53 protein-coding genes (1 of these 53 cut by a window edge) are annotated in these 57,671 nt (G+C 45.2%); 13 read left to right on the forward strand and 40 right to left on the reverse strand.

Annotated elements, in window-relative coordinates; genetic code table 11:
* Positions 1-975: 975 nt before the first annotated feature.
* Together mobV and KO501_RS15985 are read left to right on the forward strand one after the other, a co-directional pair.
* A complete protein-coding gene (gene mobV, locus KO501_RS15980) occupies positions 976-1,818 on the forward strand; it encodes a MobV family relaxase (protein ID WP_216030698.1) in 843 nt (280 codons plus the stop codon).
* A 280-nt stretch (positions 1,819-2,098) separates the two neighbouring features.
* Positions 2,099-2,368: a hypothetical protein gene (locus KO501_RS15985; protein ID WP_216030699.1), complete on the forward strand. Its 270-nt coding sequence runs from the start codon at positions 2,099-2,101 to the stop codon at positions 2,366-2,368.
* Between the two features lie 175 nt (positions 2,369-2,543).
* Here KO501_RS15985 and miaE (KO501_RS15990) read toward each other — a convergent pair whose 3' ends face one another.
* Genes miaE (KO501_RS15990) through miaE (KO501_RS16000) form a run of 3 tightly spaced genes read right to left on the reverse strand, consistent with a single transcriptional unit; the run spans position 2,544 to position 5,215 of the window.
* Positions 2,544-3,308: a tRNA isopentenyl-2-thiomethyl-A-37 hydroxylase MiaE gene (gene miaE, locus KO501_RS15990; RefSeq protein WP_216030783.1), complete on the reverse strand. Its 765-nt coding sequence runs from the start codon at positions 3,306-3,308 to the stop codon at positions 2,544-2,546.
* 23 nt (positions 3,309-3,331) lie between these two features.
* Positions 3,332-5,017, reverse strand: a complete 1,686-nt coding sequence (locus KO501_RS15995; protein WP_216030700.1) for a recombinase family protein — start codon at positions 5,015-5,017, stop codon at positions 3,332-3,334.
* Positions 5,018-5,050: 33 nt separating this feature from the next.
* Positions 5,051-5,215 carry a tRNA isopentenyl-2-thiomethyl-A-37 hydroxylase MiaE gene (gene miaE, locus KO501_RS16000; protein WP_216030701.1) on the reverse strand — a complete coding sequence of 55 codons (165 nt, stop codon included), beginning with the start codon at positions 5,213-5,215 and terminating at the stop codon, positions 5,051-5,053.
* 232 nt (positions 5,216-5,447) lie between these two features.
* On the opposite strand from miaE (KO501_RS16000), the gene KO501_RS16005 reads away from it, so the two are divergent.
* Entirely contained in the window at positions 5,448-6,047 is a 600-nt protein-coding gene (locus KO501_RS16005) for a Yip1 family protein (RefSeq protein WP_216030702.1), read from the forward strand.
* 81 nt (positions 6,048-6,128) lie between these two features.
* Here the strand turns inward: KO501_RS16005 and purF are convergent, their stop codons facing one another.
* From purF to fabB, 10 genes are all read right to left on the reverse strand, one after another.
* Complete coding sequence (purF, locus tag KO501_RS16010) at positions 6,129-7,652, reverse strand: amidophosphoribosyltransferase (RefSeq protein WP_216030703.1); 1,524 nt, start codon at positions 7,650-7,652, stop codon at positions 6,129-6,131.
* Positions 7,653-7,666: 14 nt separating this feature from the next.
* A complete protein-coding gene (locus KO501_RS16015) occupies positions 7,667-8,155 on the reverse strand; it encodes a CvpA family protein (protein WP_216030784.1) in 489 nt (162 codons plus the stop codon).
* A 204-nt stretch (positions 8,156-8,359) separates the two neighbouring features.
* A complete protein-coding gene (locus tag KO501_RS16020) occupies positions 8,360-8,941 on the reverse strand; it encodes an SPOR domain-containing protein (RefSeq protein WP_216030704.1) in 582 nt (193 codons plus the stop codon).
* A 9-nt stretch (positions 8,942-8,950) separates the two neighbouring features.
* Positions 8,951-10,240 carry a bifunctional tetrahydrofolate synthase/dihydrofolate synthase gene (gene folC, locus KO501_RS16025; RefSeq protein ID WP_216030705.1) on the reverse strand — a complete coding sequence of 430 codons (1,290 nt, stop codon included), beginning with the start codon at positions 10,238-10,240 and terminating at the stop codon, positions 8,951-8,953.
* Positions 10,241-11,086, reverse strand: a complete 846-nt coding sequence (gene accD / locus KO501_RS16030; protein WP_216030706.1) for an acetyl-CoA carboxylase, carboxyltransferase subunit beta — start codon at positions 11,084-11,086, stop codon at positions 10,241-10,243.
* Between the two features lie 151 nt (positions 11,087-11,237).
* On the reverse strand, positions 11,238-12,026 hold the full coding sequence (gene truA, locus KO501_RS16035) for a tRNA pseudouridine(38-40) synthase TruA (RefSeq protein WP_216030707.1): 789 nt from the start codon (positions 12,024-12,026) through the stop codon (positions 11,238-11,240).
* A gap of 84 nt (positions 12,027-12,110) precedes the next feature.
* The gene (locus KO501_RS16040; protein ID WP_216030708.1) at positions 12,111-15,260 is read right to left on the reverse strand and encodes a FimV/HubP family polar landmark protein; all 3,150 of its coding nucleotides are present in this window, start codon (positions 15,258-15,260) and stop codon (positions 12,111-12,113) included.
* Positions 15,261-15,529: 269 nt separating this feature from the next.
* Positions 15,530-16,546, reverse strand: coding sequence for an aspartate-semialdehyde dehydrogenase (locus tag KO501_RS16045; protein WP_216030709.1), 1,017 nt, complete (start codon positions 16,544-16,546; stop codon positions 15,530-15,532).
* 43 nt (positions 16,547-16,589) lie between these two features.
* On the reverse strand, positions 16,590-17,738 hold the full coding sequence (locus KO501_RS16050; RefSeq protein WP_216030710.1) for a 4-phosphoerythronate dehydrogenase: 1,149 nt from the start codon (positions 17,736-17,738) through the stop codon (positions 16,590-16,592).
* 128 nt (positions 17,739-17,866) lie between these two features.
* On the reverse strand, positions 17,867-19,081 hold the full coding sequence (fabB, locus tag KO501_RS16055; RefSeq protein WP_216030711.1) for a beta-ketoacyl-ACP synthase I: 1,215 nt from the start codon (positions 19,079-19,081) through the stop codon (positions 17,867-17,869).
* Between the two features lie 251 nt (positions 19,082-19,332).
* Here fabB and mnmC point away from each other — a divergent pair, with 251 nt between their 5' ends.
* Positions 19,333-21,327 (forward strand): bifunctional tRNA (5-methylaminomethyl-2-thiouridine)(34)-methyltransferase MnmD/FAD-dependent 5-carboxymethylaminomethyl-2-thiouridine(34) oxidoreductase MnmC, encoded by a 1,995-nt coding sequence (gene mnmC, locus KO501_RS16060; protein WP_216030712.1) that lies wholly within the window; start codon positions 19,333-19,335, stop codon positions 21,325-21,327.
* 124 nt (positions 21,328-21,451) lie between these two features.
* On the opposite strand, the gene KO501_RS18610 is transcribed toward mnmC, so the two are convergent.
* The 6 genes from KO501_RS18610 to KO501_RS16090 all read right to left on the reverse strand — a co-directional run bounded on the left by KO501_RS18610 (position 21,452) and on the right by KO501_RS16090 (position 25,802).
* Positions 21,452-22,219, reverse strand: coding sequence for a FlgO family outer membrane protein (locus KO501_RS18610; protein WP_216030713.1), 768 nt, complete (start codon positions 22,217-22,219; stop codon positions 21,452-21,454).
* A gap of 4 nt (positions 22,220-22,223) precedes the next feature.
* Entirely contained in the window at positions 22,224-22,964 is a 741-nt protein-coding gene (locus KO501_RS16070) for a FlgO family outer membrane protein (RefSeq protein WP_216030714.1), read from the reverse strand.
* A 5-nt stretch (positions 22,965-22,969) separates the two neighbouring features.
* Entirely contained in the window at positions 22,970-23,590 is a 621-nt protein-coding gene (locus tag KO501_RS16075; protein WP_216030715.1) for a FlgO family outer membrane protein, read from the reverse strand.
* Between the two features lie 161 nt (positions 23,591-23,751).
* The gene (locus tag KO501_RS16080; RefSeq protein WP_216030716.1) at positions 23,752-24,048 is read right to left on the reverse strand and encodes a YfcL family protein; all 297 of its coding nucleotides are present in this window, start codon (positions 24,046-24,048) and stop codon (positions 23,752-23,754) included.
* A 24-nt stretch (positions 24,049-24,072) separates the two neighbouring features.
* Entirely contained in the window at positions 24,073-25,209 is a 1,137-nt protein-coding gene (locus KO501_RS16085; protein WP_216030717.1) for an ATP-NAD kinase family protein, read from the reverse strand.
* Entirely contained in the window at positions 25,206-25,802 is a 597-nt protein-coding gene (locus tag KO501_RS16090; RefSeq protein WP_216030718.1) for an elongation factor P hydroxylase, read from the reverse strand. The genes KO501_RS16085 and KO501_RS16090 overlap by 4 nt, the downstream gene beginning before the upstream one ends.
* A gap of 226 nt (positions 25,803-26,028) precedes the next feature.
* On the opposite strand from KO501_RS16090, the gene KO501_RS16095 reads away from it, so the two are divergent.
* Positions 26,029-26,475 carry a thioesterase family protein gene (locus KO501_RS16095; protein WP_216030719.1) on the forward strand — a complete coding sequence of 149 codons (447 nt, stop codon included), beginning with the start codon at positions 26,029-26,031 and terminating at the stop codon, positions 26,473-26,475.
* An 85-nt stretch (positions 26,476-26,560) separates the two neighbouring features.
* On the opposite strand, the gene KO501_RS16100 is transcribed toward KO501_RS16095, so the two are convergent.
* Positions 26,561-28,582, reverse strand: coding sequence for an NADPH-dependent 2,4-dienoyl-CoA reductase (locus tag KO501_RS16100; RefSeq protein WP_252728508.1), 2,022 nt, complete (start codon positions 28,580-28,582; stop codon positions 26,561-26,563).
* Positions 28,583-28,728: 146 nt separating this feature from the next.
* Between KO501_RS16100 and KO501_RS16105 the strand changes: the two genes are divergently transcribed.
* Both KO501_RS16105 and KO501_RS16110 read left to right on the forward strand, forming a co-directional pair.
* The gene (locus KO501_RS16105) at positions 28,729-29,340 is read left to right on the forward strand and encodes a TetR/AcrR family transcriptional regulator (protein WP_216030721.1); all 612 of its coding nucleotides are present in this window, start codon (positions 28,729-28,731) and stop codon (positions 29,338-29,340) included.
* 258 nt (positions 29,341-29,598) lie between these two features.
* A complete protein-coding gene (locus tag KO501_RS16110) occupies positions 29,599-31,011 on the forward strand; it encodes a hypothetical protein (RefSeq protein ID WP_216030722.1) in 1,413 nt (470 codons plus the stop codon).
* Positions 31,012-31,081: 70 nt separating this feature from the next.
* Here the strand turns inward: KO501_RS16110 and fadR are convergent, their stop codons facing one another.
* Positions 31,082-31,792 carry a fatty acid metabolism transcriptional regulator FadR gene (gene fadR, locus KO501_RS16115; protein WP_216030723.1) on the reverse strand — a complete coding sequence of 237 codons (711 nt, stop codon included), beginning with the start codon at positions 31,790-31,792 and terminating at the stop codon, positions 31,082-31,084.
* Between the two features lie 286 nt (positions 31,793-32,078).
* Between fadR and nhaB the strand changes: the two genes are divergently transcribed.
* The 3 genes from nhaB to KO501_RS16130 are packed head-to-tail and all read left to right on the forward strand — an operon-like array spanning position 32,079 to position 34,744.
* On the forward strand, positions 32,079-33,659 hold the full coding sequence (gene nhaB, locus KO501_RS16120) for a sodium/proton antiporter NhaB (RefSeq protein WP_216030724.1): 1,581 nt from the start codon (positions 32,079-32,081) through the stop codon (positions 33,657-33,659).
* A gap of 15 nt (positions 33,660-33,674) precedes the next feature.
* On the forward strand, positions 33,675-34,196 hold the full coding sequence (gene dsbB, locus KO501_RS16125; protein WP_216030725.1) for a disulfide bond formation protein DsbB: 522 nt from the start codon (positions 33,675-33,677) through the stop codon (positions 34,194-34,196).
* Complete coding sequence (locus KO501_RS16130; RefSeq protein WP_252728509.1) at positions 34,112-34,744, forward strand: GNAT family protein; 633 nt, start codon at positions 34,112-34,114, stop codon at positions 34,742-34,744. Before dsbB ends, KO501_RS16130 begins: the two co-directional genes overlap by 85 nt.
* An 8-nt stretch (positions 34,745-34,752) precedes the next feature.
* On the opposite strand, the gene KO501_RS16135 is transcribed toward KO501_RS16130, so the two are convergent.
* The 11 genes from KO501_RS16135 to KO501_RS16185 all read right to left on the reverse strand — a co-directional run bounded on the left by KO501_RS16135 (position 34,753) and on the right by KO501_RS16185 (position 44,933).
* Positions 34,753-35,247 (reverse strand): YcgN family cysteine cluster protein, encoded by a 495-nt coding sequence (locus tag KO501_RS16135; protein ID WP_354667845.1) that lies wholly within the window; start codon positions 35,245-35,247, stop codon positions 34,753-34,755.
* Entirely contained in the window at positions 35,244-35,906 is a 663-nt protein-coding gene (locus tag KO501_RS16140; protein ID WP_216030727.1) for a fumarylacetoacetate hydrolase family protein, read from the reverse strand. The genes KO501_RS16135 and KO501_RS16140 overlap by 4 nt, the downstream gene beginning before the upstream one ends.
* A 3-nt stretch (positions 35,907-35,909) precedes the next feature.
* On the reverse strand, positions 35,910-36,905 hold the full coding sequence (locus KO501_RS16145) for a lytic murein transglycosylase (protein WP_216030728.1): 996 nt from the start codon (positions 36,903-36,905) through the stop codon (positions 35,910-35,912).
* On the reverse strand, positions 36,905-37,201 hold the full coding sequence (locus KO501_RS16150) for a YcgL domain-containing protein (RefSeq protein WP_216030729.1): 297 nt from the start codon (positions 37,199-37,201) through the stop codon (positions 36,905-36,907). Before KO501_RS16150 ends, KO501_RS16145 begins: the two co-directional genes overlap by 1 nt.
* A gap of 4 nt (positions 37,202-37,205) precedes the next feature.
* A complete protein-coding gene (rnd, locus tag KO501_RS16155; protein WP_216030730.1) occupies positions 37,206-38,384 on the reverse strand; it encodes a ribonuclease D in 1,179 nt (392 codons plus the stop codon).
* Between the two features lie 59 nt (positions 38,385-38,443).
* Positions 38,444-40,096, reverse strand: coding sequence for a long-chain-fatty-acid--CoA ligase FadD (fadD, locus tag KO501_RS16160; protein WP_216030731.1), 1,653 nt, complete (start codon positions 40,094-40,096; stop codon positions 38,444-38,446).
* 125 nt (positions 40,097-40,221) lie between these two features.
* The gene (locus tag KO501_RS16165; RefSeq protein ID WP_216030732.1) at positions 40,222-41,061 is read right to left on the reverse strand and encodes an alpha/beta hydrolase; all 840 of its coding nucleotides are present in this window, start codon (positions 41,059-41,061) and stop codon (positions 40,222-40,224) included.
* 83 nt (positions 41,062-41,144) lie between these two features.
* Positions 41,145-41,843, reverse strand: a complete 699-nt coding sequence (locus KO501_RS16170; protein WP_216030733.1) for a Slp family lipoprotein — start codon at positions 41,841-41,843, stop codon at positions 41,145-41,147.
* A 114-nt stretch (positions 41,844-41,957) separates the two neighbouring features.
* Entirely contained in the window at positions 41,958-42,263 is a 306-nt protein-coding gene (locus tag KO501_RS16175) for a hypothetical protein (RefSeq protein WP_216030734.1), read from the reverse strand.
* Positions 42,264-42,333: 70 nt separating this feature from the next.
* Positions 42,334-43,008 carry a tRNA (adenosine(37)-N6)-threonylcarbamoyltransferase complex dimerization subunit type 1 TsaB gene (gene tsaB, locus KO501_RS16180; RefSeq protein ID WP_216030735.1) on the reverse strand — a complete coding sequence of 225 codons (675 nt, stop codon included), beginning with the start codon at positions 43,006-43,008 and terminating at the stop codon, positions 42,334-42,336.
* Between the two features lie 11 nt (positions 43,009-43,019).
* Complete coding sequence (locus KO501_RS16185; protein ID WP_216030736.1) at positions 43,020-44,933, reverse strand: ATP-dependent DNA helicase; 1,914 nt, start codon at positions 44,931-44,933, stop codon at positions 43,020-43,022.
* Positions 44,934-45,116: 183 nt separating this feature from the next.
* Here KO501_RS16185 and KO501_RS16190 point away from each other — a divergent pair, with 183 nt between their 5' ends.
* Positions 45,117-46,007 (forward strand): TraB/GumN family protein, encoded by an 891-nt coding sequence (locus KO501_RS16190; RefSeq protein ID WP_216030737.1) that lies wholly within the window; start codon positions 45,117-45,119, stop codon positions 46,005-46,007.
* A 2-nt stretch (positions 46,008-46,009) separates the two neighbouring features.
* On the opposite strand, the gene KO501_RS16195 is transcribed toward KO501_RS16190, so the two are convergent.
* From KO501_RS16195 to KO501_RS16230, 8 genes are all read right to left on the reverse strand, one after another.
* Positions 46,010-46,846: a sterol desaturase family protein gene (locus tag KO501_RS16195; RefSeq protein ID WP_216030738.1), complete on the reverse strand. Its 837-nt coding sequence runs from the start codon at positions 46,844-46,846 to the stop codon at positions 46,010-46,012.
* Positions 46,839-47,465, reverse strand: coding sequence for a CDP-alcohol phosphatidyltransferase family protein (locus KO501_RS16200; protein WP_216030739.1), 627 nt, complete (start codon positions 47,463-47,465; stop codon positions 46,839-46,841). Before KO501_RS16200 ends, KO501_RS16195 begins: the two co-directional genes overlap by 8 nt.
* Positions 47,462-48,103 (reverse strand): ATP-binding cassette domain-containing protein, encoded by a 642-nt coding sequence (locus tag KO501_RS16205; protein WP_216030740.1) that lies wholly within the window; start codon positions 48,101-48,103, stop codon positions 47,462-47,464. Before KO501_RS16205 ends, KO501_RS16200 begins: the two co-directional genes overlap by 4 nt.
* The gene (locus KO501_RS16210) at positions 48,087-49,853 is read right to left on the reverse strand and encodes an ABC transporter permease (RefSeq protein WP_216030741.1); all 1,767 of its coding nucleotides are present in this window, start codon (positions 49,851-49,853) and stop codon (positions 48,087-48,089) included. Before KO501_RS16210 ends, KO501_RS16205 begins: the two co-directional genes overlap by 17 nt.
* Positions 49,853-50,989 carry an ABC transporter substrate-binding protein gene (locus KO501_RS16215; protein ID WP_252728511.1) on the reverse strand — a complete coding sequence of 379 codons (1,137 nt, stop codon included), beginning with the start codon at positions 50,987-50,989 and terminating at the stop codon, positions 49,853-49,855. The genes KO501_RS16210 and KO501_RS16215 overlap by 1 nt, the downstream gene beginning before the upstream one ends.
* Before the next feature lie 37 nt (positions 50,990-51,026).
* Positions 51,027-51,815, reverse strand: a complete 789-nt coding sequence (locus KO501_RS16220) for a DUF547 domain-containing protein (protein WP_216030786.1) — start codon at positions 51,813-51,815, stop codon at positions 51,027-51,029.
* A gap of 64 nt (positions 51,816-51,879) precedes the next feature.
* Positions 51,880-54,033 carry a bifunctional TVP38/TMEM64 family protein/FAD-dependent oxidoreductase gene (locus KO501_RS16225; RefSeq protein WP_216030743.1) on the reverse strand — a complete coding sequence of 718 codons (2,154 nt, stop codon included), beginning with the start codon at positions 54,031-54,033 and terminating at the stop codon, positions 51,880-51,882.
* A gap of 21 nt (positions 54,034-54,054) precedes the next feature.
* On the reverse strand, positions 54,055-56,385 hold the full coding sequence (locus tag KO501_RS16230; RefSeq protein WP_216030744.1) for a TonB-dependent receptor: 2,331 nt from the start codon (positions 56,383-56,385) through the stop codon (positions 54,055-54,057).
* Between the two features lie 199 nt (positions 56,386-56,584).
* On the opposite strand from KO501_RS16230, the gene KO501_RS16235 reads away from it, so the two are divergent.
* Positions 56,585-57,010: a hypothetical protein gene (locus tag KO501_RS16235; RefSeq protein ID WP_216030745.1), complete on the forward strand. Its 426-nt coding sequence runs from the start codon at positions 56,585-56,587 to the stop codon at positions 57,008-57,010.
* Between the two features lie 294 nt (positions 57,011-57,304).
* Positions 57,305-57,671, forward strand: partial view of a YSC84-related protein gene (locus KO501_RS16240; protein WP_252728513.1) — the 5' portion only. 209 nt of this gene lie beyond the right edge of the window; only the first 367 of its 576 coding nucleotides appear in the window; it begins with the start codon at positions 57,305-57,307; its stop codon lies beyond the right edge, outside the window.

Genomic DNA, 57,671 nt, shown 5'->3' on the forward strand with positions numbered 1-57,671 from the left:
TATTGTTATTGATATCGTTGCATTTAACTGAGTAAGCTCGCTAAAACGTTACCTTTAAACTATGTTTTAATAAATGGCACCACAATTGATTCCAAAACAAATTTTAAGGTGCTTTTCTTGTTCGGTACTACTACTTATCTATACTGGGATGGCGACCGTTGTCTAAATTCTTTTACCAGTGCTAACACAAATGCTTTATTTGGCGGCCACTGCTTCTTGCCTGAATTCCTTATGCAACTTCATATGCTCTGAGTTACCTTTCTGTAATGTGACTACTAGACACTTCATCCTACAATGAAAGTATTGAATATTTACCGAACGCAACATCAAGGAAATTATCACTTAATACTTTTATGAAGTTCATTCAAAAATATAACTACTTCATGATGACTAGTTAGACAATTGTGATAAGTTTTTTTAAGGAAAGAAAGTTTGAACATCTTGTTCAGGCATAGAAAAAAACAGGAAGTAGAATATGAAAACGCACAACCCGATCAAAATGATAAACAGTGATTTCTGCATAAAAGCTAAAGTCATGGGTTTAGCTTCACATAGCAATATCCTCAGTGAAATCGAGCTTGATAATGAATCACCTTTAGTTCTCATCATCCCGAACGTTACTACACGATATCCCTCATGTATTACCGAGCACATACTTACTCACATAAGAGAGAACAAGCTAATGCAATTCAGGTCTAAAGACCACCTTGTAGACAAACCTTACTCTCTGAACTTTTGGTTTTCGTACGAAGATGAGGAAAATCTATCAATTTTTTTTCGTGCTTCATTGAGTTGTGATAAAGACACTGATGCATGGATATATTGCAAAGAGTTCGACATTACGCTTTGCTGTACCTTGAGGCGAGTACCTCACCCAGCCAAAAGGCAAAACACCAACAATAAAGTAAATAAAACAGGCAAAATCGATACTGCTGATTCACTTATCAATCAGCTCAAAAGTCTCGGGTTCTAACAATGGACTCAGACTCTCCATATGCGATACTTCGCGTTGAAAAAGTGAAAAGCTATGCCGCGCTAGCGGCCATGGCCAACCATTGGTTTAGACTCAACCCCACGCCTAATGCAGACTCCAGCCGTTCTCATCTAAATAAGACTCTTATTGGCGATAACAATATAGTATCTAAAATAAAAACAAGGCTTGATGAGCACGGTATCAAAAAGCTGCGTAAAAATGGGGTTCTAGCTTTAGAATTCGTATTAACGTTCTCACCTGAATTTGTGTTTCAAAATGATAAAAGGGAGTATCGCAGTGATGCGAATAAACGAGTAAGTCAGTGGGCTAAACAATCTTTGGCTTGGGCAAAGTCTGCGTATGGCGAGAACCTTATCTCAGCTGTCATTCACCTCGATGAGAGCACACCGCACATTCATCTTTGTGTATTACCTTTGAAACCTAAAAAGGGTGGGAAATACGGCCTCTGTGCGCGAGATATCACAGGAGGTAAAGTAAAACTGCAAGCTATGCAAGATTCTTATCATAATGAATTGAAGGGTTTAGGATTGCAGCGAGGTAAGAAGAGAGCGCGTTGCAAACATCAGACAATTAAGGATTATCATAATGCTGTTCAAACGTCGTTGATATACATTAAACAAGCAGGTTTAAGCCATCCTGAGAGCATTGGCAAGGTGAATCCTTACATGTACGCAATAGACAAATTAAAAACGCATTACGAAAAGAAGATAACCGAGTCACGAACTAAATCGACTTCAATTATCAAGCAATTGCTCGAAATAATTCATCAGATGAAAAGAAAGCTTAACAATGAGAGCGTCAAGGCAAGAAACAGAAGAATCTAACAAGTAACTGCAACTCATCATACTCCTCCATAAGTGCTAAATGTTTGGATAGATCTCTAATTAAAGACAAATCGAAGCACTTATAAGCTGCCTCAACGCACATCATAATAGACAAACACATTTACGTCGATTTAAGGGGCGAATAGGTATTTCCGTATTCAAAAAAGCAAAAATATTGTATCCTTCCCTGCTTCAATGGCACTAGTTGAATAACACGTAAGTTTGCTCGTATTATTCATGTGCAGTAAATATCAATAAGAATATAATTTACGGATAAATAATGAGCGCATTAAAAGAGTTACTAGAAAATTACCGCCAAACGTCAAAAACAGAACGAGAAAAAGGTACTTACTTCGAAGAACTCATTGTTACCTACTTTAAAAACGAACCAACTTATAAAGATTTATATTCAAAAATTTGGTTATATTCTGATTGGGCAACTGAAACAATGGGCAATGCTAAATACCCATTAGAGCTATTCCAACGCGTTATCACTGTCAGTTTGGAAACGATGAAAATAGTTAAAAGCTTACCTAAGCTGAATATTTAGTTAGTGCATTAAACTTTACAGCTCAAGCTTTATCCGATACATACCACCTGTTAATTGGTAACATCGTTAGCTTGAGCACAATCTACTTGTTAACCTAAATTACTAGTCATCAGGCTTTAAATACGAACGTACAATTTTAGCGAAGCGTATAGAAATTGTGTAGTGAGTACACAATTTAACCTAGCACTTTCAACACAGGCAAACCTGAGTGAAATTTGAAGTCATTATCAGGTGACACAATTAGATCAGCTTCGACCTCACCAAAAAAGGCAATTCGTTCTGAAATATCTTTACCAGCAATATTTTCTGCGAGCTCTAGGTAATCTTGATAATGACGCGCTTCAGAACGCAGGAGTGATATATAAAAATCACCTAGCCTTTTATCAAGATGGGGAGCTATCTTAGCGAAGCGCTCACAAGAGCGTGCTTCAATATAAGCGCCACATATCAACTTATCTATCAGCGCATCAGGCTCATGCGTTTTAACGTGCTTGAGGAGCCCCTTAGCATAACGACTTGAATTGATATTCTCATACTCAATCCCGTATTCATTCATGACTTCCAAAACTTGATAGAAATGATGCAATTCTTCACGAATTAACATCACCATTTTATCAACTAATTCTTGTTCGTAACGACCTCCAGATTTTACGATCATTGATTTATTGAGTTTTAGTTTCTCTAGATCTCGCCAATCGCCAATATGACGATATGTGAAGTCTTCGTAGGGTTTCAGCCACTCTAGCAGGGCTTTAGCACTGTCAGCATCGACAGCATAGCGACGTATTAGGAACATAGCGCTCTGAGCAGCCTTCAACTCACACACCAAGTGATCCCGAAGTAATACAGGCAATTTACAACTCTTTTTAGCTTCGCTGATCCATTCCAAAGGTGTCTCACATTTGAGAAAACCGTTAATGGGTTTTAATAAAGCCTCAATATTATCTAAGCTCATTTTAAATACTACTCATTTGACTTCAATTTAAATGAAGTTCCGCTTTGTTCATGAATTTTCAAGTTATGCATTAACGCAGCTAAATCGTTTGGCGTCATGGTACGTTCTCGACGAGGGTTCAATAGTTTGTCTAACGTCCAGTCTTTCGTTCTCACTTCACTGCTATGCAACTCTGTCTTATAATACTCTTTGACGCCTTGGAATGTATATTCATAACTAAGTCGGCTGCGGTTATATTTAACATAGCGCAATGAGGCAATTTCTCGTTTGTTGTCAGGGTCATAAAAAGAAAGTTTCTTATCTTTCAAGTGTATTTTTAAACCCGTTTTATTAAGTTCCAGATTATACTCTTTTGGGTTCTCAACAGAAAGCTCGTAGATATCTTTAGATATACTTGATAGAGACTTTTGAGCTGCAATTTTAGCATGAACTACAGAAAGGCTTTCTTCTAAGCTATCAATGTTATCTTGCAGCTCATCCATAATCGTCAACGATGCTTTTGCATTTTTCCCTGCATCAAGTCTGGCTTTACGATGCAAATCGGCTTCTGCTAATTCTGCTTTAGACTTCCGAATTTCTTGTTGAAGCTTAACTTGATCTAACTCAAAGCTTTTTAGTCGCTTGTTGTCAGTCATCATAGCCATCAATACTGGCTCTATATAAATAATAAAAAAATGATAAGCGATCACATAAGGAAAGGTACTTGCGGATTGACAGCTATCTCCCCCAGATCGCTGTTTCCTGCTACACCGAATCAAAGGTAATGAATCTTTAGATTGCTGTATGCTCATTCCACTGCCGCAATGACCACATTTAACCATACCGTGCAGTGGCCACTTTCGGTCTTCCCTAATACTGGTATAGAGCCTTTCTTGATGTATTCTCTGTGCACTGTAAAAAGTTTCTTCGTCGACTACTGCTTCATAAAGTTTTTCACCATAAACTTTACCTATACATTTTTCATTTTGAAGAATTCTTATGAGCTTCGTCGGATTATGATTCAAAAGTGGCTTAATTGAACCATAGCGCTCACGTAATTCCCGAGCAATTACAATTTGCCCCTTACCCATAGCGTGTAAACTGAACAAATCTCTTACAACAGGTGCGAATTCATTCAATGTGCCATCAGGACTTAACCAAAAAGGCATTCTCATTCGAGGAGGGATCTTATGTTCTCTGGCTAAGGATTCTCTCTGCCGCCAAGAACTCTTAACTTTTTTTGAACGCCATTTAGATTCTTCGTGAGCTTTTTCGATTTCAATGATCAGTGCAATGCGTGACTTAGTATCGTTCACGGCTTCAGGTGGATAGTAATTGTTACCTCTTGCTGTGACTATTGAAACACCATGCTTCCAGATTTTCTTAATCAAATCTTCAGACTGATCAATATCCATGCGAGTCAAACGAGAAAAATGCTCAACAAGGATAATTGAGCCAGTTTCAACTAACCCTGATTCAATTGCCTTAACCAATCGTCCTAAAGAACCATGTTCAACATGCTTGCCTTTATAAGCAGATACCCCTGAATCTATCAATGGTTGTTCATCCAATTCAACAACCACACAATTTGGGTGACGACTCAACCACTCTTTCTGCGCCTCACCTTGACGGAAAAGGGAGCTATTCCCTTCTTGCTTTGAAGAACTAAAACGCTGGTATAGATAAACATTCCCTGAGAGATTACTTGCGTCCATTTCCAACTCCTATCAATGATGCAGCTAACAATATCATAATGTGCACATATTATCTTTTAGCTCGCAATTGCAGTGATCGATAAGCAATACCGGCAAATTTTCTTTTTGCGCAGCCTTTTGAGTCCATGCATCAGGGGTACTGCAGTGAATAAATGCATTAATAGGCGCTAATAAAGACGCATATTGTAAAGATTCCATTAAACCCTCTCATTTTGGTACATAGGATACAAGCCCCTACTTTTCTTAAGCCTTGCTAAACATTTAATAAATATAATATTTATTAAGAACCACCGAAACTGAACATTTTTTAATCAACAAATTAGTTGACGTGTTTGAAAACTTGATACACACTCATTGTAAAATAAATGTTAATTATATTAACAATAAAGATAACAACAGTGGGCAGCGCCCTTAGAACAAGGTGTAATCTATGATTTTAAACCATTTGCTCGGTATTTATACGCGTCCACAAGAAGAATGGCAGGACATTGATGAGAAACGTGAAAGTTACATTTACCCTTTAAGTCACATTGCTGTCATCGCCCTCATTCCCGCATTAATTACCTACTACTCAGGGGCGCACATAGGCTGGAGCATCGGTGCTGGCGACCTGATTAAATTAACAGAACAAAGTGCCGCCATGCTTGCCACTGGCATGTATTTCGGCTTGATCATTGGGGTGCTCTTGCTCACCTATATGATACACGAGCTTGCCAATGCCTTCGACGCTCACCCCAATTTCACTCAATCCTTAGATCTCGCCGCTTATACTGCCACGCCTCTCTTTATGACGGGCTTTGCCGGTTTATACCCTGAACTTTGGTTTGTGATGAGTATTGGCTTGGTGGGCCTGTCCTATTCAGTCTATTTGTTATATTCAGGCACCCCCATCATGATGCACATTCCTGACGGTAAAGGGTTTATTTATGCCAGTTCTGTAGTGACGTGCGGTCTGGTGTTATTGGCCATATTAATGGCCAGCACGGTAATCGTTTGGAGCATGGGTTTCGGCCCAATTTATGTCCACTGATTACTAAATTTCACTCCATATCCTTAAGCAAAAGCCGCTCTTTAGAGCGGCTTTTTATATCGGTCACCTAACTAATCTAAATCAGTTATCGCTATCCATATTATGCATTTCAAGATTTGAAAGTTCAGCTTGTACCACCGGCGCTTGTTTTGCCGCTTCGCCTCGCGCTATATCTATACGCTCTAGATAATCTTGGTCAATATCCGCGGTGATATAATTACCGTCAAATACAGAGGTTTCAAAGCGTTGGATCTCAGGGTTTTCTTCTTTTACCGCGTTTACAAGATCTTCAATATCTTGGAAGATAAGCCCGTCAGCCTGAATAAGATCTGCAATTTGGTCGATTTCTCTGCCATAAGCAATTAACTCATTCGCCGATGGCATATCTATGCCGTACACATTGGGGAACCGAATTTCTGGCGCTGCTGAGGCAAAATACACTTTCTTCGCACCAGATTCTCGAGCCATTTCAATAATTTGCCCTGATGTCGTTCCTCGTACAATGGAGTCGTCTACCAAAAGCACATTTTTGCCTTTAAATTCTGACGAGATAGCATTGAGTTTACGACGTACTGACTGCTTACGCTGAGTTTGCCCAGGCATAATAAATGTACGCCCGATATATCGGTTTTTTACAAAACCTTGTCGGTACGGTAAATCAAGCGTGGTGGCAATCTGTAAAGCCACATCCATGGAAGTTTCAGGAATAGGTATAACCACATCGATATCAAGATCTGCCCACTCTTTCTTTATCTTTTCACCCAATTTGCGGCCCATATTTACCCGCGAGGCATAAACAGAAATGCCGTCGATAAAGGTGTCAGGACGTGCAAAATAAACGAACTCAAAAATACACGGCGACGTGGTGGGGGCTTCAGCACATTGCTGAGTATGCAATTCGCCTTGCTCGGTGATATATACCGCTTCTCCTGGCGCAACATCACGAATAAAGGTAAAGCCAACCGCATCTAAGGCCACGCTTTCAGAGGCAACCATGTATTCCTCGCCCATTTCGGTGATCCGCTTGCCAAGTGCAAGAGGACGGATCCCGTGAGGGTCTCTAAACGCGACCACACCCTGCCCGATAATCGCAGCAACAACCGCATAGGCACCGCGTATCTTCTTATGTACCGTTGTAACAACTTTAAAGATATCTTTCGCTGTAACGGTAAGATCGGTGCACTGTTGTAACTCATGAGCCAAGATATTTAGCAACAATTCAGAATCAGATGAGGTGTTAATATGCCGTCTGGCAATACGAAACACTTCTTCTTGTAAATCGTGGGAATTGGTAAGGTTACCGTTATGAGCAAAGGCAATACCAAAAGGTGAGTTCACATAAAATGGTTGGGCTTCTGCCGAACTAGACGTACCCGCGGTTGGATACCGACAATGGCCAATTCCCATTGTGCCAGACAATCGCTTCATGTGCCGCGTGTGGAAAACGTCCCGCACTAAGCCATTGCCCTTTCTTAGGTTAAAACGGTTATGATCAATAGTAATGATCCCAGCCGCATCTTGACCTCGATGCTGTAGAACCGTTAATCCATCATACAACGATTGAGCAACCGGTGTTTTACCAACAATTCCGACAATACCACACATTAGCGTTACCTATATCAAGCGGGTTTTAAAAAACTGGAGCTGTCTTTCACGAAGGTAAAAAACCACTCAATAATCACACCAAATTCGGGGATTAAAATTGACTGGCTCCACCAATTAGAGCTTGCAGCTTCAGTAAAAGTATCCATGAAAAATAACAAAGCGCTGACAATGAGTACGCCACGTAAACCACCGAAAACGGCACCGAGCGCTCGGTCAGTACTTGATAGTCCAGACGCTTGGACTAATTGACCAACAATATGATTAAACATGCCACCTAAAATTAGCGTAACAATAAAAAGCAATACAATGGCGGCGCCATTGCGTAATACCGGATCGCCAATCTGCGTAAAATAAACAGCAAGGTCGGCGTGAAATTCACTGGCAATAAACAGTGCGCCAAACCACACAACTAAGGAAATGGCTTCTTTAACAAAACCACGCATTAGGCTTATCAGCGTAGAAGCGATGATAATACCAATAATGGAAAAGTCGACCCAGTTCATCAAGCTCTAATCAGTCCGTCTGTGGTTAAGCACGCATGGTTTGCTGCCCTCTGCGAGATGGCGCGCATTCTAACAGAAGCTTCGAAGATTACCAGTGTGTAATGTTGTAAGCACACGCAAAAATGTTCGAAGAAAGTAAGCAAATGTTGCCGGTTCATGGCCTTACCTTTTTAGCGTTAAGCTGCCCTACCCAATAACTTATTACTATTCCACCTTAAAGGTGGTGACCTTGCCTTTTAGGCCCGTCACTTCTTTTAAGTGAGGGAGCGCGTTTTGCAATTTTTTCTTATCCATGTCCGGCCCAACAAATACTTTTGTCAGCGGGCCTGAACGGGTTTCTATGGGCCGACTAAACGCGCGGTAACCGGCTTTTTCTAATTTTGCGAGCAACTGTTTGACATTTTTATCATGTCGAAAGCTACCTAGTTGAACAACCCATCCTGCATCCTCTGGTTCAGCGGCGGGCTTGGGTAATACCGTTTGACTGGCTAAGTCATCGTCGTTTACCGCCACATTGTCTTGCACAGGCTGTGATGTTACCGCTGTGTCGTCATCCACCACCGGCTCATCTACAACTGCTAGAGGCCGTTGAGAAAGCTCTGCAGCACGCTCAGATGGGAACGGTTCAGGATCAACGATAGGCTTTTTAGCAGGCGTTGCCGGCACACTAACAAAAGTATCTTTACTGGACTCTTTTTTACGGTCGAGAAAATCTGGTAGAAAAATCACGGCTAGCGCTACCAGAATAACGGTTCCGACCAAACGGTTTTGTAACGCCGAGGTCACTGTTCACTCCTATTGGATACTACTGTTCCGATGATACGCTAATACATCCGCCACCGTAAGAAAAGAACCGAATACCAAAATTCGATCATGTTTTTTCGCACATTGTCGTGCAGCAAGATACGCATCGGTTACAGCATCAAATGCTTTAGCACATTGCTGCTGTGTAGGTTGCAGATGTTGCTTTAATACTTTACCCGATAATCCACGAGGTCCATGGGTACTGCCCGTGTACCAGGTTGCCTCTATCTGGTTTAATTCATCTAATGTTGCACTAAGAGATTTGTCCACTAACATGCCAACCACGATATGCAAGCGGCCTTGTAGCCCTTCAGAAATCCAATCGCGCATTAATGCACACGCTTGGGGGTTATGCGCAACATCGACAAACACATCGGGGCTTGACGCGACCTGTTGGCGGCGACCAGGAACCGCAACCGTTTTAATCAATGTTGCTAGCTTATCTGTTGGCGGCATGAGATGCAGTCGAGAAAGCACCGCTAGCGCTGTTGAAACATTTTGCATGGGTATTTGCGGCGTTGCATACTGCCCCAGGGACTTACCTTTATTTTCCCATTGCCATTGGCCATCGTCGCCAACTTGAAAACTGAAATCATCATTGGCCCACCACGCGTCTATCTTATGCTGGGCGACAAAATTAATGAGCGTTGCTGGCGGCTCGAGTTCTCCGACCACCGCGATTCCACCCTGACGCATAATACCGGCTTTTTCGATGGCAATTTCATCTCGGCTATCGCCTAACCAATCCATATGATCAAGGCCGATTGTGGTGATCACCGCTATGTCAGGATCGACGATATTGGTTGCATCAAGTCTGCCCCCTAACCCCACTTCTAAAATCGCGTATTGTACGTTGGCTTCCACCATCATCAACAAAGCCGCTAGCGTTCCAAACTCAAAGTAGGTCAAACTGATTGCCCCACGCGCTTGCTCTATGCGTGCAAAAGCCGCACAAAATGCAGACTCATCCGCATCGCGACCATTAAGGCGAACCCGTTCACAATAGTCCAGTAAATGGGGCGAACCGTACACCCCAGTGGTCTTGCCTTGACAAAGCAAAGCCTGTTCTAAAAAGCGACAAGTGGTGCCCTTGCCGTTGGTGCCGGCAACGGTAATGACCGTAATAGAAGAGAAATTTAACGCGAGAGCTTCCGCCACCTGTTGGACTCTGTCCAATCCGAGATCGATGGTGGAAGGATGAATAGATTCAAGATAAGTTAACCACTGGGCCAGAGACTTAGTCTGCTCTGGCCCAGTGGATTCTGTTAGTGTGTTCTTCACTTAATTTGGACGATGTAATTTTTCTAACAAGCCATGTAATTTATCACGCATTTCTCGGCGGTCAACGATCATATCGATGGCACCTTTCTCCACCAAAAATTCGCTTCGCTGGAAGCCCTCTGGCAGCGTTTCTCGTACGGTTTGTTCAATGACTCGTGGGCCAGCAAAACCGATAAGCGCCTTAGGCTCCGCGACGTTAATATCACCGAGCATCGCCAAGCTTGCAGAAACCCCGCCCATGGTGGGATCGGTTAATACCGAAATATAAGGTAAACCTTTAGCACTCATTTTGGCCAGCGCTGCAGAAGTTTTCGCCATTTGCATCAACGACATAAGTGCTTCTTGCATACGTGCTCCGCCAGATGCAGAGAAACACACCAAGGGCATATTGTGCTCTAAACATGCATTCACCGCTGCAACAAATCGTGCCCCAACCACTGAGGCCATTGAACCGCCCATAAATGCAAATTCAAAGCTGGCTACCACAACAGGCATCCCCTTTAATTTACCTTGCATCACAATTAAGGCATCTTTTTCATTGGTACTTTTTTGTGCGGCGTTAATTCTGTCTTTATAGCGTTTAGAATCCTTAAATTTAAGGATATCTTGGGGCTCTAAATCGGCACCGAGTTCTTTACGGTCGCCAGCATCAAGAAAGGCATCAATACGTTTGCGGGCACTGATACGCATGTGATTATCACATTTAGGGCACACTTCTAGCAGCTTTTCTAATTCCTGCTTGTACAGTACTGCTTGGCAATGAGTGCACTTTGTCCAAATACCTTCAGGAACATTCCCTTTAGTAGATGTTTGTGTTTTTGGAAGAATCTTTTGAATCCAGCTCATGTTAAGGAAAATCCTTGTTGTCAGTTACCATGCTTCGTTCATGTTTATTGGTGCACAGTATTAAATAAAGCAATCTAGCCCTGTATTAGACCACAATACGGGATTATGCAAAAAGTAAAACTGGTCTTAGAAGTTTACCCGTGCAGTTAATTCACTGGGGTAAAAAAAGCGGACCAAGAGGTCCTTTGGGTATTCCCAAAGCCTCAGGGTAAGTCACATCCACCAAGTACAACCCATTTGGCTTAGCTGTGGCTGCCGCCTGGGTGCGATCTTTCGCAGCCAATAACTCGCTAATCCAGGAGACTGGTTGCTCCTTGCTTCCCACTTTTATCAACGACCCGACGATGTTTCTTACCATGTGATGTAAAAAGGCATTTGCCCGTACGTCCACAATAACATAGGCCCCCATCCGATAAACTTCAATGTGTGACATATTTCTAAATGGCGTTTTCGACTGGCACAATGACGCGCGAAAAGAGGTAAAGTCTTGTTCCCCTAATAACGCTTGTGCAGCCTCATGCATACGATCCGCGTCGAGGGGCACGTACACATGGGTGACGCCGCCGTGCAGAATAGCAGGACGCAAGGTGTGGTTAAACATCACATACCGATAACGGCGATGAGTCGCAGAAAAACGGGCATGGAACTCTTTGCTTACGGTTTTACACCATTTTACTGCAATAGCGTCTGGAAGATTGGCATTCACACCCATGGTCCAAGCGCGTTCAGGACGAAACTCGTCGCAGTCAAAATGTACAACCTGACCTGTGGCATGAACACCGGCATCTGTGCGACCGGCACATTGCACATGAATAGTCTGGTCAGCGACTTTAGATAATGCGTCTTCCAGATAAGCCTGAACACTCGGGACTGCTTGCTGGCGTTGCCAACCGAAAAGGGCTGCACCATCATACTCAATACCCAAGGCAATTCTCGCCATGTCTGATCCTACCTCATGCTAAAAATCGGCTAAGTGTAGTCAGTCAGTGAATCAGATGCAACATCCAAGCTTACACCCTGTTTATTAAGCAAGCTGCGCCAGTAAACTTTCTGCTTCTTCTTTTTGCTCGCCACTGCCCAAATTAATCACTTCACTAAGCAATTCTTTTGCGGCGGGAATGTCTTCCATTTCTATATACACACGAGCAAGATCAAGGTTCGCAGATTGGCCTGCATCTTTATCAATATCGATGACATCCTCGTCGTCAGTCACGCCGGTGAAATCCGATAAACTCACATCTAAGTCAAGAGGTTGCTCGTCCACATTAGACGGCGAGTCAATACCTGAATCCATCAATGTTTCAACGTCAAGATAATCATCTTGTGTATCATTTTCTGTGTTTTCTGCGCCAGCCAGCGGTGCTTCAGACGCCTCCGATGAGGATGAAGCGGTGTCGTCAGGATCTGACAATAACGCATTAAGATCTAAATCTGGGTTACCAAGAGACAGATCCTCTGGTTCAGTTTGCTGAGTTTTATCATCTACCGGTTCGCTTTGCTCACTAATATCAAAATCACCCAGCAGATCATCAAAATCGGCCTGCTCTAACTCATCGAGTAACTGATGATCTTCGTTTTTACTTTCTGTTAGCCAATCGTCCAGACCGGGCACATCATCTAATTCATCGTAAACGTCTTTTGCCTCAACGGGAGGGGGCGGCACAATACCGTCCACTTCTTGCTCAAGGTTAAAATCATCGATGTCTTCTAGAACTTCCTCCCCAGGCTCTGATGCGCTGTTATCCAGCGAGCTGGTATCCGCAGAAAAACCGGTCAGGGACGGAATATCTTCCATGAGCTGGCGATCGAACTCTTCTAACGCATCGCTCAGTGGATCGGTATTTTCAGCCTCTTGTTCCGTTGAGGCACTAGTTATGTCGGTTTCCAGAGCATCGTCTGGTATTGATGGTGTTTCGTCCTCGTCTTCTAATGACGGTATGGGGCCATCGATTTTGGTGTCAGCTTCCACCGTGACATCGCTTTCAAGCTCAGCGAGTAAATCTTCGGATAACGCATCCGTTTCGTCCATTAGCAATTCAGGGACATCGGCACTGTCGCCCTCATCACTTTGGAGATCACTGCTAGATTCATCGTCGTGAATACCAAATTCAGCCAACAATTCATCAGCTAAAAGGTCTTGCGAAATATCCGTTTCATCCGCGCTGTCGCTGATATCACCTTCAAGTTCTGCAATTAATTCATCGGTAAGGGGATCATCAATATCGTCGCTAATGGGGTTGTCTGACTCATTGTTGAAGTCATCGACAGCAGCCGGCACGTCGTCACTGGATTGCGCTTTTGTGTCAAAGTCCTCATTTTCATCAACGGGAGTGGGTATATCATCGTCATTGCTATCATCAGCACTTTGCAAATCAGCAATAAGTTCATCAGAAAGGGGCTCGTTAAATTCATCGGCATTTTCCATATCTTCAATGTCAATTTCATCTAACTCGTCGCTTAAGGCTTCTAAATCTTGAATCCCTTGGGGAGAGGGAGACGTGTCAGTGACGATTTCCTCTTCGTCATCGTCGTCGTCCCCGAGCATGTCAGCCATCTGATCCAATTGTTCCATCTCAGTTACAATGGTGTCAGCTAGGCGATCGATGGCCTCATTCTGATCATTAATCTCCCGATCAATCTTGTCGAGCATGTCTTCGCTGACGATATCCTCGTCATCCAAGTCGGCCAGCACTTCTGGCGTCTCTTCTTCTAATAATTCGTCAATATCGATTTCAGGCTTATCTGCATCCTCTTCATCTGGCTGTTCAAATTCTGCCAGAATGTCATCGGGATCCGGTAGTTCAGTATCGTTATCAGCAGCAGTATCATCAGGCTGATTTTGCGCCAGTAATGCGTCAATATCATCGTCGCTGGCAAGGTCCGATTGGGGCTGTTCATTCTCTAAATCATCAATTTCTATGGCATCTGGAGCATCCATAGCAGATAAATCAATACCTTCAATATCATCCGAATCAGCGACTAATGTTTCATCTGATAAAGCTTCACCATCAAAAAGACTATCCAACTCATCTTGATCCAGTTCAGAATCACCGTCATCAAAAGCAAACTCATCATCTGGCACAAGCATGTCATCTTCGAGATCTGCAAAGCTCTCTAATTCATCATCCAGTGCCTCTTCCAGTTCATTTGATAACACATCATCTAATAACTCATCGTCATTAAACAGCTCGTCATCTATAAGTTCTGGGGTATCGTCCAGGTTTGGTGTGACCGACGCCGCAATATCCGCCACAGGCGCGGTATCATCGGTGGCAACGGCCGCTACGGGTGCCACAGGATCATCCTCTTTTCCTTTACGGCCTCGTGACAACAACCATGTGATTAATCCACCTACAAGCAATAAAGTGATGAGCCCTGAACCGATAATCAGTGTCAGCGGTTGCGCCAGCGTAGTGCTAAAAGAGCTTTGCTTTTCTGCTTCCCGTTCAGCTTCTTCTTTAAGCATCATATCGAGTAATTGACGCTGCAACGCGGTTTGTTCGTCCATTTGACTTTGCACATCGCTTTCAACTTGGGTACGCAAGGAGGCAAGATCCTCGTTAACTTGCTCTACTCGCGAATACAGTTTGCGATTTTCGTCCAAGATAGTTTGCACATTGGCTAATGAGGCGGCAAATTGCCGCCGTAATTCGTCAAATTGCGCCGCTTGCTGGCTATCTAATGCAGTGATCTTGTCTTCTATTGCATCCCGCGTGCTTAGAAGATCTTGCTGATTTACCAAAGGAGCCGGAGGCTTAACATTATTTAACGAGGCTCCGGGCTGGTTTGCTAGCTTGGCAAAAGCTTGTTCATCTTGCATTGCCCGTTGCTTTGCTCGCTCGGCATCAATACGTGCCACATAGCGCTCGGAGGGTAATTTCAGTGTGGCGCCATCAACCAGCAAGTTAAGGTTATTTTGCTCGAAGGCGGTTGGATTTAATTCATAGATTGCCACCATAACTTGATAAACCGACAAGTTAGGGTTCTGGCGATAGCGGTTGGCAATGCGCCAAAGGGTGTCGTTATCGTCTATGGGGCCATAAACGTTACCTGAATATTGACTGGTAGCATTTTTCGGACCGCGTAAAGTGGTTTCGTTATCTTGTGCGTTCAAAGAAGCAGACGCAGCGAGTAAAAGCAGCAAAGTAAGCAAGCCCGTCAATTGCGATTTCATAGCGTTCCTATATGCCCTCAAACGTCTTCCACAGAAAATTCAGATACCGTCGCCAGCAACGTCAGAAAACCGACAATTTTCAGTACGATGCAGCGCTTAAATTGTGTCATGCAAACTCTACTCCATTTCGTCCACATATCACATACATTAACAAAACTATAAACCAGTTAACCTCAACTATCTAGAAAAAGGCATGTCTAAGCAGACGCCGGTAAAGAATTTTCCTACTCGACGCCTGAAACTCTAGCTTCAGTAAGATAGCGAGTATCTTAGTAATAGTCCCGTAAAAGCACCTCGGCGATTTGCACCGCATTTGTGGCAGCGCCTTTTCTAACATTGTCAGACACTACCCACATATTGATCCCATTGGGGTGAGAGATATCATCGCGGATCCGGCCCACATGAACATAGTCGTTACCACTGGCGCTACTAACCTGTGTTGGGAAAGCTTCTTTAGACTCATACACTTTTACGCCCTCGGCTTGCGACAGTAATTGGGTGACTTGAGCGGCGTCCACCGGCATCCGTGTTTCCAGATGAATAGCTTCACCATGACCATAAAATACCGGTACCCGAACCGCCGTCGCATTCACTAATATATCGGGATCACCAAGTATTTTTTGTGTCTCCCACACCATTTTCATTTCTTCTTTGGTGTAGTCGTTATCCATAAAATCATCAATTTGAGGAATACTATTAAAGGCAATCTGTCGACTGAATACCTCTGGAGTCACAGGGCGTGTATTCAATAATCCTGCCGTTTGTTTGGCTAATTCTTCCATCGCTTTTGTGCCAGCGCCAGATACAGACTGGTAAGTACACACGTTTATGCGCTCGATTCCACCAGCCTGATGAATAGGATGTAATGCCAGCACCATCTGAATGGTTGAACAATTTGGATTGGCGATAATATTTCGATTTCTAAAGTCCACCAACGCGTGTGCATTCACCTCTGGCACAACAAGAGGAACATCGGGCTCATTGCGAAAATGTGAGGTATTATCAATAACCACACACCCTGACTCTGCCGCAATCGGCGCATATTTAGCAGAAACTGCACCACCCGCAGAAAAGAACCCCAATTGGACTTGGGACCAGTCAAATTCATCGGCATTGAGTACTTCGATGTCCTCGCCCTTAAACGTAACGGTGGTCCCCGCACTGCGCTCACTGGCCAATGGATATACTGTACCCACCGGGAATTTTCGTTCTTCTAGCAACTCTAGGATGGCTTGTCCTACTAATCCGGTAGCACCTAATACAGCAATATCGAACGCTTGCGACATAATTTCTTTTTCTCCACTATCACCGCGATTTTTCAACCGTGTGTTAAATAAGTTCTAAGGTAAAACCAAGACCACTAAGTTGGCTTGTGATCCCTTCAGATATGGGGGCAACCATGCGCAACACATATGCACTGCACTCCCGTCTTTGCGGGTAATGTTTACGCATCGCTAAAAATCCGCTTTTTGAGGTATCGGCTTGAAACAATGTATTGTCTTTTGATATATCGTATCCCCCTAGCAATAGCGTGCTAAGGGTATCCCAATCTAAGCCTTCCGCTGAAGGCTTCTCAGGGGCAAATCGGGCGGCTGGCGGTTGGGGAAGAAAATCTTCCATACTCAGCTTCACCGGGCAATTCATCGTATAACAAATATGCTCGTAAGCCATTTGTGTTCCCCGCAGTTTCCCCTCGATAGAGTGACCTGCAATATGGGGGGTTGCCATCCACAAATGGGGCAATAAGGCCTGATTAATTTGTGGTTCATTGGCGAACACATCTAATACCGTTGTTGGACCTTGCTTTGCCATCAAACAATCTAGCAGTGCATCCTGGTCTATCACTTCACCGCGACAAGCGTTAATGAGTATTTGTTTGCCAGTTAAGGTAGCAAGGGCAGCTTTATCAATTAGATGGCCGGTAGCATGGGGGCCACTTTTTACGAAGGGCACATGCAGTGTTACCACATCACAGGTCAAGATCTCGTCCATACTAACAAAATGGCGGCTGTCACCTTGTTCTTGCAACGGTGGATCACACAATTTATAGGCGATATTCAGTGCTTGCAAACGATGACTAAGTGCAGTGCCCACATGACCTGCCCCCACAATACCCACTGTGATACGGTCAAGATCCAATTCTTTTTGTCGATAGCCATTCATCAATACACTGATAACATATTCCGCCACCGAGACCGCGTTACATCCCCCAGCAGAGGACCAAGGAATATTCAATGAGGCTAGCACGCTAAGATCCATATGATTGGTGCCGGCGGTAGCCGTTGTTACCAATTTGAGTTTGTTGGCGTGGGAAAGCAAGGTAGCGTCCACCGTTGTAGTGGAGCGAACAGCCAAATAATCGACGTTTTTTAATTGTTCAGGTTGTAGCGAGGCCCCCTGAAAAGGAATAGCTGTGCCTAAACTTGAAAAATAGGCATCGCCATTAGGGATACTCTCTTCGTAGTAGATACAGGTCATACTGCATGGCTTCCAGACAAGACGAAGCGCGTATGATAGCAGAGTGCATAACGAAAACGAAACGCCCGTCTGAAACAGCTTTCAGACGGGCGTTATATACATTCACCAACCCCAAAAGTGGTGGTATTTTATCCGTTGTAGCGTTGCATCACCAAGGTGGCATTGGTACCACCGAAGCCAAAGCTATTGGACATAATGGTGTTTAATGTCGCCTCACGAGGTGACGTTACAATATCCAACCCTTCAGCGGCTTCATCCAATGTTTCAACGTTAATTGATGGTGCGATAAAGTTATGCTTCATCATTAATAAGCTGTAAATAGCTTCGTTAACCCCTGCAGCACCTAGTGCATGCCCAGTGAGTGATTTTGTAGCACTGATTGGCACATTAGCCGCACCAAACACTTCTTGAATAGCTTTCAGCTCTTTTACATCACCGACCGGTGTTGATGTGCCGTGGGTATTTAAATAATCGATGCTGCCTTCCACATTTTGCATCGCCATCTTCATACAACGGATAGCGCCTTCGCCAGACGGTGCTACCATATCAAAACCGTCCGATGTGGCGCCGTAACCCACAACTTCACCGTAGATGGTCGCGCCTCTTGCCAAAGCATGCTCAAGTTCTTCAACCACGACCATACCGCCGCCACCTGAGCTAACAAACCCATCGCGATTAGCATCATAGGTACGAGAAGCGAGAGCCGGCGTTTCGTTGAACTTTGACGACAACGCACCCATAGCATCAAATTGGCTTGAAAGAGACCAGTGTAATTCTTCACCTCCACCGGCAAATACCACATCCTGCTTGCCTAATTGGATCAATTCCAGGGCGTTACCAATACAATGGGCACTGGTAGCACACGCTGAGGCAATGGAATAATTCACACCTTTTATTTTGAAGGGCGTTGCTAAACACGCAGAAACCGTGGATGCCATGCATCGAGGCACCATATAAGGCCCCATGCGTTTCACCCCTTTTTCACGCAAAATATCCGCCGACAATACCTGGTTCATAGAACTGGCACCGCCAGAACCGGCGATTATCCCGGTGCGTTCATTAGAAACATCAGATTCTTCAAGGCCTGAATCAGCAATTGCTTGCTGCATGGCAACATACGCATATGCAGCGGCATCGCCCATAAAACGCATCGCTTTGCGGTCAATATGTTCAGTTAAATCTATATCTACATTTCCCCAAACCTGGCTTCGTAAGCCCATCTCTGCAAATTGGTCAGAAAATGTAATACCCGATTTTCCGGCTTTTAATGACGCCAGAACGTCGTCCTGATTGACACCAATACTGGAAACAATACCCAGACCGGTAATAACTGCTCTTCTCATAATGTACCCTTTATTTTGATGGGGCATATGGTAACGATTTTCATCAACAAAGTGGTCTGCTCTTTTTTAATTTTCAGTGCCACTTACATCAATTCGTCTACAACACGCCTAATTTCTGTCCGCAACGAGAATAGTTAGCGGTTTACGCCGTGTATCCGATGAATATTTCATCTATCACCGCAGCGTTAACTTTGCTCACTGTACCATGCAAGGTATGATCACCCAATCTTTGACTTATTGACAATAGAATCTTGAAAACCCAATCCGCACAAGTCCATTTTAACGACAATGGCATCCCTGTTGCTGACCATTTTGATGATGTTTATTTTTCTGTTGATAGTGGTATTGAAGAAACCAAACATGTTTTTATGGCGGGTAATGACCTGCCCTTGCGTTGGTTCAATCACGACCAACCGTATTTCGTTATCGCTGAAACCGGATTTGGTAGCGGATTAAATTGCCTTGTGGCAATGGCTGCTTTTCATCAGTTTAGAGAGGAAAACCCAGCCCATCCTCTAAAGCATCTCTATTTATTAAGTACAGAAAAATATCCACTTAGCACCATGGATCTGCAGCAGACCCTGTCGGCCTTCCCTACCCTAAGACCTTATGTCACAGCGTTGGTTCAGCAATATCCACTTTCTCTTGATGGTTGCCACCGACTTCACTTTCCGGCAGCTAGCACTACCCTCGACCTCTGGCTAGGTGATGTACACACCATTCTGCCCCAATGGCATTCATCACCAACGGGCCTCATGGATGCCTGGTTTTTAGATGGCTTTGCCCCCAGCAAAAACCCAGACATGTGGACAGACAAATTGTTTACTCAAATGCAGCGCCTGTCAAAACATTCAGCCACATTTGCCACGTTTACCGCGGCCGGCGTGGTTAAAAGGGGCTTAAAAGCAGTGGGGTTTGATATTGCAAAGCGAAAAGGCTTTGGTCGCAAACGAGACATGCTTACCGGTTGTTTTACGGGCAATCAACGCCTGCAAGTGCCCCCGCCCTATGCCCGTTTCAACAGTACACCTGCCACATCATCTCACCGCATAGGCATTGTTGGCGGTGGACTGGCGGCAGCAACCTTGGCAAACGTTCTTGCCCGTCATGGTCTCGCGTCAACCCTACTGTGCGCCGATAACGCGTTAGCCACAGGAGCTTCTGGAAACCCTCAGGGAGGCTTTTATCCCCAACTTCACAGTGAGGCAAGTTTTCCCAGTCAAATTCAAGCGCTAGGGTTTGCTTACGCCCGTCGATTTTACGATACCTTGTCGGTGCCTTTTGATCATCAGTGGTGCGGTGTTTTGCAGCTAGGTTTCTCCGCGGATGTGGTGTCGCGACAGCAAAAACTGCTTGCCAATGGCATCTGGCCTGACACACTCATTCAAGGGGTTAATAACAATGAAGCGTCAACGATTGCAGGAGTTACCTTACCTTTCGGGGGCTTGTTCATTCCGTTAGGTGGCTGGCTATCTCCCCCCCAATTAGTGAATGCACTGCTGGAAGAATATAAAGACGTCACCACTGTGCAATATAACTGCCGAGTAACAAATATTCAGGACCAACAGCACGGCGTCACTTGTGACATCAATGGACAACAACATCAATTTGATTTTCTTATTGTTTGCACCGGTGCCGATTCTACTGACGTAGAGGTTATGCAAGCCCTTCCCCTACGACCCGTACGAGGGCAAGTCGAGGCCATCCCGACCCAATTACCCATTGATAAACTTAAAACCGTGTTGTGCCATAAAGGGTACATGACCCCCGCCACCGAAGGTCGCCATGCATTAGGTTCCACATACAGTAAAAATGATTTGGCGTGTGATATTCGTGAGCAGGATACTAAAACAAACTTGGCCACTCACCAAAAAGCCCTGCAACATGGCCATTGGATCAGCACATTGAACCATGATGGTAAAGCTCGGGCATCTGTTCGTTTAGCATTACCGGATCATCAACCTGCGGTGGGTCAGCTACTTTCCCAAACCACCTTGGAAAACCATTATCAACAATTGGCTGAAGGGAAGTCACTACAACGTCAACCCTTGCCACCGGCGAATCGCTTATTTACCCTTACCGGCCTAGGGTCAAGAGGTCTAGTTACCGCCCCCATATTGGCAGAAGTGTTGGTCGCTCAGCTTACCCATACCCCGATGCCACTGCCGAATCATCTTCTGCAGGCGGTATCGCCATCACGTTTCGTTATAAGGGAATTGATCAGAAAAAGTGGTGCGCCAGACTGAAGCTTACGCAATGGATGTCCTTTTTTGCAAGAAGCAGAGGAAAGCAACAGGCTGGCGCGGTTACCTGGACGGTAAGCCTAAAAATAGTAACCCACAAAAAAGAGAATTGCCGGTAACCTTTAGTCTAAAATCCTACCGTTACAGGCGTTGAAGCCGTACTACCCACCATAGCGTGATTAAGCTGGGTCACAATAAAAGCGGGTATTAAAAGGCTGGTACTGGCAACGACCTGATAATTCGCCGTGGAAACAATTCGCGCATTGACGCGGACACCACGAGGTTCTTCAATAAGGGTACCGGTGAGAATATGATCCATCGCCAATTTTTTCGCCTCACGGCCATTGCTACGACGCATAGCGAGATCCCCTTTCGGGGTTACGATAATATCGCCGGCCATTTTAAAATCCACTACACCAAGACCATAGCTTTGCATTTGAGCAATGAGCAGTTCCGATAATTGGTTCCCCAATACGGTAGTTTCTTGCAACGACGTATTTAAACGCACGAAACTGGCGATTCCAATTAAATGCTTGGCATCTAACTCCCGGGCACTATCAAGCAACTGCATGGCGATTTGAGAGGCGTAATCGGTTAAAGATTTGTGAGTTCGTTCTGGGTGATAACCAGTAATCAACGGATCATGCCATCGCCGCTGGCCTTCGTCGTTGTCGGCATACATTTTATCACGGGCATCCGGTTGGTAAGACAACCCTTTTTTAGCCAGCGCTTCAGTTGCAATCGGTGTTGACATGGGGGCCGGCTTGTCAACTTTTTGAACCGGCGTAGTCTGCGAGGTCATGCCATGAAACTGAGTATCAAGCGCACTACAGGCAGGTAAGATCAATACACTGAAAATACATACTAGGGCTTTTGCCAGGCTAAGATTATTCACTTTGTTATCCCCGAGTTATCTTTACGCCATCTCGAATACCATTTTTCCCATTACTGTTACTGGGGATCAATGCATCCACAACATAGAAGGGGATAAGCAACTGGGCTGTCGCGACTACCGCTCGGCTTTCTATGCCAAGGATCCTAGCGTTGACCAACACACCACCTTGATGTTTTGCCATTGTACCGGTAAGGACATAATCAATGGGTAGACGACTATTTAAGTCGAGGTAATCACGACTAAGCAAAAAGTCGCCATCGGCGGTTACACGAATATAGTCTGTGGCTTTATAATCGACCACGGGAATACGGTATTTGTGCAATTCATGCATAAAGGACTCGGCCATTTGATGACCTAGCAGGTTCGTATGCTGTAAATCCGAATCTAACATGGCAAAATCGGTCACCGCCACAGGGGTTTTATTAGAGACATATTCCATATTAGAGACAAGATCTTGAGCCAAGTTTTTAACGTAATCACCGACGTGTTTATGCAGCGGACGGCCCTGATAAGCACCTTGTACACTGCTATACAGTAACGGTTGCTCCACCGAGCCAAAGCTGTCAGCTTCTTCATCTGCAGGATATACCGATACGCGATCTTCCGCTCGCACATCAATGATGTTTAACGCTTCTTCGTCATCCTTGGTATCGACAACGTCAACCTGCTCTTCATCCCACATTGCGCAACCCGACAATAGCAATATTGTCATTGCGGTTACCGCTAGCTGACTTCCTGTGCCCATGACCTTTACCCCTTATCTTCAATTCTATACAAACGACCATTTCGGGTGGTAACTTTTTCTTCTTTCCAGAACAACCCAGCAGGGAAAAACCGTGTTGCCGCTGCCACCACTTCTTTCGATTTGGCATTGATCACACGGGCATTAACCATAGCCCCGGCCTGTTGCCTGACGATGGTCCCGGTGATATAAAAATCAATCCGTTCAACGGCGGACAACTTATCAATGTCACGTGTGAATACGCGATCTGCGTAGTCTCCCATTATTATATCGTCTGTAAGCTTAAACTCTTGAGCGGTAAATCCCCGTTTTGTTGCTTCGGTGATCATCCCCTCTTGTAATTGATGCCCCAGCATCATAAGTGGATCCTGGTGGTTAGGGTTGTATTGCATAGTATCAGCAGGTACAAAACCTACCACGGCATACCTAGCCTGACTGGTAGGGCGTAAACCGGCAAACAACTCGTTGGCAAGAATAAAAGTATGGTATTCCATATTGCCCAATGAAGGCAGAGCCATATTTTCTTCTTTCATGGTCACATCTGGCTCACTGGCACAGCCAACGAGAAACACACTGCATAACGCAGACAGACACATCATAGGTGTGAGGAATACATGACGAAGGTTCATAGGGCCTACCTAGCTCGTATACTTAGACGGAGATAAAACAGATACATGGCAAAATTCGTACCATATATATGAATACGAGAGTAAAGGAGATTTACTGAGGTGTAGGGCGATAGCCTAAGCAAACAGCGGCAAAACTCTGCCCCTGTTTGCCGCTTAGATGACTAAATTGACGCCAGCAACTGCTGCCATAACCCGAACACTTTTTTCTGATCATCTGGTTCGAGTTCATAGTTGTCAAACGCTGCATTAAGGCTTGCGGTCACGGCTTCATCCAATGTACGAATGGAGGCGTCTTTTGACATTTCCTGCTGCCGGGCAATCACAGCAAAGTGCCCTTGTAGATAACTCGCGATAAACAGGTCATCATCGCTACCATGATCCACCACGCCATCTAATTGGGCTTCTATTTTGCCAAGATTGTCGATAAACGCGGTGGAAGCAGCGCCAGGATAATGCATAAAAAGTCTCCGTTAATTGAAAGATTACTGTGCAGGGTAAAGCACCTTGTCACGATAGCCGGTAATGACGGAAAAGTAGCCGCCCATCCCATCGTCAAGATCACTGTCTCCTGTATCGAGGCGAAGAGGACGTCCTTCAAGGCCCTGCAGTTTATTTTTTGTTGCCACTACCAAAATGTTCTCTTTGCCTATCTGACGCAAAAAGGCTGGAGAGAGTTGCTGATTACCTCGGCCGAAGATGTGGCCCTGACCGCCAATCACGGTAATAATCAGCTTGGTAGGCTGGTTTGAGGTTAGTTGCAATAATTCGCTGGCAGTGACATCACTAGCCACCACCGTCTTCTCTTTAACCACATCAACACCCAACAGGGTATTGGCTAAGTCTTGAGCCGCCATAATATTTGCCACCGTAGACCCCGACCCCATTACGAAATACGTCTGAGGCTCCTCTTCCATGATTTCATCAACGAAGGCGGCAATATCATCCAACACCATCTCGTCGCTTTCCTTGCCGCCCATTTTTACCCCTTGTACATACGTAAGGGCATGGGGTACTACAAGTTCGCCATAATGCTTAGCAAGCACCCTTCCCTCGCGAAAGGCGCGCTCATCAATATCACGTACCTCGGCTTCAATTTCACTGACCAATTCGCCTTTTACCATCATCGCCACCACTTCACCGGCCGCGGTGGGGGTGACCGCGTAAACGCCAGAATGGATTTTACATCCTGCAGGCACACCAATAACCGGCAACGCATATTCTGGTTGTTCATCGATGCGGTTACAGACATTACGCGCCGTGCCATCCCCTCCGGCAAATAGAAGTAAATCCGCGTTGTTAGCCATGATTGCGCCGACTACCGCTTCCGTATCTTCCCCTTCGGTTTGCTTAGCCTCAGGGTGATAGACAACTGAATAAGACAAACCCAATTCTTCACACACCTGCGCGCCCATTTCTCCAGCCCCGGTTAAAACATGAAGGTTGTCGGTTAACGGGGCTAGCACAGCTAAGGCCTTCTTCATTTTTTCACCGGCCTGTTTAGGTGCACCGGCGGCCAAAGCTTCACGACGAATAGCGGCGCCATCGCTACCTTTCAATGCCAAAGCGCCACCAATTCCTGCGTACGGGTTAATCACCATACCGAGTCTAAATTGTCTCATTTCACACATTCCTCAACAAAACAGCGATCAAGCAAGGGCGTAGAAAAATAGCCCTGTAATGCGGCAATGAAAAGTGTCGCTCGGTGGGGAAATCCGTTATCTACGTAGGATAAAAGTTGCTTTGCCACCTTCTTCGAAAAGCCTTCTCGGTCGGGCTCAGCACCATTTAAATTATCTGTGCTTACGGTGAATTTACGCCCTGCCGCTAATGTAAAAGCCCATTCAATGGCCTGAGGTTTTACTTCCACATGTTCAAAAGCCTGTTGTTGCTGAGCGTTGCGACCATCTGGGCAATACCAGTAACCGTAATCTTCCAGTTGACGACGGGCTTCGCCGGCGATACACCAATGGGCAACTTCATGCAACGCGCTAGAAAAAAAGCCATGGGCAAAAACAATACGATGATAAGCAATCGTGTCATCGGCCGGTAAATAAACGGGCTCATCGTCTCCCCGCACTAACCGCGTGTTGTAGGTTGAATAAAAGCACCGGTCGAACAGTTCAATCAAGCCATCCACCGCGATGTCAGCGTGACTGTTGTTATCAGAAAATGTCTTATTCGTCGGAATATTAACCATATATGTTGAATTCATCGTGCTCGCTTTGCCTTTATAGCAAACGGGTTTCGGTGGGAACAATCACTCAAGGAGGCGAATAATAGCAAAAAGTCGCCCTAAGCGCCAAAGCCCAAAGTCGCGGTAATATTTTCATTAATCGGTTGTTCGTGCTTGCCCTGATACTAGAGTTTTGATTGCTAAAATTAGGCGATTGATGTTAAAAACTACCGCAAAGCAACAATATCGCTAGGTCTTTTCTGTTATGACCGATTTTACTGACTGGGCACGACCTTCGCCGTTTGTGCGAAATTGGCAAATCCAACATGCCCATATCGACCACTACAACCATGTTAATAACGTGGCTTATTTAGCTGAAATGGAATCGTTGGCTTGGGCACATTCCAATAGCCTTGGGCTTACTTTTGCCGATTATCAGGCTTGTGGCAAAGGAATGGTTATACGTCGTCATGAATTAGATTACTTACTTGCTGCGCACGAAGACGACACATTGTTATGTGCCACTTGGATCACCGAATGTAAAAATGGCATAACGTTAACTCGCCAATTTCAATTCGTATGTGCCCAGCGTCATAAAGTGGTCTTTGCCGCCAAAACCCAATTTGTTTGCGTCAAACTAAACACAGGATCACCAACACGCATGCCTAATCATTTTAAACAACGTTACGGTGCTGCTGTCGTTGCTTCATAAGTACTATCAACCACCCTTCTTAGGGCCCAACGATTGTAGGGCGCAACGTTAACAGCATTGTTTCCTTTGCCTCAACCTATTGGGGCTACAGCATGGCCGCAATTTGTGTACCTTGCTCTATGGCGCGTTTGGCATCAAGTTCGGCGGCTTCGTCTGCGCCACCGATCAAATGACAAGGTTTATTCAACCCTTGTTTAAGTGTTCGAAGAGGTTCTTGTCCTACACACAAGATCACGTTATCCACTGCTAGCACCACAGGTTTGTCTTCAATAATACAGTGCAGACCGTCATCGTCGATGGCCGTGTAAGTGACGCCAGGGATCATTTTCACGCCCTTTTTAAGTAGATTTACTCGATGGGCCCAACCGGTGGTTTTTCCTAACGTTGCACCAACTTTAGAGGTTTTACGCTGAAGCAAATAGATCTCTCTTGGTGAGGGCTCTGGTTGAGGTTTGACCCCTTCCACACCCGCTCTTGCCGATAGGGTCATATCCACGCCCCATTCCCGCATGAACACAGGGATCGCCAAACTGGCAGACAAAGCCCCGTGGGACAGGTATTCAGCCACATCAAATCCGATCCCTCCAGCTCCGATAATGGCTACGCGCTTTCCTACCGGCTTTTTGCTTTTAATAACATCGATATAGGACAGCACACTGGCATGATCATAGCCTTCAATCATCGGGGTTCTAGGTGTGACGCCGGTGGCGATGATAACCTCATCAACATCGCTGTTATTGAGCATATTTGCAGTGACTTCGGTGTTCAATTGGACAACCACACCATTTAATTCAAGTTGCTTGTTAAAGTAACGCAGGGTTTCGTTGAACTCTTCTTTACCCGGAATTTGTCGGGCAATATTAAATTGACCGCCTATTTCAGGCGCATTGTCGTATAAGGTTACAGTATGACCACGTTGGGCGGCGGTCACCGCCGCTGCCAAGCCCGCAGGGCCGGCGCCGACTACGGCTATACGTTTAGGTGTTGTGGTTTTATCAATGACCATTTGTAATTCATGGCAAGCTCGGGGATTCACTAGGCAACTGGTGAGTTTACCGTTAAAAATATTGTCCAAGCACGCTTGATTACAGCCAATACAGGTGTTTATTTCATCGCTGCGATCTTGTTGCGCTTTTAACACAAACTCTGGATCCGCTAAAAACGGCCGCGCCATAGACACCATATCCGCATCGCCTCGAGCCAAAACCTGTTCGGCTACGTCCGGTGTATTGATGCGATTACTGGTGATAACCGGTACCGTTAATGCCTGTTTAAATTTGGCAGTCACCCAAGTAAACCCAGCCCGTGGAACCCGAGTTGCAATGGTTGGTATGCGCGCTTCATGCCATCCGATCCCCGTATTAATAATGGTGGCACCCGCCGACGCCACTGCCAATCCAAGTTCCACAACCTCATCATATGACGAGCCGCCTTCCACCAAGTCGAGCATGGATAAGCGATAAATCAAAATAAATGCCTCACCTACCGCCTCGCGCACACGACGTACTACCTCAATGGGTAAGCGCATTCGGTTTTCGTAATCGCCTCCCCAATTGTCTTCTCGATGATTTGTTCGCTTAGCAATAAATTGATTAAGAAAATAGCCCTCAGACCCCATGATTTCTACGCCATCGTAACCGGCTTTCTGTGCCTGAGTCGCCGCAAAAACAAAATCCTGTATTTGTTGTTCTATTTCATCTTCGGTTAATGCTTTGGGTTTAAACGGACTAATGGGTGCTTGAATGGCTGAAGGAGCGACCGCTTTTGGGGAAAAAGCATAACGACCAGTATGCAAAATTTGCATACATATCTTCCCGCCCGCCTTATGTACCGCGTCGGTAACCACACGATGATGTTCAACGGCTTTGTCAGAGTCTAATCGACGGGTGGCAGGATGGGTCGAGCCTTCCTCGTTTGGCCCAATGCCGCCGGTAACAATCAGGCCAACGCCCCCTTTAGCACGCTCTGCATAAAAGGCCGCCATATGGTGATGACCTTTAGGCATCTCTTCTAAGCCCGTATGCATAGACCCCATTATTATGCGGTTTTTTAACTGGGTAAACCCTAAATCGAGGGGACGAAATAAATGGGGATATGTGGTGCTCATGGTCGCTCCTGGTCGCATTTTATCTTTTGTAGTGACATGCCTGAGGTTTTCACCTTGCCACAACTTGACAGTGTCAAGATAACAGCAATATTGACACTGTCAAGATTTAACGAGAGACTAGCGGCCATCGTATTTGAGGAATTGCTATGACAGCCTCCCAGCCCTACCATCACGGAGAACTGCGCAATGCCCTTATTGGTGCAGCAACGCAGATTATTGAACAAGATGGCATTGATGCCCTTTCAATAAGAAAGCTAGCCGTACAGGTGGGCGTTTCTCGCACCGCCCCTTACCACCATTTTAAAGACAAAAATGCGCTGCTCAGTGCTATCGCTGAAGAAGGGTTTAAAACCTGGCAAACTTCCGCAAAAAACATATTTGAACAACAGGAGTTGGCATTAACTGAAAGATTTCGTTTATTCATCCATGACTATGTCGGTTATGCCTCTGCTCATCCCGAATTATACGATCTTATGTTTGGCCGCATCCTCTGGGGTAAAAATAATGCCACCGAACCACTAAAAGCCGTGGCCTACCCCTGCTTTCAATACCAATTAGAAATGACTCGAACTTGGCAAAAACACGGCCTGCTGCCATCGGGGCCCGATGCCCTGCGTCTCGCTCAAGTGACGTGGAGCACATTACACGGCATTGCTAGGCTGCTAATAGATGGTATTTTTGCAGACGCTTCTCATATTGGTGAGATGTGTGATTGTGCTGCTGAAGTACTTATGCAAAGAACCCCTGAACAGTCTTAACAAACTGTCATTATGCTGATTGAAGGCACCAAGAAAACCGATCGTTAGTCTACACTTATGATGTACTGCGAAAGAAATTATTGGGTTGAGCAAAAATAGCTCACTTATTACGTAAGTGGACGCAAAATTCTAACCTCAATAGATGTATTAGGCGTATGATTAGGGCAATCCTGTACCACTTGCAAAGAAATTAACGACCCTGTGTCCACTGCGTCTCCCTATAGAAGTCATGTCGCAGTTTTTCAATGAAGGATAAAAGTGAAGCGCAAAATAGATGACGCCCACACTCAATATGTGCGCCAAGTAAAAAAATTAATAGCACTTATCGCTAACACTGATGCTAATACGCCTTCAGTAACCACTTATGCTAAACGCTACTTTACGCTTATTCCGCCGATGAAAAAGTACGCGAATGATTTATCTCATCAGATCGATCATATTCGTACGTCTGGATTAGGGCAACGCAGTTTGCCCCCGTTGCAACAGAAATGGCAGGAAAATCAACAAAAGTTGCTTAACGAGCATGAATTTCGTCACAGTTTATTAAGAAACGCCATTGCGCTCACCGTTACCTTAAGTGAAGGCGATAGCGATGAGGAAACACAGATTAACAGTGCCAAAATGTTAGGCTGTCTACTATTGCTTACCCAAGGCAATGAAGGGAATTACCGTCACTTTCACCAGCAGTTAAAGCCCATCTACAAGGCCGTTTTGGTGTTAAGGTTAATAGATAAAGTGCTAGCGGAAAGCAGTATTGAGAACCCTTACCTGAGTCAACGGAAAGCGTTGTTGCACCGTTACGACGATGAAAACCTGCGCCAACGGTGGTATGACGAAATTGCCTGCCCAGTGATAAGTGCGGCCATTGTTCAAGATATCGGTTTAGTCCATCCTGAGGCGCTATTACTATTAAAAGGCATAAACGGTACAAAAGATCCTTATCGCACGTTAGAAGATACAGAAAGAAAGGCACTACTGAAATTAAATTATCAGTCAACCTTAACCTATGTAAAAGATGCGCTTTGTTTCGCGCCAGATTTAACGGCCTATCCTAGAGAGCCCAATGCAGTGGTTGATGACACCCATCAATTTGCCATCGATATCATTCAAGAGGCATTTACTGGCAAATCGGGGATTGGCGATTTACTTAAAATTCCTCAAGTCTATGCCTCTGTTGTGTTATCCACCAAGCCGGACTATGACCGCCTTAGTTTACCCAAAGGCTATATGATCATAGAACAAATGGCGAAACACGGTGGCATTAATGCTCGTTTAGCCAATCACTTTATACGAATTGTTGGTTATTTCCCTCAAGGGTTTGGAATTTGTTTTATTCCGGTCAACGACAAAGGGTTTGAAAAAGACCAATATGAATACGCTATTGTGACGCGGCTGAATCCTAATGATCCAGCCACGCCTGTCTGCCGAGTTGTTTCACGAAACCTAAGTTTTACCGGCCATGGCAAAGAAGAAAGCATTAATAAAAGCCGTAACTTGTACTTCAAAGCGGCTCGCCAAAAACTGATGAAATTGGATAGGCAACGTCATGCTGAAATATTGCGGCAAATGACGAAAAACTTTAAAGACAGTGACTTAGATAAACAAATACCCAGTTTTTGGGAGCCTTACGACTTTTTCTCAGAAAAACGTAACCAGTCGTTATGGAAGTAAGTACGGTAGGAAGCAAAAAGATAATGAAAAGAACAAAATAAGGCCACATCGGGGCCTTATTTTTTAAGTATTAATCGACAATATCCGTTGGCATATCTTCACGGATTTGCGCCCAAACTTTACCGGAGGCGATGCCATATTGACGGATAACATTCGGCACCTGCTCATAATCTCCGCTTTCGGCAACATTAAGCAATTCAGAATAAAAGTTTTTAGCCACGCCTCGGGCCGATTCATAAGAAAAGAAAAAGCCACCGATACGTGAATAAAGCCCTCTAAAGCCGTTCATCATCAACACAAACACTTTGTTGCCTGATGCTAACGCAAGGTCATGATTCAACTGGTAATCGAATTGAGCAAACGCTTTGCCCTCTTCCTCAACGGATTTGTAGCGAGCAATGATGCTGATGGACTCGTCTGGATTATTTCTGATGGCAGAACGAATAAACACGGCACTCAGATTGGTACGTGCAGCCAACAAATTATCCACCAACTCTGGGATACCGTCCTGATCTAAACGGGCCAATGTTTCTAGAATATTTAACCCACAGGACTCCCAAAAGTTGTTCACTTTTGTCGGTTTACCGTGCTGGATAGTAAGCCAGCCATCTCGGGCTAACCGCTGTAAAACTTCCCGTAACGTTGTTCGCGTTACACCGATGAGCTCTGACAGCTCACGTTCGGCAGGAAGAATAGTACCGGGAGGAAATCTTCCACTCCAAATAGATTCTACGATATATTCCTCGGCAAAACCTGCAGGACTCTGGGCTTTATAAATCATTGGACTCGCCTGGCTGTCATTATTATTGTACAAACTGATTGTACCAGATGCATTTTCATTAACACAATCAATTAATCAGCGTTTTACGTCTAACTAGTTATACTAACTATGGTCTTTCCCGTCTTTCTCAAGCCGTTTTTTTAGGGTAGTCTTTAGAGTTAGCGGGTTGGAGTATAATAAAAGTCACTAAAAACCAAGACTTGGATATCCACCACACCGTATATGGACAAGTAAATATAATAATTAGATTCACTTCGCCAACAAAGTTGTTAAAGGAAAATAAAACATGCAAACCTCATTGCCCATGGCGTTATACAAGAACTTTCTCGGTCACGCACCAGATTGGTATAAAAAAACGATTGTGGCATTTCTCATCATCAATCCTTTTCTTTTTACGATGGATACGTACCTTGCAGGCTGGGTACTTGTCATACAATTTATTTTCACCCTTGCGATGGCACTGAAATGCTACCCGTTACAACCCGGTGGCTTATTGCTCATTGAAGCTCTGTTTATCGGTATGACCTCGCCAGATCATATGATGCACGAAATCGAAGTTAATCTTGAAGTGCTGCTACTTCTGGTGTTCATGGTAGCCGGTATTCACTTTATGAAAGATCTGTTGCTGTTCTTATTTACTAAGTTGGTGATACAAGTAAAGAACAAGCTCATTTTGTCATTGGCATTTATCACCGCCTCGGCATTTTTATCAGCCTTTCTAGATGCATTAACCGTGGTCGCCGTGATTATTGCGGTGGGACTTGGGTTTTATACCATTTATCACAAGGTGGCTTCGGGTAAAGAGTTTCATCACGACCATGATCACACCGACGACAATCATGTAAACAACCTCGGCCAAGATGACTTAGAAAACTTCCGTGCGTTTTTGCGTAATCTTATGATGCATTCTGCCGTGGGCACGGCACTCGGTGGTGTAATGACCATGGTGGGCGAACCTCAAAACCTCATCATTGCCGACAAAGCGGGATGGGATTTTGTTGAGTTTTTCATTCGCATGTCACCGGTCACAATCCCGGTCTTTATATTTGGTTTGCTTACCACGATTTTCCTAGAAAAAACCAAACTTTTTACCTACGGAGCCCAGTTACCACCAGCGGTAAGAGAAATCCTTGTATCCTATGATAAACACATGGATAAAGGCCGTACAAATCGCGACAAAGCTCGCTTGGCAGTGCAAGCACTTATTGGTGTATGGTTAATTGTTGGCCTTGCCGGTCACTTCGCGTCCGTGGGCTTAATTGGCCTGTCAGTTATTGTACTTGCAACCTCAGCAAGCGGCATCATCGAAGAACATGCCTTAGGCAAAGCCTTTGAAGAAGCCTTACCGTTTACCGCCCTACTCTGTGTCTTTTTCGGCGTGGTCGCGGTGATCATCGACCAACAATTGTTCCAGCCGGTCATACACTGGGTGTTGTCCTTTGAGGGAGAAACCCAAATGGTCATGTTCTATCTGGCAAACGGCGTTTTGTCGATGGTTAGTGACAACGTATTTGTTGGCTCGGTCTATATCACCGAAGTCATGACTGCTCTGGAAGAAGGACAAATTACTCGGGATCAATTTGATATGCTGGCTGTAGCCATTAACACAGGGACTAACCTACCTTCCGTGGCCACGCCGAACGGTCAGGCAGCATTCCTGTTTATGTTAACGTCTGCCATCGCCCCCTTGCTTCGTCTTTCCTACGGAAAAATGGTGATAATGGCTCTGCCTTACACACTGGTACTCACCTTGGTAGGACTGGCAGCCACCTATTTTAGTTTGTCGGATGCCACACAACTTCTATACGATATGCACCTAATAGAACATCATTCAGCATTGCCCGTTGGCAGTGTTGAATCTCATTAAGGTAGCAAGAACCCTATGGTCGTGATTCACTGGATAAGTCGCTGGGCAGAACAAAAATCTGCCTGGCTATTACTTTTTCTATCGGCATTCGGGCTGCTAGCCACTGCCTTATATTTCCAGCACGTGAACGGATTAGAACCCTGTGTTATGTGTATTTACCAACGTACGGCGGTAATTGGAGTGATGTTGTCAGCATTATTGGTGCTGATTTTTAACCACGGTATAACCCGTATGCTTGGTTTTTTAGGCTGGGCAGTATCAGCGGGCTGGGGCTTCCTACTGGCAAAGGAACATTATGAAATTATTCATACCAATTCGTTTTTTTCCAGCTGTGAGATTGTTCCCAACTTCCCTTCTTTCATGCCGTTATACAATTGGCTTCCAGCGGTGTTCGAAGCAAAAGGCGATTGTCTCGACGACGGATGGCGTACCTTCGGTTTAGGCATGCCTGAATGGATGATGGTGATCTTTGGCGTTTATGCCATCGTATTTATCGTGGTATTTGGTTGTCGTATTTTGGACAAAAAGCCCTTTTGATTGATTTAAGCACGTTACCCTCACGTTTACCCGCAATACATACTACCTCCGGTCCAATCAATATTGAACGGATCGGCGTAAAGCATACAGATATGCTATGTGAAGCGGCGCAAAAATCCATTCAGCACGTCCGGCCTTGGTTGGGTACAGCCTTGTGCCCGCTTACCCCAGCTCAGTCTCGACAATGTATTCAAACATTGGAAGAGCAGCGCAGTACCGGCTATGGCATTACCTATTTGTTGATTTTGGGTAGTCAATGTTTGGGCATGGGTCTGATTAACCATATTCATCCTGTCCACCAGACGGCAAACCTTGGATATTGGATCAGGCCCGAAACATGTGGACAAGGACTCGCCGGCGCCTTGTGTGAAGCATTGAAAAAGCTGGCATTTTCTCAAGCAGGTTTACACCGGCTTGAGATGTACATAGAGCCAAACAATAAAGCCAGTTTACGGGTGGCGTTAAAGGTTGGCGCCGAAAAAGAAGGCTTATGCAGAAAACGTATTTTTGGCCGCAACGCCCTTTTATATGCGTTAACCGCAGACTAACGGGTTAATTAATCTATATCGTTCAGCGGCCAGCGCACAATATAATCTTCAAAATGGGCGAGGTTGGTTTCAGTTTCAAATACCGCTTTACCTCTCACCGACATCCCTGCCTGATGCATTTTGGCTTTCTTCCCCTTATTTAACAACGGATGCCATGAGGGAAGACCGCGACCTTCGTGTAGCCGTCTATAACTACAACTAGGTGGCATAAAGAAAATATCTTTAAGGTTTTCTTTGGTGAGTTTTATACAATCAGGTACCCAACGGGTACGTTCTTCATATCGAGTACAACCACAGGTTTTCGTATTCAATAGCGAACACGCAATATTGGTGTAATGAATATCCTCACCTGGGGCTATTTTATCCGTAGGGCCAACAGCCTGTTCATCATCGTCCTCAATAAACTTATTTAAACAGCACTTAGCACACCCATCACACAAGCCTTCCCATTCGGCATCCGTCATCTCTGCCAGTGATTTCGTTTCCCAATAGCGTTCCATTATGACACCACGCTTGTGGAAACCGACAGGTGCCCTTCTAGCGCCACAGAAAGGGCGTCACCGGGTTGCAGCGGCCCCACCCCCTTCGGTGTACCCGTTAAGATAATATCACCGGGTTGAAGCGTAAAAATCGAAGACATCTCGGCGATTAACGTGGTTACAGGACGCATCATTTTTGCTGTTTGCCCTTGTTGACGTACTTGGTTGTTCACATTCAACGTGAAGTGCAAGTCTTGAAGATCCGCGATTTGAGCATAAGGAATGAAGGGGGTGACTGGACAACTAAAGTCAAACGCCTTGGCTCGTTCCCACGGATGCCCTTTTTGTTTTAACTGCGATTGCACATCGCGCAACGTAAGATCGAGCCCTAAGCCCACGCCCCAAATTGCTTTTTCTACGTCCGCTTCACTTACTTGACAAAGTGGCTGGCTAATTAGCACGGCCACTTCCAATTCATTGTGACACTGGCCCTTATCAGTGGGAATAATTAAAGGCTCGCTAAGATGGCATAACGCCGGCGCAGGCTTCATAAACAATAAGGCTTCATCAGGCACTGCCGAATTTAACTCAGCAATATGATCCATATAATTGCGGCCAATACATAAAGCTCGAGTGGCAGGTAAGTCGATAGGGCTGCCATCCTGAGAAAGATGTTGATACATAAATTAGTTGCCTTTTTTAATGCGATCAGCCAAGTAGCTGACAGAAATACCGAAGTAACTAGAGCGGTTCCACTTCATCAGCGTATGAAAGTTGTTGTACACAAGATAAAGTCGCCCATTTATGCCATCAGGCATGATTAAAGACGCTTTAATATCGGCGGCTGGCAAAGCAGACAAATCAAATTTTCTTACCCCACGAGATTGCCATACCGATAAAGGAACAAACTGATTTTTATTCAAGCCTTGATGTTCGCCATCATAGCCGTCGACAAATTTAACCTGCCGGCCCCAAGTGTATTGGTCGTCCCAACCTTCACTAGCAAGAAAGTTCGCAATTGAAGCGAACACATCGGCGGGTGTTTGCCAAATGTCTTTTTTACCATCGCCATCGTAATCTACGGCGTAATGCAAAAAGGAGGTAGGCATAAATTGACTTTGCCCCATGGCGCCCGCCCACGAACCTTTAAGATCGGCAACGGCTATATGGCCTTCTTGTATAATTTGTAACGCTGCAAAAAATTGCTTTTTAAACAAGGCTTCCCGGCGCCCTTCGTAAGCTAATGAAGCCAAAGCCGAAAAGACCGGAAAGCGCCCCTGTAGGTTACCAAAATTCGATTCATTGCCCCACAAGGCAACAATAAAACGAGGCTGAACCCCGTACTTGTTACCTATTTCGTCCAATAACGCTTTGTGGGTATTGTAGTATTCGACGGCCTGTTTGACTTTCCAGTCTGGTACCCGTGTAGCCAAATAACTGTCTAAAGTGATTTTCTTCTCTGGCTGATTTTTATCTGATTTTACCACCGAAGGACGGTAGGTGACCTGTGCCATCACCTTTTCAAGTAAGCCTTTATCATACCCCTTTGCAATGGCATCCTGTTCAAGTTGTGAGACATACTGAGCAAAACCCGCCTCGTCCTTGTCACGGTTTTGTCCATATGCGTTGGTAAAAATGCTGCAAAAACACACTAAAAATAAAACAGAACAACGTGAAAGCATTAGCGTTTCTCATCCACAAAAGGACTTAACCCCTGTGCTTGGCGATGAGAGGCCAAAAGGTCTTCTTGTTTAGGTGGCATTTGTAAGTAATACCCCTTTTCTGAAAGTCCGTCTTTGACAACCTGTTTGTCTAACCCCGCCAGTTGCGCGTGCTTATCCAAAGCCACAACCATAACCAGTTCTGGCGTACCAAATTGGGCCATCAGCACTTCAGGTACGTCATCAAACTTATCCTGTCCCGGCACATACAAATACATGCCGGCTTTTTTGCGTGTTTTATACACTGCACACAACATAGTTTTACCTCTTGCTCGCTGATTTGTCTGATGATGCCACATCACCTAAGATCCCTTCAATTCCAGCGGCTAATAATGGTCCTCTCCAGCCACTAAGTAAATCGGGCTTCAAGCCCTGGGCCCGTGTTTCGTCAATATCAAACCAGTACCACTTGAGTAACTGATTTATCTGTTTTTTGGAAGCTATGACATCCTCACCGACGCCCTGTTGCTGAGCAACCTCAAAACACAATTGTTTGACTGCAGAAAAGTGCTTTTTGTATAACGGAAAATCGATTAAGCGACGTACTCGTTTTAAGCGACTTTTTTCTGCTGTATTTTGATATACCCCACGGGCTTCTTCTACAAGCTCAAGTAAAGTATTGCCATAGCGCCTTAGTGTTTGCGGGGCAATATCCGCAATACCACTTAAAGCGGTACGACTCGCTGGCATTTTCACTGCAATATCGAACAATTGACCTTCTCGAACGACAAAATTAAGGGCTAGATTTTTCTCTCTGGCAACCTCTAATCGCCAAGCGGCAAGATGTTGAAAAACCGTTAGTTGCTCGATAGTTAAGCGCCAAATATTCTTCAGTTGTAAATAGGCGTACTGCGGTGGGATCTGAGCCCGCTTTTTTTGCGCTAATGCTTCAATTTCCTGTACTACCCAGTCGTACTTACCCACGTCATTAATTTTTTGTTCCAGCAACTTATACGCCGGCAATAAATACAATACATCATTTGCGGCATAGGACAGCTGACTTTCACGTAGCGGACGGGCTAACCAATCCGTGCGTGACTCACCTTTATCGAGGGTCACGCCACAAAGCATCTCAACTAACCGGGCGTAACCCAAGGTTGGGCCAATACCCAGCACACTTGCTGCAAATTGCGTATCGAAAATTGGCGATGGAACACAAGAAAAGGCACTGAGAAAGGTTTCGATATCTTCTGAACAGGAGTGCAGTACTTTTATTACATCTTCATTGCACATCAAGGCCACAAAGGGAGAAAGGTCATTAATGGCTATTGGGTCGATGAGTACTAGCTGTTCCCCATCAAACATTTGTAACAACCCCAGCCCGGGAGTATAGGTCTTGGTACGCACAAACTCAGTATCAATGGCTACGGCTGGCGTCTTCGCGGCTCGCTCACATACATCAAGCAAGGTTTTATCATCGGTGATCAATTTATAATTCATTATACAAAACAGCCGGCGTAATAGCCGGCTGTCCCATCTTGTTTGGCATAGAGCAGTGGTTAATCCCGCAGCTCTCTGCGTAAAATTTTACCAACATTCGTTTTCGGTAGTTCATCTTTGAAAACAATCTGTTTTGGCACTTTATAGCCAGTGAGGTACTTCTTACAGTGCCTGATGACCGTTTCAGCGGATAAATCGCTGTTTCTGGCCACAACAAACAATTTAACCACTTCACCACTGACTTCATGAGGCATACCAATGGCTGCCGCTTCCACCACTTCATCGTGCATGGCCGCAACTTCTTCAATTTCGTTTGGAAATACATTGAAGCCTGAAACCAGAATCATATCCTTTTTGCGGTCAACAATATAGAAGTAACCGTCATCATCGGCTCTGGCGATATCTCCCGTTGCCAGCCAACCGTCCACAAGCACTTCATCCGTAGCCTCAGGCCGATTTAAATAGCCTTTCATCACCTGTGGGCCTTTCACCCACATTTCACCGGCCTCGCCATGGGGAACTTCGTTCCCGTCGTCATCAAGCAAGCGTATTTCAGTAGACGGTACTGGCATACCAATGGCCCCTTTATAGGCCGTTATGGTGGGCGAGTTAACTGCCACCACAGGAGAGCATTCGGTTAATCCATAGCCTTCAAGTAACACGGTGTTCGTCACTTCTTGCCAACGCTCTGCTACCGGACGTTGCACTGCCATGCCGCCGCCTAAGCCAAACTTAAAGTGAGAAAAATCTAACTCACTAAACCCTGGGGTATTCAACAACCCATTAAACAAGGTATTTACACCGGGAAGAATGGCGAATTGATGTTTTGACAACTCTTTGACGAAAGCCGGCATATCACGTGGGTTGGTAATTAATAAGTTGGGACAACCAAACTTAAGAAACAACAAGCAGTTCGCGAGTAAAGCAAATATATGATAAAGCGGTAAGGCCGTAACCACCAAATCTTCGCCAGGCTCGATGACAATTTCCAAAATACCAGAAACCTGCTCTAAATTCGCAATCATGTTTCTATGGGTCAGCATGGCGCCTTTAGAAACACCCGTAGTGCCGCCGGTATATTGTAAAAACGCGATATCGTCAGACGTTATATCCGGACGTTCATAGGTGTATGTACGCCCTTTTTTAACCGCTGACATAAACGATTCAGCCTGGGGTAAAGAAAACGGAGGAACCAGTTTCTTTACTTTCTTCACAACAAAGTTCACTACCCACCGTTTCGGTGCTGGTTGCATATCGCCTAGGGCAGTACGGTAAATTTTCTTCACCGGCGTATCAGCCACAACCTGTTCTAACGTAGCTGCGAAATTATCAACAATGATAATCGCTTGGGCATTGGCGTCGCATAGCTGATGCTTAAGCTCTCGTGCCGTGTACAGCGGATTGACGTTTACCACTGTCATCCCTGCTCGCAAAATACCAAACATGGCGACGGGAAATTGAAGAAGATTAGGCATCATTAAGGCGATGGCATCACCGCGCTTTAAGCCACTATTTTGTAAGTAGGCAGCAAATTGGGCAGACAGGGTATCGAGTTCGGCAAAGGTCATGCTTTGCCCCATGTTCATATAAGCCGTATGATCACGATACGTTGTTACGGACTGCTCAAAAATATCCAGAATGGAGGTGTACCGATCGGGATCAATTTCTGCCGCGACTGTGGGGTCATAATGCTCAAGCCAAATTTTTTCCACATACCCTCCTGAAGCAGTTATTGTTATTTTTAGATGAATTAGAATATATTTTAACCATTATTTTACAACTGGTCTGATTTCTTGCGTATAGTATAGGATGATAGCAGAAAGATAAACTTTCCTGTTTACATTTGCTCAACAAATTGACGAATTGCCGTACCCACAGCGTCAGTTTGCTCCATATGAATATGGTGGCCACCTTGGAAAACTTGACAGTGTCCTTGACTAAACCATGCTGCCCGTTCATTAAAAACATCAGCAACCTTTTTAAAACTGCTAGAGGCTGCCACAAATAAAATGGGGCACGAGATGCTGCGCATCAATGCTTCAGCCTGATCGTCGGTTAAACGCAATGAAGAACGGGTTCTTAGTTTTGGATCGCTGGCCCAAAAACTATTTCCTTCATCATCAGTCATGAGGTTTCTTTGCAGAATGAGTTTGGCATGCTCAGGCTGAATATCAGTAAGTTGACATCGACTCTTTACCGCTACATCCAAATCGACTATACGAGGTTTACTACGCTTCTTATTATACCGACTTAACACAGAATCGCGAATTTGACTGGCGCTACTTTGGGCTGACTTGGTGAGCGGACCACATGCATCAAGACTAATAACCCCTTTAACCAGTTCGGGAAATACGGCAGCAAAAAGGGTCGCAAGAATGCCACCAAGGGAATGTCCCAGTAAAATGACCGAGGTCACCCCCTGTGACTTGATCAATGCATACAGGTCCTGAACAAAATCTAATTGGTGATAATGGGCATCATCAGACCGATGAGACGATTTACCATGGCCTGGGAGATCTAATGCTATAAAGCGATGGCCTTTAAGGTAAGGGGCTAACGGGGATAATGAAGCGGCATTATCTAAGAAGCCGTGTAAGCCGATAATGACCTCTCCTGAGCCAGCATTCTCTAGTCCAGCAAGGGTTAATTTACCTAATGTAAATGTCGTTTCGTTCATACTGTTTTCCCGAAAAATGCGGCAACAAATGGCAAAAAGCGGCAAATTTATGCCGCTTTTATAGGATGGAATTTGCCGTTCAACTAGTCTAGGTTTTTACGCCTGCCGCCAGAGCGAGGCGTGACAGTGCTCGTAACAGGACGAGAGAGAGTACGCTTTATAGCCGGCTGCCCAATCGCTGGACTGAATGAACGACTACTGACTGCTCGACGAGGATAATAAAAACGTGGTGCAAACCCTGTCTGAAACATGAACGGCGAATAATATGGACGATAGAAAGAATAGTAATAAGGTGAATACCAACCTAACCGATAATCAAAAAACATAGGATGGACATAATTAACCGAACTTTCCCGCCACAGATGATAATTTTCTCCGGCTAACCGAGGATACATATAAGGCTGCTCGCCGACCATACCGGCAATGGGACGTCTCACTTCACCGACAAAGGTAACCGCATGCCCCTTTTCAAAGTGAATGGGATCAACAAACCCTTCCATCTCCACTTTAAATCGGCCAATGGTTTCTTCTCGAGTATTGGGTCGTCCGTAATGATTCAAAGGAAAATTGACCACTTCTACCAGGGTTTTATTTTCTTTGTTTTCTACACCAACAATCACCCCACCCCAACGGGCGGTTTTGCCAATAACAGCATCGCCCCCAGTTACCGCTTTATTGTAGCTCACCAGATTAGTGCCTTCTGGCACTGCGATGTCGTCCGGAACAATAGTACAGCCACTAAGTATTGTCAGAAAAGCCAATACAGCAATATGACGAATCATGGTAATCCCCTGAAAAAATAAGAATTTGGCAACTCTTCATTATGGTAACGCAAACTGAATAGAAGCTGAATCACAGCGATTTAGAAGAAAGTTTAATCCGGCTTTTATCCATTTTTACACATACATATCTACACCTAGCATTTGCCGGATACTCTCGCGCTGAGATTCCCGCTCTAAGCTTTGGTAAGCCGCGACCACCTCTCGGCCCTTCCCTTCCGGTTGATCATAACCGGTTTCTTGCTGAAACTTGTTGGCAGAATGTAAGGTTTCATCGGAAGGATTCGTCCTCAGCAGGGGGACGTCAGATACAGGGGAGACCGTTGATGGCGATGCGGAATTTTTGCCAGCATTACGCCCAGGCTTCTCATGTTGAGGAGCCTGCTCGGGCCTGATGAGTTTTAATCCGGGCTGTATTTCCACGGGTTAAGTCTTACTCCACCTAACGCAATTAATAACGATATAGCCTAAATGTAAAGCAAAGATCGCTCCATTATTCTCGACCAGGCAATTTTTTCCATGTGACTTTATCCCGCAAATAGACGGGTTGGATATCATCCACCGAAGTCACCTCACCGCGGGTAAATTGCGCCTGCCCTAATTTTAGCATCGCTTCAGCGTTTGGATACAACACCGACACCGTTGTGGTTAGACGTGAAGACAAAGCCGGATAGGCCGCCCACCCTGTTCCTACAGGTTCAAAGGAATCCGGTAAATTCTCTGCGGCCACGTCAGGGGCACAGACCTTTTCTTCACCAACACAAACTGCCAACCCCTTTTCATTTTTATAGTGAGCGAAATAGACTTCGCCCATACGGGCATCAATGGCACAAATCACATAATCGGCTTGTTTTTCATCGATGGCTTGCTGCGCCATGGCAGCCATTGTACTTACCCCTGCAACCTGAAGATGGGTGCCTAAAGCCAAGCCCTGTACCATCCCAGTGGCAATTCTTACTCCGGTAAAACTGCCGGGGCCACGACCATAAATTAAGCCTTCGATGTCGCTAATTTTTTGCTGCGCCTGAGTTAAGACATCATCAACCATTGGCAGTAACCGCTGGCTGTGTTGCTGTGGGCAAATCTCAAACTGGGAAAAGGTGCCCGCGGGCACTAAGAGCGCAACGGAACAAGCTTCTGTGGCTGTATCAATAGCAAGAAGTTTCATGTTTTACCTATTTACTTTATCGATTTCAAAAACGTCTCTACGGCTTCTATTGACCGTGTTCGGCGCATATCAGGCAGACTTGCCACAAAGGTTTTAGCATAGTGTTTGGTCACCAGTCGGTTATCACAAATCACCAACACACCTTTATCAGCGGGATCTCTAATTAACCTTCCAGCCCCTTGTTTGAGGGTGATCACCGCTTGGGGAATCTGAATAGCCGCAAAGGGATTAGCGCCCCGCTTTTTCACATCTTCAATGCGCGCTTGCAGTAATGGATCATCCGGTGATGCAAAAGGAAGTTTATCAATCATCACGCAAATTAAGTCGCTACCACGCACATCGACGCCTTCCCAAAACGCCCCTGTGCCTAACAAGACCGCATTTTTATCAGCAAGATATTCATCCAATAACGCTTGTTTAGTGGTTGAGCCTTGTACCAGCAACCGATTGTCTATTTGACCTTCTAAACGCCCCGCAATTTCCCGCAACATAGCGTGACTGGTAAACAGCAAAAAGCACCGCCCTTTACTTGCTGCAATCAACCACTTTGCGGTCTCAAACAAGGTATCGCGCATTTCGTAACTGTTCGGCTCTGGCAGATAACGCGGCACGCATAACACCGCCTGTTCTTGGTAATTAAAGGGACTATCCAGCGCAAGCGTTTTGGCGTCCTCTAACCCCATTCTTTTTTGAAAATGAGTAAAGCCACCGTCTACGGTAAGAGTGGCAGATGTAAACACCCACCCACGGGAAACCGATTCGACAAAACGTCTAAACTTAGCCGCAATAGATAATGGCGTAAGATGTAAAATGAGATGACGATGAGTGGTTTCATACCACAAACTCACCCCTTGCTGATTTAAATCGCACAGCGCTGCAAGTTGCTCGCGAGCCTGTACCACCCGTTCATAAATGTTATCCAGATCTTTATCACGTCCTAAGTGCAACTTAATGACTTCGTGTAATACACCAATACCATCGGTTAACCTTGCGATATAACTTTGCACATCCTCTCTTTCCAAGGCTTCTGCCCAGTTACCACGTTGCGGCGTTTCCGGGAACAACAAACGCAAATCCGCCGCCGCGACCCGACACTTCTCTGCGGTTTTATCCACTTGTTCCACATCTTTTAGCACGGTGCGATAAATAACATTGATGTCTTTAGCCAACTCTTGGAGTTGTCGAGTGGAAAGAGACTCACCGAAATAATCGCTGGCAATATCTGGAATTTGATGGGCCTCATCAAAAACGATGGCATCGGCCTCAGGGATCAGTTCGCCAAACCCGGTGTCTTTTAAGGCCATATCGGCAAAAAACAGATGATGATTCACTACGATAATATCGGCTTCCAGTGCTTTACGCCGCGCCTTAACCAAATAACATTCTTCGTAATCTGGGCATTCCCGACCTAAACAGTTATCCACCGTGGAGGTGATCAACGGCAATACCTTTGCGTCTTCGGGTAAGGTTTTAAGCTCGCCGATATCTCCGCTTCGGGTTGTCTCGGCCCAACTTCTTACTTCAGACAGTTGGCCAAGCACCTCTTTATCCACTAGCACCGAGTTTCCTCGATGTTGCCCCATGCGATGCAGACAAAGGTAGTTCGCCCGCCCTTTTAATAACGCAACTTTCCGGCGACTCGCTAACGCTTTTTTAACCACTGGCAGATCTCGGTGATACAATTGCTCTTGCAAGTTTTTAGTGCCGGTGGAAATAATCGCTTTGCCCTCTGCCATCAGCGCAGGGCCAAGGTATGCAAATGTTTTACCGGTTCCGGTACCCGCCTCGACGATTAATGCATGCTTTTCATCTAATGCGGTTTTAACCGCTTGAGCCATGTCGGTTTGCGCTTCGCGCGGCATGTAGCCCGGTATCGCTTTGGCAAGCATACCGCCGGATGAAAATAAAGAAGATACTGAAGACATAGCTAACAACTAATCGGGTCAAAGGGCGCATTATGCCAGATTATGGTCAAAATGTGGGAGTCAATTCACTGTACTAATCGTCGAGGTAAGGTCCAGTATTTTCCACAAAGGATTGTACTTCTCAATCATTCTCAGTACATTGCTTGACACTCATTACGGACTAATCGCAAAAGGAATATTCCCGTGCTTTCATTACCATCCCCTCTCTTGAAAAGAATTTTATCGGTTACTGTTGTCTGTCTTTTTTCAGCTTTTTTTCACGTCCAAGCAGCTTCGGTTTGGCGCGTCACCAACGGCGACAACACAGTCTATCTTGGCGGCACGTTGCACATTCTTAGCCCAGACGATTATCCCTTACCTGCCGCATATGATACAGCTTACGCCGATGCCGATACCTTAGTCTTTGAAACGGATCTCGGCGCCCTCAACACCCCTGAATTTATGCGCCAAACCTTGGCGCTGATGATGTATCAAGATGAGCGAACCATTAAAGATGATTTGAGCGATGAAACCTATCAGCAATTAAGTCGATACCTTGCTAGTCGTCAAATTCCCATACAACAGGTGAGCAAAATGAAACCTGCCATGTTGGGGATCTCGTTATCCATGCTGGAAATGCATCGAGTGGGATTAACCAGTCAGGGAGTAGATAACTTTTTCTACGCCAAAGCCATGGAAGACCAAAAACAAATAGATTGGTTTGAAACCCCAAAAGAGCAACTCGAAATTATTTCTCGCCTTGGTGAAGGTGATGAAGATGCCTACATCAAATATAGTCTGGATGAACTTAATACCATGACTGATTTACTCGACCCGCTAAAAACCTTCTGGCGCGAAGGTGACATGAAAGGCTTGTATGATGTCTCAATGATCGAATTTAAAACCGAATACCCTGATGTCTATGATGATGTATTAACCAACAGAAACCAAAACTGGTTACCTAAAATTGTTGCCTATTTATCATCTTCACAAACGGAATTTGTGCTGGTGGGTACTATGCATATGGCGGGAGAAGAAGGCGTGATCGCACTGTTAGAAAAAGCGGGCTACACCGTCACACCGGTGCGCCCCTAATATTAGTGCTTATCTTGATTAGCGGTCGAGGTAGACCGCTTTGATGGGTCAGGCTGGTGAAATGGCATAGCGAGCAATGACCATAATCCTGCATTTTCTCGGCTTGGGGGGTAGTTCGCTTGGCCAATCTCTAATTGCTCGTCCTGCTTTTCCCCCCGGGCTTTATAACTGCCAAATAATTTATCCCACCAAGATACGCTAAATCCAAAATTGCTGTTAGATTCGTTTAATTGTTGGCTATGGTGAATACGGTGCACCCGCTGGGTGATTAGCACCTTAGATAAGATGTCATCCCATTTTTGCGGTAATCGAATATTGGCATGGTTGAACACCGCAAAAGCATTAAGGCCAATTTCAAAAATCACAATCGCTTCGGGTGGACAGCCTAACGCCACGACCACCAACGCTTTAATCAATAGGCTCAGTAAAATCTCCAATGGATGAAACCGTAAACCTGTGGTGGTATCCACATGGCCATCAATATGATGGACCTGATGTAAGCGCCATAACAAAGGGATGGTATGAAAGAGACGATGTTGCCAATAAATAGCAAGATCCAGGGTCAAAACCCCTACCGCAATACTCAGCCACAAAGGGACAGACAACAAGTTAAATGCCCCTATATGTACTTCTTGAGCCCACAGCGCTACGCCCACCAAAGTAATGGGTAACGCAAGGCGACTCACCAGCGCACCCACCACCACCAACCCCAGATTTCCATACCAGCGTACTTTACGAGTTAAAGGGGCGTGCCGCGCAGGCAAGTAACTTTCAAGTACGGCCATCACGACAAAAATGCCGACAAAAAAGGATAGCCGCCAAAATACTGTATTATCCATTTTTTTCTACTTTTACCAGGGTATTAAACCCACCCGCGATACGGGTAACAATCGTAATGAGACACGCAGCAGAAAAAACATAAGCAAGCACAGGAAACCACTGTGGCATCAAGCAAAATAAGATAAAGACCACAATGGTTTCTGTCCCTTCTGTCAGCCCTTGCATGTAATAAAAACTCTTACTAGCAAATTGTGGCCGCTGAATATGGTATTTTTCTGCGGCAATAGCAAAAGCTAAAAAACTGCTGCCTGTACCGATAAAGGCGGCCAATAACGTTAACGCTGGTACGCCCCAATTCACTGGGTCGGCAATACCGAAAGCCAAAGGAATGGAGGCGTAAAAAAGAAAGTCTAAACAGATATCAAGGTAGCCACCAGCACTACTGCTGCTATTCTGAAAGCGGGCTAACTCTCCATCTAGTCCATCACAAACACGATTGAGCCCGATAAAAAGTAGCGCGAATCCCCATGCATTTAGCAAAATAGCCGGCACCGCTAGCATGCCAAGGACAAAGCCAGCAACGGTGATATGGTTGGGGCTTGCTCCTTTTTTATCGAAAAACGCGACGACAGGACGAAGCAAAGGCTTTATAAGCGGTGTGATTTTTGCGTCTATCATAGTGACACCTCAATGATTTCGCCATTTGCACTATTAGCATCTTCCATATCATGGGTCACCATTAGCGCTGGCAAAGAACGATCTTTTAGTTGTGCAAATACCCATTCTCGGGTTTGCTGTCGTAGCGTGGTATCAAGCTTACTGAAAGGTTCATCTAACAATACCGCCTTCGGATTGGCGGCTAAAGTACGCAGCAGGGCTACCCGTGCTTGTTGCCCCCCCGATAGAGTCTGCACAGCACGATGCCTAATATCAGACAGCCCCACTTTACTTAACTGCTCAGCAATAAATGCCTGCACCTGGTCTCGTCCCAGTCGTTTTTGCTCTGTTTTGGGCATAGCGAAACGAATATTGTCGCTGACGGTAAGGTGCTCGAACAACAAGGGATCTTGATAGAGCATGCCAATCTGACGTTCGTAAGCAGGCATGTCATGTACCCCTTTACCATCCACAATGACCTGGCCTGTGGTTGAAAAGGGCGCTGAAAGTTGACCACTAATGGCATCCAATAAGGTTGACTTCCCTATTCCTGATGGCCCCATTACCGAAGTAACCATACCGGGCAAAACATGGGTAGAGACCTGTAGCATTAAATGGTTGTCTTTATAAATAGCTAACGCATCAAGGGTTAGACTCATAGACTTTGACTCCTTGACTGCTAGGGGTTGCTTGTAATGATGGCTTAAAAAAGAGATTAGGTAACCACCACGCTAAAATAAAACCGCATAACGGCATGATGATCTGCACCACCACATACACGGCGCTTAATCTGCGGCTGCTTCCCGATGCCGCGGCCACGGCTTCGGTGGTGACGGTGGCAATATTGCCACCGGCACTCAATAAGGTCGGTAAATACTGGCTAAAACTAATGGCAAGGCCGAGGGCGAAAGCCACCGCAATGGGGGTGACTAACATGGGTAATTTAACGGCGAAAAATACCGTTAACGGTGTTTTACCTAAACCGTAGGCCACTTTTATATAGCGTGGATCGATTCGCCGGTACGCGATAGCGAGAGAGATAAAGACATAGGGCAACACGTAAATCAGGTGGCTAACAAATAAATGTAGCCATGTCAGGCTGGAAAAGTACATTTGCTGGAACCAAACCAGTCCAAATAGAAACGCTACCCCTGGCACCAATAGCGGTAGGTACAAGGTAATATGCATAATTGAACGGTCTATACGAGCCAGTGCTGGCGACATCCCCTTGGTCATTTGCACCTCCCCTTCCAACGCCAAAAGTACCAAAATGACCGCAAACACCGTCACCCCAAACGCCAATAATACGGAGTTCCCTAAGGGAACCGCCAAGCTTCGCAACGCGGTTTGCCAATGAATAAAGGTGACGCCTTGCGGTAACATATCAGCATAAGGCCAATAAGTTGCCACCGACCAAGTAAAGACACTCCCCACCAATAACAAGGCGATAAGTGCATACACACCAATGACAACGGCGGCAAATAATGTGAGGCCCATGTCGCTCCATTGACGTGTACCCGACAACAAAATACGAGGGCTGCATTTTGCCACGCCCCGCTCACCTAAATACCAGAACAAGAGCGCAGCCAATGTAACAATCAGTTGTAACACCGCTGCGGCGGACGCCTGAAATCGCATAGATAAGTCTACATTGTTAAACCATCGTAATACCGCTACGGCTAACGTGGGAGGATCGTTAGGGCCAAGAATAAGGGGAATTTCCACATTGGCAGTGGCAAACGCCAACACCGCCAATAGGGGCATGCGGATATGAGGGTAAATCATGGGGATAACGATTTTAATAAAAGCCGTAATATGGCTATAGCCTAAAGACTGCGCCACCTTTAAATAGGCTTTTACTTTTAATTCAATTTGCGGTTGAGACAAGGTGCTTAACAGCATCAAAAAAATAAACGGCAATTCTTTTAGCGTTAACGCCAAAATAATAGAAAAACCGTAAGGGTCGTAAGGAAAGGCCCAATCCGGTGGCAACGGATTGGCCGCGGTGGCATCACTAAACAAGCGAGCGAGCCAGCCAGAGGGGGATAAAATAAACAAAAATGCGATGGCAGCAGCTGCATGGGGAACCACCAACAAGGGACTGAGCAAATGTTGAATTCGATTTAACCAGGCCCGTTGATAAAACACCGCCACAAGTAAAAGTGCACCACCTAAGGCCAACAGGGTGGCGAATATACCAGTACTAAAGGAAAGCCAACTCATGGTGACTATGTTGTCGTTAGCGAATAATTGAGAAAAGGGTTTTAGTGAAACCGCCGTTTCCCCTAGCGCGGGGAAAAAACCAAATGCCGGCATCAATACGCCAACTAGCCCAGCAAATACAGGTAAAATGAGAATGCACATAAACATCATGCGCATGGTAATGGAAAACCGGTGAAAGCCTGACATTAAAAACGCTCTCCGTAGCGAGCAAACCAGGCTTCCCGCAATTTATCTGTCCAACTGGCATGAGGCTCTGGCAAAAGTTGGTAAATTCCCGAAACCGGTAACGCAGAAGGATGTAAGGGCTCACTTTGAAAACGGGCTTGTTGCATAGGATTCAGTGCAGCCATATCCAGAACCGTCTCGTCTCCCCATACAGCAATTTTTTGTTTTTCTGCTTGGGCCTCGGGAGAAAGCAAAAAATTCACCACCGTTTTGGCTTCTTCTGGGTGGGCGGAATTAAAGGGAATACCGATAAAATGGACGTTACCAATACTGCCATCTTGCATAGCGTAGGTACGAATGCTTTGGGGTAAATCATATCGTTTCACCGCGCTGGGAATTTCTGAGGCGGTAAATGAAAATGCTAACAGAAGCTCACCATCGCTCATTAATCGCTGTAGCGTGGATGCTTGGCTTACCATGTAATCACCGCCTTTCCACATCAACGGGTGAAGTTTATCTAAAAAACGCCATAAAACTTCACTTCGTTGTTTAAAAGCAGTGTCAGTAACCGGTTGATAAAACACATCACGATGATCCGGATTTAGGGCAAGAAGGGCGTATTTCAAAAAACTAATGCCAAGATAATCATTAGGTAACGGATAAGAAAACCGTTTGGGATAACGCTGAGCAAATTGCAACAGTTCATGAAGGGTTTTAGGCGGCGACGAAACATAGCGCTGGTTATAATAAAAAACCATGGCCGCTTTCCCCCACGGCGCTTCTTGCCCTTTTGTAGGTAGGCCAAAATCCGTCACCATTGCCGTGTTTTTTTCCGGCAAGGTGAGGGGAAAGTTAGCCAGTTGGCTAACCCAGTTTTGTAGTAACAAGCCATGTTCACTCATGGCAGCAAAATTTTCACCATTGATCCAGATAAGATCCACACTACCCTGATTATCATTACCCGCAGCTTTCTCGGCTAAAACCCGTGACACTGCGTCACTGGTATCTGCCAACTTCACATGATGCACTTTAATACCATAGCGTGCTTCAACTTGTTCACTGACCCATTTTAGATAGCCGTTAACCTGAGCACTGCCACCCCAAGCATGAAACTGTACCGTCGCCCCTTGCATATTGGCGCTATAGAGAAAACCCATAGCCAATATGCTCAGGCGACACGTTGTCCACAGCAACCTAAGGCTTGCTAACATCGTTTAACGACCAATCGTAATCGGAAAAGCGAATGTCGATATCATTACCAATCAGGGCATCTTGTTGTGTGGGCGTTAATCCCAGTGCTTGATGGTATTGCGCCAGAAAGTCAGCCAACCCCTTATTCCCATTCATTTCAAAATCATCACCATACCAGTCAAATATTTTAGATAGCGTTAAGGTTTTGCCCTCTGCGTGATTACGAGATCTATCCGACAAAAAACGCTGGGTTTGATCTGCTAATTGCATCTCGAGTTTGTCACCCGTGTAGGCCTCTTCTCGCAACGCAGGACATCCTACACTGGCACAGTTAACGGCAAAATGAATGCGAGGTTCATTGTACTTATTGTCGCCTCGTATAAGACCGTGTTCAATACCATCTAATGTACGTTCCTCACCTAACAATGGACCGATATCCTGTTTCCACGGGGAAGACAAAAAGCTACCTAACTCCCGAATAGATGACAAATCTGGATAACGAGACAAAATAAGCTCAATGGTATAGGCATTATACGCATTAATTAGAAAGGCCAATTGGGAGTGCTTAGGCCATTGCTTAAATTGGGCTTCGGGCACCGCAGCCAGTTGCTCAAGGTACTTTGTCAGCGTCTGCCGATCGTTGGCAAAACCGGCATAATCAACCTCGGTACTATGGCCGTTGTTGATGGGGTGCACATACTGCTTAAGCAAAGTATCCCAGCTTTCATGCAACTGTGCCGGCGCAAGGGACTGGGTTGCCCCGTGACTTGGCATGACAAAAAAGCTGAGCATACTGACAAGCAAAAACATGACAAAGGTAGCTGGATTTGGGGAATACTTCATACCAACTGACATATTAACCCCGACGCCAAGTATGGAACTTCTCTACCCAACGTAATAACCGTTCAGGTTGATGGGCGCGTTTCCAGTTTCCAGCGGTATATTTAGCCCCTTCAGCCCAAGTAGGATAAGCATGGATAGTTCCAAGAATTTTATTTAGACCTAAACCATGTTTCATGGCTAATACGAACTCAGCGATTAAGTCTCCGGCATGCTCAGACACAATGGTAACCCCTAAGATCTTGTCTTTACCCGGTGGTGTAAGCACTTTAATAAACCCTTTGCCTGCGCTTTCAGCAATGGCTCTATCGAGTTCTTCAAATTCGTAGCGGGTGACTTCCACTTCGATCCCTTGCTCTTTGGCATCACTTTCACTTAAGCCTACACGGGCCACTTCAGGATCAATAAAGGTTGTCCATGGGATCACCCGATAATCGACTTTGAATTTTTTAAAGCTGCCAAATAGGGCATTTACTGCTGCGTACCATGCCTGATGCGCCGCCACGTGAGTAAACTGATAAGGTCCCACCACATCGCCAGCAGCAAATATATTCGGGTACAAGGTTTGTAAATATTCGTCGGTTTCAATCGTTCTATCAAACTGAATACCCAGCTCTTCAAGACCAAACCCGTTGAGACGGGCTTTACGCCCTACTGCAATAATGACTTCATCGTATGCCAGGCTGATCTCTTTGCCTTCATGTTCGACAATAAGCACCCGCTCGCCTTCATGTTGCTCAAAGCGCAATGCCTTATGCTGAGTCAATACGTTGACACCACTTTCAGTTAACACCGTTTCCGCAAATTCGGCGACTTCTTGATCTTCCCGTCCCATTAGGCGCTCAGCCAATTCAACTTGAGTCACCTCACTGCCTAAGCGTGAGAAGGCTTGAGCCAGTTCACATCCAATAGGGCCACCGCCAAGGACGATGAGGCGTTTAGGCGCATCTTCCAATTGACCAAAGTGTGACCACAGGGTGTCAGACGTTAAGTAACCACTTTGCTCAATGCCAGGTAATGGCGGTACAAAGGGGCTTGCGCCTGTGGCAATCACAATATTTTTGGTTGTCAGCGTTTGTTTTTCACCGTCGTTACGCTGAATTTCCACCGTCCAAGGGTCAAGGATCCGTGCGTATCCTTTTACCACATCCACACCTAGTTCCGTGTATCGCTCTACACTGTCATTAGGAGCAATCGCTGCTATTACATCATGTACTCGCTGCATCACTGCTTTAAAAGAAAAAGTTGGCGTAATGTTGTTCAGGCCATATTTTTCAGCGTTACGCATCTGTTGGGCGACTTTCGCCGTTTTAATAATCGCTTTGCTTGGTACGCAACCGTAATTTAAACAGTCTCCGCCCATTTCACCGGCTTCCACCAAGGTGACTTTCGCTTTTACCGCAGCGCCAATATAGCTGGTTACTAACCCACCCGCACCGGCACCAATGACAACCAAATTACGATCAAATTTGGCAGGTTTTTTATATTCTTTGTAAACACGACGACCATTAACCACAGCAACAATACCTTTTGCAATCCACGGGAATATCCCGAGTAAAATAAATGACAGAATAAGACCAGGAGATAAGATCCCTGATAAACTCTCGATTTGTGCCAGTTGTGTACCAGCATTAACGTAAACGACTGTACCAGCCAACATACCAACCTGGCTCACCCAATAGAATGTGCGGGTTTTGATGCTGGTAAGACCCATAAGTAGATTAATCAGAAAAAACGGAAATACTGGTAACAATCGCAATGTAAACAGATAAAAAGCGCCCTGCTTTTCAACCCCTTCATCAATGCGTTTTAGCTTGTCACCAAAACGTTGTCTAACGGTATCTCGCAAAATAAACCGAGCCACCAAAAACGCTAGCGTTGCACCTAAAGACGACGCAAAAGAAACAATGATCAGCCCTTGTAATAAGCCGAATAACGCGCCTGCTGCCAAGGTTAAAATGGCAGCTCCCGGCAACGAGAGGGCGGTAACCGCCACGTACAAGGCAAAGAAAATACCAATGCTAAGCAAAGGGTTTTCAGCAATACTGGCCTGAAAGTTAGCTAAGGAGGCCTTCATGCCATCCAAAGTCAGATAGGTATTTAAATCAAAATAGAAAAAACCAACAACAACTGCGGCAATAAGCGCAATCAACGCGAACTTCTTATACATTTTTATTACTCCACTGTGCGCTTAAAACGCGTATTGCATACTCGCTTGTAGATGTCTGGGTAAATTGGGCATCACCAAGGTAGCGCCAAAATACCCCCCTTCGAACACGGGTTGCCAATTTTCCTCATCGGTTACATTCAGCACATCTAAGCGTACGCTAAGCGCTGGACTAACCTGATAATTGGCATTAACGTCGACATTAATTTGATCACGTATTTGTACCGTGCCAAGAAAATCTAACGGAAACGATTTAGTATATTGACCGGACGCACCCACTAAAACTTTCTCGGATATGTGCCAGGCGGCATTAAAAGAAACAATTTGCTCCGGAACACCTTGAATTCGGTTATCTGAAGCGGCAAATGTAGTAAATGACGGCGAACCAATCCCCGTACCTTGAATGATGTCTGGGCGCGAGTTATCAAACGCATCCGCCACTTGTGAGGTATCCTGAAATGACACCGAATCATCAAAGCGAGCGTCTAGATAACTGTAGCTTCCATTTATCCAAAATGTATCATTTTGATAAAATGCTTGTAGCTCAACACCTTGAGACTTTATCCCGCTGTTGCTGCCGTCGCGGTTACGTAAACTACGGGTTTGGTCAAACAAAGCGGCTTCAGCATACCAATTGTCGTCAGGCGCATATTTAATGCCCACTTCATAGAGGCGGTTTTCGGTAGCAAAATTCAGCGGATTAATCAGATTATCGGCACCTAATGCCGTGCCCCCCGCCATGCTGTTGGAGGTGGCTTCATTTTCTGATAGCGCGGCATAAATATTCAATGCATTGCTGAGTTTATAGGACGCACTTAATTGGTAGCTTAGCAAGGTATCGCTATGGCTATCCGATGCCGCCACCACATCTTCTGGCGCCAGTGGGTCGTTAGCGGTAACGTCGTAATAATCAATACGCACCCCAGCAATGGTGGAGAAGCGATGGGTCCATTGGGAACGCTGTTGTAATACCAGCCCTGTTTGCCACGTCGTAGAATCGGTGGTATCTGACAAATTATAGTCCCCCGTTCCATCGCCGTCTAAATCATATTGACCACCGGGTGATACATACACATTCGGCCGCAGTTCGATTAGCCTAACTTTTTGTTCATCGGTCAGAGGGATCACCCGGTTTGACAATGGGCCGGTGAGATCCACAGGGTTATCTGCCTCAGTGGTAAATTGGCTATATCCCAGCACATCGTTATACCGCAGTGATACGCCGAGGGTGGTAATTTGGTTTTTATTGTATCTGAAGTCTAACTCTGTACGATTTTCAAAGGTACTGGCGCCGTCAATGATTTCCACGAAGCTATTGGTGGCGATTTCTTCACGATTGAGGTACTGAAAATAAGTAATATTTCTTAACGTAACCGTGTCGTTAACTTCATGAATAAGTTTGCTGCGTAGTAATGTAGTGTCTGCATGATTGATATCGTCAGGGTGGGTGTACACCAAACTACGAGAAATCACTACTTCACCGGTGGGAGAAATAATACTGCCTGCAGCAGGCACAGTACTACCGTTACTTTGCACACCCTGCCCGGTAATATATAAGTTATGGTCAATGAGGGCTTGTGTTGGTCGATTTATGCCTGCAATGTCAGGATAGTCAGCATTATAATATTCAGCACTGAGATCCCAGCGGCTATCATCAGAAGGGGCATAGCGATAGGCAACAAAAACATTTTGGCTTTTCTGACTGGCGTAATCAAAAAAACTCCCCTGATCCAGCCTTTCGGCACTAACACGAATACCGTGCTTACCTTCCTCGATGGCAGTACCTATATCCACACTGGCAGAGTATTGATCCCAACGACCTGCTCGCAATGCAATTTCGCCCGACGTGCCAGACAAAGGGGCCGTTTTGGTTTGCAAATTAACAAAACCACCATTTCGTTGGGTGCTTCCGAACAAAACTGGCGAAGGTCCTTTAACCACATCGATTTGTTCCACACTATTAAAAGATAGTGGCAAACCAAACCCGTTGTTTCCTGCTTGTCGTCTTATACCATCTTGAAATAGCTCTCCTAATTGACCTCTAATACTGGGTAAACTAGGGGTGCCAAATCCGCTAGAGGCATAGGCATTGGGGGCAATTTTAGCGATATCATGAATAGTACTGATGTTCAGCGCCTCTATCATTTCTGCTGACAAAGACGTCACCGAACGGGGCACATCAAAGGCACTCAAACCAGGGCCAAATATGCCACTCAATTCATTATCATTAGGATTAAAGCTAGGCATCCTTTGTTGACTACCTACCACTTCAATCAGTTCTATGTCATCACTCGTGGCGACCTCCTGGGCATTAACAGCGTAACTAACAATGAGTGCGAGACTCGACAATGCCATCCCCCTGCTAATCAAACACCTTTTTAAATACGCCACAGTTAATACCCTTACATTTTTTTACTTTTCGATTCATTGTTCATAAAGACCTTCCCCTGTCTTAATAACTTTCAGTATGGTTAAAAATTCTTTTTACGCGAATTTTGAAATAAAAAACCTGTCCGCCCGTTCTATATAAACTTCATTCACCATAGGAAAATTTATGCAATCACATCCCTCTAACTTGCAACATCCCCTGGCTTCACGATTAAGCTGGGCTTTGTTAGCTATTCGCCTTTCGCTTTTTCTTGTCATGTTCGTTTGGACATTAGACAAATTTGTAAACCCAGCCCACGGGGCTCGCGTTTTTGAAGTCTTTTACGGTATTGGTGGTGTACCCGAAATCGCTGTATACATTTTAGGCGCAGTACAACTGGTATTGGTGTTTTCTTTTCTGGCTGGCATTGCGAAACGTTGGACTTATGGTCTGATTTTCCTATTGCACGGAGGCTCAACCCTCTCCGCTATTAATCTGTACTTTGATGCATTTCATAACTTGTTATTTTTTGCCGCTTGGCCAATGTGGGCAGCCTGTTTTACCTTGTATTTCTTACGAGATGCAGACACCCGCTTTACCCTAGGTAAATAGACTTTACATCTATATTTCATTACCCCGAGTTTCATTTAGGTATACTGATACTCGGGGTTATTGTCGTTACCCTATCGTGCACCCGCCCCCAAAGAGGTGTCAGTTAAAGGTGACACTTTGCCTCGATTTATTATCTCAGCGCCCCGCTTTCAAGTATTTTTTATAGTAAACTTAATAACATAGAGTCAGTGGCGTAACTATTGCTTAAACTAAGGCTATAGTTAACTTAATTTTTATAATTAGCTTTCTTCGATAGAAAAAAACGAAGAGATAACGGGATATCAGGAGTAAAAAATGGGCGTACAATCATCTTTTTGGCAACGTGTGGCAATTATTGCTGTCACCCTTAGTCTTGCCAGTTGCGCTTCCATGGGCACGGGTACTATCTCTGAAAAAAGAGAAGCCATTTTAACCATGCAAGACACCGCATTAGCGCAGTTATTTAAGGAAAAGCCCGATACCAAAGCTCAATTGCAAAACGCGCCCGGCTTTGCGGTATTCAGTAATGCCAACGTGAATGTTATTTTTCTTGCCGCTGGCACAGGTTATGGGGTGGTAAATAATAATCACACTGGCCAAAAAACGTATATGAATATGGCAGAGGGCGGCGTTGGCCTGGGGATTGGCGCAAAAGATTATCGCATCGTTATGGTTTTCCATA

It is taken from the genome of Alteromonas sp. C1M14, from assembly GCF_018860965.1.
Lineage (GTDB): Bacteria > Pseudomonadota > Gammaproteobacteria > Enterobacterales > Alteromonadaceae > Alteromonas.

What these genes read in the sequence shown, in the direction of transcription:
- mobV (WP_216030698.1), top strand. Translation starts at nt 976, where the DNA reads ATGGACTCAGACTCTCCATATGCGATACTTCGCGTTGAAAAAGTGAAA.
- KO501_RS15985 (WP_216030699.1), top strand. Translation starts at nt 2,099, where the DNA reads ATGAGCGCATTAAAAGAGTTACTAGAAAATTACCGCCAAACGTCAAAA.
- KO501_RS15995 (WP_216030700.1), bottom strand. Translation starts at nt 5,017, where the DNA reads ATGGACGCAAGTAATCTCTCAGGGAATGTTTATCTATACCAGCGTTTT.
- miaE (WP_216030701.1), bottom strand. Translation starts at nt 5,215, where the DNA reads ATGGAATCTTTACAATATGCGTCTTTATTAGCGCCTATTAATGCATTT.
- KO501_RS16005 (WP_216030702.1), top strand. Translation starts at nt 5,448, where the DNA reads ATGATTTTAAACCATTTGCTCGGTATTTATACGCGTCCACAAGAAGAA.
- purF (WP_216030703.1), bottom strand. Translation starts at nt 7,652, where the DNA reads ATGTGTGGTATTGTCGGAATTGTTGGTAAAACACCGGTTGCTCAATCG.
- KO501_RS16015 (WP_216030784.1), bottom strand. Translation starts at nt 8,155, where the DNA reads ATGAACTGGGTCGACTTTTCCATTATTGGTATTATCATCGCTTCTACG.
- accD (WP_216030706.1), bottom strand. Translation starts at nt 11,086, where the DNA reads ATGAGCTGGATTCAAAAGATTCTTCCAAAAACACAAACATCTACTAAA.
- truA (WP_216030707.1), bottom strand. Translation starts at nt 12,026, where the DNA reads ATGGCGAGAATTGCCTTGGGTATTGAGTATGATGGTGCAGCCCTTTTC.
- KO501_RS16040 (WP_216030708.1), bottom strand. Translation starts at nt 15,260, where the DNA reads ATGAAATCGCAATTGACGGGCTTGCTTACTTTGCTGCTTTTACTCGCT.
- KO501_RS16045 (WP_216030709.1), bottom strand. Translation starts at nt 16,546, where the DNA reads ATGTCGCAAGCGTTCGATATTGCTGTATTAGGTGCTACCGGATTAGTA.
- KO501_RS16050 (WP_216030710.1), bottom strand. Translation starts at nt 17,738, where the DNA reads ATGACCTGTATCTACTACGAAGAGAGTATCCCTAATGGCGATGCCTAT.
- fabB (WP_216030711.1), bottom strand. Translation starts at nt 19,081, where the DNA reads ATGAGAAGAGCAGTTATTACCGGTCTGGGTATTGTTTCCAGTATTGGT.
- KO501_RS16070 (WP_216030714.1), bottom strand. Translation starts at nt 22,964, where the DNA reads ATGGGCACAGGAAGTCAGCTAGCGGTAACCGCAATGACAATATTGCTA.
- KO501_RS16075 (WP_216030715.1), bottom strand. Translation starts at nt 23,590, where the DNA reads ATGAACCTTCGTCATGTATTCCTCACACCTATGATGTGTCTGTCTGCG.
- KO501_RS16080 (WP_216030716.1), bottom strand. Translation starts at nt 24,048, where the DNA reads ATGCATTATCCTGGCGCTGCTTCCACCGCGTTTATCGACAATCTTGGC.
- KO501_RS16085 (WP_216030717.1), bottom strand. Translation starts at nt 25,209, where the DNA reads ATGAGACAATTTAGACTCGGTATGGTGATTAACCCGTACGCAGGAATT.
- KO501_RS16090 (WP_216030718.1), bottom strand. Translation starts at nt 25,802, where the DNA reads ATGAATTCAACATATATGGTTAATATTCCGACGAATAAGACATTTTCT.
- KO501_RS16095 (WP_216030719.1), top strand. Translation starts at nt 26,029, where the DNA reads ATGACCGATTTTACTGACTGGGCACGACCTTCGCCGTTTGTGCGAAAT.
- KO501_RS16100 (WP_252728508.1), bottom strand. Translation starts at nt 28,582, where the DNA reads ATGAGCACCACATATCCCCATTTATTTCGTCCCCTCGATTTAGGGTTT.
- KO501_RS16105 (WP_216030721.1), top strand. Translation starts at nt 28,729, where the DNA reads ATGACAGCCTCCCAGCCCTACCATCACGGAGAACTGCGCAATGCCCTT.
- fadR (WP_216030723.1), bottom strand. Translation starts at nt 31,792, where the DNA reads ATGATTTATAAAGCCCAGAGTCCTGCAGGTTTTGCCGAGGAATATATC.
- nhaB (WP_216030724.1), top strand. Translation starts at nt 32,079, where the DNA reads ATGCAAACCTCATTGCCCATGGCGTTATACAAGAACTTTCTCGGTCAC.
- dsbB (WP_216030725.1), top strand. Translation starts at nt 33,675, where the DNA reads ATGGTCGTGATTCACTGGATAAGTCGCTGGGCAGAACAAAAATCTGCC.
- KO501_RS16130 (WP_252728509.1), top strand. Translation starts at nt 34,112, where the DNA reads ATGGATGATGGTGATCTTTGGCGTTTATGCCATCGTATTTATCGTGGT.
- KO501_RS16140 (WP_216030727.1), bottom strand. Translation starts at nt 35,906, where the DNA reads ATGTATCAACATCTTTCTCAGGATGGCAGCCCTATCGACTTACCTGCC.
- KO501_RS16145 (WP_216030728.1), bottom strand. Translation starts at nt 36,905, where the DNA reads ATGCTTTCACGTTGTTCTGTTTTATTTTTAGTGTGTTTTTGCAGCATT.
- KO501_RS16150 (WP_216030729.1), bottom strand. Translation starts at nt 37,201, where the DNA reads ATGTTGTGTGCAGTGTATAAAACACGCAAAAAAGCCGGCATGTATTTG.
- rnd (WP_216030730.1), bottom strand. Translation starts at nt 38,384, where the DNA reads ATGAATTATAAATTGATCACCGATGATAAAACCTTGCTTGATGTATGT.
- KO501_RS16165 (WP_216030732.1), bottom strand. Translation starts at nt 41,061, where the DNA reads ATGAACGAAACGACATTTACATTAGGTAAATTAACCCTTGCTGGACTA.
- KO501_RS16170 (WP_216030733.1), bottom strand. Translation starts at nt 41,843, where the DNA reads ATGATTCGTCATATTGCTGTATTGGCTTTTCTGACAATACTTAGTGGC.
- tsaB (WP_216030735.1), bottom strand. Translation starts at nt 43,008, where the DNA reads ATGAAACTTCTTGCTATTGATACAGCCACAGAAGCTTGTTCCGTTGCG.
- KO501_RS16185 (WP_216030736.1), bottom strand. Translation starts at nt 44,933, where the DNA reads ATGTCTTCAGTATCTTCTTTATTTTCATCCGGCGGTATGCTTGCCAAA.
- KO501_RS16195 (WP_216030738.1), bottom strand. Translation starts at nt 46,846, where the DNA reads ATGGATAATACAGTATTTTGGCGGCTATCCTTTTTTGTCGGCATTTTT.
- KO501_RS16200 (WP_216030739.1), bottom strand. Translation starts at nt 47,465, where the DNA reads ATGATAGACGCAAAAATCACACCGCTTATAAAGCCTTTGCTTCGTCCT.
- KO501_RS16205 (WP_216030740.1), bottom strand. Translation starts at nt 48,103, where the DNA reads ATGAGTCTAACCCTTGATGCGTTAGCTATTTATAAAGACAACCATTTA.
- KO501_RS16210 (WP_216030741.1), bottom strand. Translation starts at nt 49,853, where the DNA reads ATGTCAGGCTTTCACCGGTTTTCCATTACCATGCGCATGATGTTTATG.
- KO501_RS16215 (WP_252728511.1), bottom strand. Translation starts at nt 50,989, where the DNA reads ATGGGTTTTCTCTATAGCGCCAATATGCAAGGGGCGACGGTACAGTTT.
- KO501_RS16220 (WP_216030786.1), bottom strand. Translation starts at nt 51,815, where the DNA reads ATGCTCAGCTTTTTTGTCATGCCAAGTCACGGGGCAACCCAGTCCCTT.
- KO501_RS16225 (WP_216030743.1), bottom strand. Translation starts at nt 54,033, where the DNA reads ATGTATAAGAAGTTCGCGTTGATTGCGCTTATTGCCGCAGTTGTTGTT.
- KO501_RS16230 (WP_216030744.1), bottom strand. Translation starts at nt 56,385, where the DNA reads ATGGCATTGTCGAGTCTCGCACTCATTGTTAGTTACGCTGTTAATGCC.
- KO501_RS16235 (WP_216030745.1), top strand. Translation starts at nt 56,585, where the DNA reads ATGCAATCACATCCCTCTAACTTGCAACATCCCCTGGCTTCACGATTA.